The organism is Luteolibacter rhizosphaerae, from assembly GCF_025950095.1.
GTDB classification, from domain to species: Bacteria; Verrucomicrobiota; Verrucomicrobiia; order Verrucomicrobiales; family Akkermansiaceae; genus Haloferula; species Haloferula rhizosphaerae.
Map to the genome: position 1 here is coordinate 1 of NZ_JAPDDR010000015.1, position 57671 is coordinate 57671.

Genomic DNA, 57671 nt, shown 5'->3' on the forward strand with positions numbered 1-57671 from the left:
TCGAAACCTTTTACAACCCGGTGCGCCTCCACAGCTCGCTGGGCTATCAATCGCCCGTGGAATACGAACAATCCCTCAACCACAGCTAACCCCCGAAACCGTGTCCGCGCTTTCAAAGTAAGATCAAGGAGCACGAGGAGGCCACTAAGTTCTTTCGCTCTCCGCTCGGCAAATCCGGGAAGATTCACCCGGCTCTCATCGGCTACTCTAACCTCATTCAGAAATCCTCAACGGCATGGATCCTCAGCTCGGCAGCAGCAGCTTCTCGGATGCTCGGAACAGATCCTGCCGATAGAGGCGGGTGAGGGGAGCCGCCGTCGTGTCGGGCAGCAATCCCGCGCCGCGCATGCCCGAGAGGAACCACGATGCCTTGTCCGCGGTCGGGCAGTTCAGGTCCGCACCATAGAAAAGATGGAAATCGGAAGCATCCAGATTCCCGCGCCCGGAGTCGAAGACCGGGCCCAGGCTGTTCCGCAGCGTGGCGGGAGCGCAGCCGGTGTAGTTCGGCTTCGCCAGGATAGAGATCAGCTCGTTCCGGAAGGAGGGGTCTTGGCAGACCCGGCAGGCGTGCAGCAGCGCGGCACCCAAGGCGATGCATTCCTCGCGGCGCTCGTTGACGAACTCGCCCGTCACCAGCAGCACCTTTTCCGGATGGCCGGTCGCCAGCTCGGCGGAGGTTGCCGGGCACCAACCGGTGCCGCTAAGAATGCTTTCGGAGTTCCAAGGCTCGCCCACGCAGTAGCCGTCAATGTGGCCGATCGCGAGATTTCGCGGCATCAACGGCGGCGGCAGGAAGACGATCTCCGCATCCCGCCCCGGGACGATGCCGTGGCGCCGCAGCCACCCGTGAAGAAGCAGGTGGTGGGAGGAAAAGCGGTGCGCCGCGGCTAGCGTGAAGGGGCGGTTCTTCTTCCAGCGATGCGTGAGATGGGCGGCCAGTCCTTCGCCGCTGCGGATCGATTCCGGCGGCAGGTCGCGCGTCAGGGTGATCGCATTGCCGTGGGCGCTTAGCACCAGCGGAACCGCGATCTCGCGGCGAGTCTTGCTCAGGCCCAAGGCCAGATAGAAGGCTAAGCCCGCGATCGATTGGGCGGCGTCCAGTTCCCCGTAGGAAAGCATGTCGCGCACGGTCGCCCAGCCCGGCTGGCGGGAGAGCTTCACGTTCAGCCCGTAGCTTTTGAAGAGTCCCAGCTCGTGGGCCACCGCCACCGGCGCGCAATCATTCAACGGAACAAAACCGAGGCGGATCGGTGAGCGGGATTCAGTGGCGACGTGGCTTTCCATGCGTGCCAATGCGTAAGCGGAAAGGGTGCCAACACCGCAGCATTGGCATGTCCCCTGCTGACCGAACCCCGGAATTCCGATGAGATTTGTTCATGACTGACCTGCTGCCCGATCTCCGCCAATTGCGCGCTTTCGTGGCCGTCGCCGACGAAGGCAGCTTCACGCTTGCTGCCAAAAAACTGTTCCTGACCCAGTCGGCCATCAGTCACTCGATGAAGGCGCTGGAAGATAGCTTGGGCTGCCGGCTTCTCGACCGCCTCGGCAAAAAGACGGTGCTTACCGAGGAGGGCGAGGTCTTTCTCCGCCGCTGCCGCCGCGTGCTCGGCGAGCTGGAAGATGCCGGCCGCGAGCTCGATGGTCTCAAGCGCTGGGGACAGGGCCGCATCCGCATTGGGGCGCCGCACTCCCTTTGCCAGTTTCTTTTGCCCACGGTCCTCCGCGAGTTCCGCGATTGCTTTCCCCGCTGCGAACCCACCATCGAGGCGGATGATACCACCCGCCTGCTTGAGCGGATCGAGGAGCACGAGCTCGATCTCGTACTCGGCCTGCTCCCGCGCGGTGGTGCCCCGGAGGGCTACCGGCCGATCTTCCGGGACCGCATGACCTTCGCTGTCTCGCCGATGCACCCTTGGGCGGAGGCTGGACGCATCGACCTCGATGAGATGTCGCGCGTTCAGTTCATCATCTACGCCCGCGCCACCGAGACGCATCGCCTCATCGAAGAGCATTTCGACAAGCTCGGCGTTCGCACCCGCCAGCCCCTCGTGCTTGGCGATATGGAGGCCATCAAGGGCATGGCCAAGATCGGCCTCGGCGTCGGCATCGTCGCTCCTTGGGTGGCCAAGCGCGAGTTCGACGATGGCTCGCTGGTTCCGATCCAGATTGAGGGTTCGGCCATCGAGCGCGAGTGGGGACTCTTCTACAATACCGACCGCAAGCTCAGCCTGATCGAGGAGACCTTCGCAGGCATCGCCGAGATGGTCGGCCGTGAGTTGGGCGGTTCGGACCACTAACTCTGAAAGGCCTCACACCCTTTAAACGAAGAGCGCCGGGTGAATACCCGGCGCTTCTGTTTATGAGGTGAGAATCCTCCTCGGAAAGATCAGACGGAAGGGATGACGGGCTGAATCCGAATCACGCGGATTTCAATCCTATCGATCCCGTCCATCCCGGTCCCTTTCCCGATAGGCTTCCTTAGAACGTATAGTTCAGCTCCACACTGGCGCGCGTGGTGGAAAGATAGAGCGAATCCTCCGAGTCGAAGTAGCCCAGCTTCGCGATCGCGGTGAAGTGATCGTCAAACTTCTTCGTCAGCACGGAGTCGAAGCCAAAGCCCAGGTCGTTGCTGATCGCGTTGTCGCCGAAGATGTGGACCGCGTTCATCCACTTGATGCCGTAGAAGAGCGGCAGGGTGTAGCTGGCGTAGGTGTCCGTCAGGCCGCCATGCGTACCGGCGAGGCGGCGCGCATCGGTGGCATCCGCGAATCCATTGACTGCGTGCAAGGTGGCGAGCGGTGTCTGCACACCGGCGTCCAGATGCTCCACGCCGACCGTCAGCGAGTGCGTGCCGATCGCTTTGGTCGCGAAGAAGTGGGCGTAGAGGCCCTCCTCGTTGTTCAGCGGGCCGGCATCCTCTTGGAAGGCGAGTTCGCCGTGCAGGGCCACGCCGGCCAAGGTCCCCTTGGCGCTCAGGCCGAAGGTGTTGTTGTCCCAGCCCGTGCTGCCCGCGTCGTCGAATTTCATCAGGTAGGCATAGCCGCCCAAGGTCACCCCCTTGATTCCGGTATAGGAGGCGTTGAAGAGGTGGATCTCGCCGGGAGCGTTCTCGAAGATCCCGGTGGCGTCCGTGCCGAAGACCCGGTTGACTTGGTTGATGTAGGCGTAGTTCGCCGTCAGGCCCGGCAGGGAGGTGTTGGTGATCGAGATCCCGTCGTAGGTCTGCTCGTTCTGGCGCCAACCCACGTTGCCGATAATGTAGGCGTTATCGTAGATGATCCGCTGGCGTCCCACTTTGACAGTGGTGTCGAAGCCGCTGTACTGCAGGTAGAGCTGGTTTAGCTCGTTGTTCTCGGGATCGGGGATGGTGGTGTTGTTCGGATCGAAGGGATCCACGCCGGGGGCACCGCCATGGTAGTCGTCGATCGCGGCCTGCGTGAACTCGCCTTCAATGAATGCGGAGAAACCATGCCAGTCCTTCGTCTTCAGCCCGAGCCGCTCGCGTACTGTCAGGGCGTGGGAGGGATCGAAGCGGTCCACATCCGCGAATTCATAGCGCATGCGGATATCGATCACCGGTTTGATCCACGGGGCTTCCTTGGCCGCGGCGATCTCGGGAGAGGGCTCGGCGGTTCCGGCACGGCTGACGACGGTGCTCGCGGCCAAGGCGAGCAGGGAGGCGAGGGCGGTTTGGTGTTTCATTGTCTGAGGTGGCTCCGTGGAAAGCCGCTCGCTTGCCAAGCGGCGGCTTGCCCATTGTTAGAGCCGTGCGAATTACGCACATCAGCGATGAAACACACTCATCCCGGCGGACAATGAAGCTCATTCATTGTCATGGCCTTCTGGCATGAGCAGGCTGCACTTTCAGCCCTCTCCCGCGGAGATGAATTCCACCAGATCCTTCCGCCCTTTGGCGAGATCCGGCGGGTTCAGGTAGAACATGTGACCGGCTTCGTACTGGGTGAAAACGATGTTCTTCCGAGCGCTCTCCGGCAGCTCCATCATGTGTGACAGGGAGTAGGCGATGCCGTCAGGCGGGGTGGCCAGATCCGCATGACCGCCCATCACCAGGATGCGGAGGTGCGGGTTGTCGCGCATCGCCGTGGCCAGACGGCTGGCCATGTTCACGTAGCCGTTGCCCGATCCCATCTTCCACGGCTGCACCTTCCCGGTCAGGATCTCGTAGGGAGAGTCCTCTTTCCAGCCGAGTTCGCCGCTCAGGTAGGACAGCATCGCGGTGGAATAGGCACCCAAGGCCAGAGAGAAAGACGGATCATACTCGGGATAGGGAGACGAAAGGTCGGTGGAAGGCCAGGCCACGCGCGCGTCGAAGCGGCCCAGGACTTTGCCTTCTTTCTTCAGCAGTTCGCCCCGGAAGCGGGTCGGGTCGATCCGCAGCCCGCATTCCAGGATCAGGGACGCGGGCAGCGAGGTGAGCGCGGAGAGCTTCTCGGCCACCGCCTGCTTCTTCGCCGGGTCCAGTTTGTTGCCCGCGTAGAGAGCTTGGGAATATTCACCGGAAGCAAACTCTTGTGCCTCTTTCACCAGTGCATCGCGGTCGCCTTTCAGTTTGCCGTGGAAGTGTGCCACGGAGGCGTAGACCGGCAGGAAGACTTGGTAGGCCAAATCATTCCCGGATGACGGGCTCAGCGTCCGGAAGTCGAGCAGGGAGGACAGCAGCACCACGCCGTTCAGCGACATGCCGTAGCGGGATTGAAGCTGTGAGGCCAAGCCCGAGACCCGGATGCCGCCGTAGGACTCGCCCAGCAGATATTTCGGCGAGTTCCAGCGCTGGTTTTCCGTGACCCAGCGGCGGATGAAATCGCTCAGGGATTCGACATCGCCTTCCACACCGTGGAATTCCTCCGGCTTCCCGTCCTTTTCCACGCGGCTGTAGCCGGTCGTCACCGGATCCACGAAGACGAGGTCGGCCACGTCCAGGATCGAGAATTCGTTCGCCACCAGCTTGGCCGGCGGCACGGGTGCGCTGGTTCCGTCCCCGGGCAGTTCCACCCGCTTCGGGCCCAGGGTGCCGAGGTGCAGCCAGACCGCGGAAGAGCCCGGACCACCGTTGAAGGCGAACAGCACCGGGCGCTTGGAGAGATCCCCGGCGTTTTTCTTCAGGTAGCTCACGTGGAAAACAGAGGCCCGCGGGGCCCCGTCATCCTTCTGCAGCGTCAGTTTCGCGGTGGTGACCTGATAGTCGATCTTCTTGCCCCCGATGGTGACGGATCCCTCCTTGGTCACCGGCTCGACCTTCTTGTCCTCCTTATTCTCCTCCTTCGGCGGCTCGGGCTTGGCCTCCGGAGCTTTTTCCTGGGCGGTGCACAGGCCGGTAAAAAGGGCGAGCAGAAGGAGTGTCGGGCGCATGGTATCGCGGAGATTAGAAACTGGGCGGGGCTTGTCCACGCCAAGAGCGAACCCGTCCCGCCGCTTCGCCTGTAGAAAGTGGCGGTACTCGCCACCCGCTGCCGTCCGGAGGGTCTTTGACAGTTCTCGACGATATCCATGCGATTTCGGGTCAACTCTCTGCGCTTCTGGGACAGCGAACCTCTGAAATGCGCACAAAAAAACGCCGGTCCCCGAGTGCGGAAACCGGCGTTTTGGGAAAGCTTGGCGAGCTTAGCGGCGGGCGCCGTTTTGCTGCGTGGAACCAGTGTTCACCGGGAAAGAAATGGCAGAAGGAACGGACATGGCTTGATTTGGTTCGAGGTCTTTTTGATGTGTGTTCCGGGAGGAATGCTCCCAACGGGTGACATCAAAGTAACCCGGAGACCCTTGCCATGCATTATGAAGACGGGAAGCCGCCTTGCGATTTTGCGAAGGCCGGAATCGCCTCAGATTCCCGTGGATTTACGGTATTCGCCGGGCGTCATCCCCGTCTGTCTGCGGAAAAGATGGCTCAATCTTTCCGCATGTTCGAACCCTAACAGGTCGGCGATATGGGCCAAGGTGTAGTCCGTCTGGGACAGGAATTTCTGGATCCCGTCCACCAGTGTCTGGCTCAACAATTGCCGCGGGGTCTTGCCCGTGGCCGATTTCACCCGCTGCTCTAACAGACGCCGCGAGACGTGGCAGTCCCGCGACAGCTCCTCGATGCTCAGCATCCCCGGCTTCTGCTGCCGCAGGAGCTCCAAAAACCTCCGTACCACCGGATCCTCGATCGCATCCAGCGCCGTCGATTGACGGATCACCAGTCCCTTCGGCGGCACCAGCCGCTCCAGCTTGAGCTGCTTCAGCGCCTTCCCCTCCATCAGTCCGGAAAGCCAGGTCGCGGCCAAGAAGCCCATCCTCACGATATCGGGATCGATGCTCGAAAGAGGGATCCTCGAGGTGCTGGAAAACACCGGATCATTGTCCACGCCCAGTACCGCCAGATCTTCCGGCACCGCGATCTTCAACTCGATCGCGGACTGCACCGCCCGGAATGCCACCTCGTCCCAGCAGCAGAAGAGTGCGCAGGGCTTCGGCAGGGAAGCGATGAAAGCTTCGTCACCGCGTTGCAGGGTTTCAAAGGTCCGCGCCTTGCGTTCCGGGGTGTGGTGGCAGAGCGGTTTGAAGCCACGGGTCGCCAGCGCCTCCGTGAAACCGATCTCCCGCTCGCGGGAAACGCTGTGGTCGCTGAAGCCGAGGAAAGCGAAATGACGGTGTCCTTTCTCGATGAAGTGCTCAGCGGCCATGCGCCCGACAGCGCGGTGATCGCTGTCCACCAAGAGATGTTCTCCCGCGGGGTCGACATGGGTGCCCTCGAGATCCACTACGGCAATTCCATTTTCACGCAGGGCGCGCGAGTGGCGTTGATCGGGGCTGGTGGTGATCACTCCGTCCCCTTTGAAATCAGCCAGCCAATCCGGCTCCGCCGCAGTCTTGCCGCGGTATTCGAAGTGGATCTGCCAATCGTGCAGGCGTCCGAAGCGTGCGATGCCCCGGATAAGGTTCCGCCCGTACTGGGTGGAGGTTTCAACAATGACCGCGACGTGCCGCACGCTTGGTAGCGCTTACACCGCGGCGGGGACCGCGCCTAGGAAATTGCCGAGCAGGCGCAAGCCCGCTTGCTGGCTCTTCTCCGGGTGGAACTGGGTTCCCACCACCGCTCCCGAGCGGATCGCGCTGGCGAAGGTTTCACCATACTCGGTCCGCATCGCCACGATGGCAGGGTCTGCCGGCTCGGGGAAATAGGAGTGCACGAAGTAGAAGTAGGGGAATTCGCCGAGGCCTTCCCAGAGTTCGTCCTCCGGCTTCACTGGCAGGGCCGCGTTCCAGCCCATGTGCGGGATCTTCCGTCCGTCCTCGCGGAAACGGCGGACGCTGCCCGGAAAGACCCCCAGGCCTTCGGTGCCGCCGGCTTCCTCGCTGCCTTCGAATAGGATTTGGTAGCCGAGGCAGATGCCGAAGTAGGGCTTGCCAGCCTTCGCCCAATCCCGCACCGGCTCGATCAAGTCGCGCTTGCTGAGTTCGGCCATGCAATCGCCGAAGGCGCCCACGCCCGGAAGAATAAGATGGCTCACGCCCTCCAGATCGGAAGCCTTTGAAACCAGCCGCGGTTCGATACCCAGCGCGTGCACGGCATTGGCCACGCTGCGCAGGTTCCCGGCCCCGTAATCGATGATACCCGTCATGATCGGATGTCTCAGAGCGCCTCTTTCGTGCTGGGAATGCCCTTCACGCGCGGATCCTTCTCGCAAGCCTCGCGGAGAGCACGTGCAAGACCTTTGAAGATGGCTTCCGCGATGTGGTGACCGTCGCGACCGTAGAGTAGTTCGACATGGATGTTCGCCCGCAGGTTCGAGGCCAGCGCTCGGCAGAACTCCTCCACCAGCGTGAAGGGAAAGTTCGGGGCCGATGGCGTGCCTGGCGCCGCACGGAACTCGAGGTGCGGGCGATTGCTCAAATCAACCACCACCCGCGCTAGAGTTTCGTCCATGGGGAGGTAGAAGCTTCCGTAGCGCTTGATCCCTTCCTTGGTCCCGAGCGCCTCGCGCATCGCATCCCCGATCACGATCCCGGTGTCTTCCACCGTGTGGTGGAAGTCCACTTCCAGATCGCCCTTGGCATCGAGATTCAGATCGAACAGCCCGTGACGCGAGAAAAGCGTCAGCATGTGATCGAAGAAGGCGATTCCGGTGGCGATCTTCGACTCGCCCGACCCGTCGAGGTCGATGGAGAGTTCGATTTGCGTTTCGGCGGTCTTGCGGCTGCGGCGGGCGGTGCGGTTGGACATGAAATGGGCAAGGGGATGTCTCAGGGTGCGGGCGTGGCAGGTGCCAGCTTCTGCAACTCGTCGATGTACTTCTGAGGCATGTTGAAGCCGCGGGCCTTGGAGATGGCGGCATCGATTTCCTGCTTCTTGGCACCGGCCTTGGTGATGGAGGCGTAGGCTTCCTCATAGGCGGCTTCGGTATTTTGAAGCGTGCTGGTGTCGAGAGAGGTCAGACGGCGAATCTCGGTTTCCAAGCTGCGCTTGGCTTCATCGAGTTCTTTCTTCGCGAAGGGATCGAGCGTGTGCCACTTGATGCCATCGGCCTTTTCGCGTTCGACCCGTGCGGCGTAGGCGGATTGCTCTTCTTGGATCGCCTGCTCGCTGCGCACCCGGTCGCTTTGGTCCATGCCTTGGAGGCCGGTCTGGCGGGCCTTCACCCGGGCATCGTAACCACTCAGCACGGAGGTCACGTTGGCGAGATGGGTCTTCATCAGGGTCAGTGCGTAGTCCTTGTTGTCGCGATAGGCACTGCTACCCAGGAAATCCTTCTCCAGCTTGGTCCACTCGCGCAGGGCCGAAACCACTTCTCCCTTATCACCGGCCTTCTTCAAGTTGCTGGCGGCGATGCTGGCGTCGAGGCCATAGGCCTTCGGGGCACGCTCGGAAGCGGGGATCATCCGGCCTTCGAATTTCACGCCGCCGGTTTTGATGGCGGCCAGTTCGGTTTCGAGCGTGTCGTAGATCTTCTGGGCGTCCTTCTTGCGAGGGGAGTTCGGGTGCTTCTTGATGAAGCTCTGCACCTTGGCGGAAGCGACCTCGTACTCGCTCTCGCTGTAAAGATCGGGCGCGGGAACCAAGGCCGCGATCGCGGCGAATTCCGTCTGGTCCTTCTGCTCGGCGACTTGCTTCACAACATCCGCTTTCGGGATGCGGCGCTCGTCCTTGATCGACTTGGTCACCTGCACTTCGATGATATAGTCGGAACCATCGGTACGCAGGATCGTGCCTTCGATCTTCGAGCCGTCCTTCAGTTCAAAGCTATCTGCCGACGCAGAGGCGGCAAGAAGGACGGGCAGCAGCGGCAAGAGGCGGTAGGTTTTCATTTGCGGCAAACAATCCCAATGAAATCCACGGACGCGAGAGGAAAAATCGCGTCAGGGGGCCGGATGTGCCGCGAAAGTCTCCAGATCGGCCGGGGCGGATAGCGGAATCTCCGTGCCTCCGGGGCCTACAGACTTGGGTCCGGAGGCGCTGGAAAGCTTCCGGGCGATGCGGTCGAGCGGTAGACGGGAGGCCGCTTCTTTCCACTCTTCCGAAGCATTCCGGGGTAGGTGGACCACCATCCGGGAGCGGGAGAAGGATGCTGCCAGAATCGAATCCGTGAAGATGACGGGGACCGTGGTAAAAGCTGGCAAGGAGCGGAGCCACGGGGCCAATGCGGGGGGCGGGGGCTGCCCCAAAGCTTCCAAACGGGCCAAGTTCATCCGCATCAAGCCCGCGGTGGAGTCGTCGAAGACCATGACCCGGCTTTCGACCGGAAAGCGCAGGGGGCTGGCCTCAGGCCGGGCTTCGAGCAGCCTGCCCTCCTTATCAACGAAGCTTTCCGCCGTCACCGAGACCATATCCCCGGCCCAGATCCGCCAGTTCTCGTCCAAGGTGATCTCCGCCAAGTCGAGCCCTGCTTGGATCGCGAGCGCATAGGTAAACGCGCGGGCGGCACACACCGGGGCGGGGGTGGCAGGGCTGACCTCGACGAGACGATCGCCCGAAGTGAAAAGTTCGCGGCTACGCTGAGCCAACCGGAGCGCCTTCTCTCGCCATGCCGGATCGCCGGTGGCGGTAAACAGGGCTGCATAGGCGGAGACCATCCGGAAGCTGGTTCCTGCCGAGGCGGAGGGGTTCGGGGCTTGCTCGGAAACCCGGGCGGAGCGGGCTTCCCAAAGTTTTTTCCGACCGGATTCCTGAAGTTTGGCCGCTTCCTCGACCGGGAGGCCCAGCTTCGCCGCAGCTTCTGCCAAGGTCATGCGGTAACCCAAAGAGTTGAGACGGAAGAACTCGCGTGCTGGATCCGTGTCCGGAGCCAGATTTCCGATTTCGGAGATGCCGCATAGGGCGATCCACAGCGCGGCTTCTTGAGGGGCGAGCGCTTCGTCGATCTGCTTCTTGCTCCAGAGCCAGTTGGCAGGTGACATCGCCTCCGAGAGACGCTGATTCGAGAAAAGCCCATCTTCCGTGGCATATTGCTGCTCGGCAAACCTCACCGCTCCGAGAGCCACTTCCAAGGTGCGCGCATCCCCGGTGGCGCGGTAAAGCGTCACCAAAGCCCGCACGGCACGCGCCTGCGTGCCACAATTACGCTGCGGCATGGGCAGATCCCAGCTATTGCCGCGCCGGGTCGAATACACGCCGCCATCAAGCGGATCGACCATCGCGCTGGAGAGGACGCTGCGCCCGAATGCAGCCACAATCTGCTTACTACGTGCGGCGACTTCCACAGGCGTGTCCGGATCCTGCGAGGCGCTGGCCAAACATTGGAGAATACCCAGAGGCAGCAAGCCGCCTGAGCCGGACATCGTGCCTGCATCCTGCTCGTAAAGGCTTCCGAGTTGGCGTATCGCGCGGTCGAGAAGTCCGTTTCTTTCCTCGTCCGTAGCCGGCGTTGAGTCCGGCTTGGCCAAGTTGGTGATGCGTCGGTCTTGGTCGGACGCGCTATTTTTCAGGACGTAGCCTGGGGATTCCTGCCACATGCTCGTGACGAGTTCCGCGGCCTCGTCGAACATTGTCTCAATCCCGGCGCTATTCGAGTAGGGTAGTGAGCGCCAAGTCACCGGGTTGCCGTCCGGGGACAGTACCAGAATGTAGGGAAAGGAGATCGGCATCTTGAGCTCCTGCGAGAGCATCGCAGCGGCGATTCCGGCTTCCGGGCAAAGGTCCAGATCCACCAAGACCGGTACGAATTCTCGGTTGAGGCGATCTGCCAAGCCCCTGCTGCGATCGATCGCATCAAGGGTCTCCAAGCAGCCCGGGTAGCGCGAGGAGCCTAGGACGGCGAAGATCAAGCGCTCGGTTTGCTTCGCCTGCTCCAGCGTGGCCGGTTCCCAATGCTGCCAGTGAACCGGGGATGAGGCCCTGCGCTCAAGCAGTCCTTTGGGCGCTCCGGACATCGCATTGGGCGCCAGGTCACGCACCATTGGAGCAGGGACAGCGGCGGGTGCGGATTCCTTTGCCCGCTCGCGGCAAGAGGTGCTCAGGGCCAAGGTGGCCAGCAGGCAGGCACGGGTTCCGGATTTCAGCATTTCAATGGGTGTCAAGAGGGGAAGGCTAGGGCCAAGATGCAGAAAAGGCTTTCGCGCTTACAAGCCGAAGCTACGCTGCGGCAGCGATTTCCGGACCTTATCAGCGTGATTAGTATAGCGGTTTCCAGTCAGAAAGGTGGGGTGGGCAAGACCACCGTCTCGATCAATATGGCGCATGCCTTTGCTCGGGCCGGACTCCGCACTTTGCTCGTCGATGCCGACCCGCAAGGCTCGGTGGGACTCTCGCTGACGCGCCAATCGCGGATGCTTTCCGGCTTCTATGACTACTTGGCCGACCCCGGCATCCCGCTCGAGCGAATCCTGGTCCCCACACGCTTGGAAACCTTCTCCTTGGTAGCCGCAGGTCAAGCCAGCGACTACGAGGTGGGAGGCTCGCCCACCGGGGCGAATCTGGCCCGGGTCAGGGGATTCCTTCGGGCGGTGGAAGCCCGCGGCTTCGACCTCTGTCTCGTCGATACCCCGGCGGGCCTTTTCGGCCTCACGGCTGATATCATTGCCTCCAGTGATGCCGTTCTCGTGCCCCAGCAGGCGGAGCCGCTCGGGATCCGGTCGGTGCCAAAAATGCTGGAAGGCCTGAACCGTCTCCGGGTGATCCACCCGCGCTTGCTCGTGCTCGGTGTGCTGATGACCATGGTCCAGCAGGAAATGGCCGAGAGCCGTGAGTCGGTGATCGCCCTTCGCCAGCTTTTGCCACCGGACCTCGTCCTGCAGACGATGATCCCGCGCGACGGGCTTTTCGTGAGGGCGAGTGCCCGCGGTTTGCCTGTCGGTGTCCTTGAGGACGGTGCCGGGGCCCTCGCGGTATTCGACTCCCTGCGTGCCGAGATCGAAGCGAAGCTGGAACGAGCCGGGCATTCGCCCCAGCCCCGCCACCATGGATCCGCTTGAACCATGGATCGATGCCTCCTCCGTCCGGAGGATGGCGGAGAGCTTGCTCTCGGAACCGCGAGGAGCCACGGCGGATCCCGGGCCCGACGCGGGGTTTGGCCGGGAGTTCGTCGGTTTTGCGGCTGAGCCCGCTTCACCCGCGAGTTCCGCACCGACACCGGTAGCGCCAACTCCGCCGGTTAACGTCCCTGAACCGGTAGCAGTGGCGGAGGTTCAGCCCCCTGCTCCTGCCGGAGAGACGGTCACCCCGCCGCCCATTCCGCCCTCAACACCGGCAACCGAGCGCCGCGGTCCGCTGCTCGAGCGCCTTGCCCGCTTCCGCGATAGCCTGATCCGTCACACCAGTGCCCAAGGCGTGTTTATCTTGGATCGGGAAGGGAAGCCGGTGATGGAGGACCCCGCTTTCGCAAAGCTGCACTTCCTCGCCCGCAGTCTGGCTCAGGCTTATCGGCCGGTGTCCGGCCAAGCCGGTAACGTGCACGTGAAGATCGGCTCGAATGCAGTTCTTGAAGTCGTGCCGGTGGAAACCGCTTTCGGATGTCTTGTCTTGGGTGCCGTAATGCCGCGTCCCTTGACCGCTGCCGCCGTCGCCGAGATCGCTACCGCCTTGCGCCAAGCGGCGACCCCGCGTGGTGAGGCGATCTGATCCGCTACCTCGTGCGGCGATTCTGGATTCCCAAAACCGCGGCGGTGAGTCCGCCGGAGCTGATCATCACCAAGAGCAGCAGGATGGCGTCGTAATCCACGGTTTCCAGCCAGTCTCCGCCGACCGGCTTCTTGAGGCCGAGGAAGATGTTCCGCGTGCCGTCGTTGTTGCGGTAGTCCACGCGGAAGGTCTCCGCCTCGCGAACCAGCAGGTCGATGCGGTTGTTCACGAAGAACTCGGAGATTGGCCGTGCCTTCGGGTCGGAACTCTGGACGCGGATGGATTCGATCTGAAGACGGGTGCCGCCGCGGGCGAGATCGGTGATGCGTTCGGCGAGATCGCGGGCATCGGCAGTGTTGGTCGAGTCCGCGGCCCCCAGCTTCACCAGAGCTTCAAGCATGAGTTGGAGGCGCTCCGCCACGGCGGGCTCGAGCGTCTCCGTCACTTCCTTGATCGCATCGACGCGCCGCTGAATCCGGATACGTTCGATCTCGTAGGGATTGCGGGTTGCCTGTGTCACCACCATCGCCTCATAGGCATGGCGCAGCGGCATGAAGCGGGAAGGCACCGGGGTGCCGCCCCGTTCACGTTCGATGCCGCTGTTCTCGAAGAGACCGCGGTTCATTTCGCGGAAAGGCACGAGAGCCCCCGCGAGAAGCATCTGCGGAACCAGCAGCAGCGGCACGGCGGTAAGCGCCGCGCGCTCGGTCTTCACTAGGGAGGATACCAGCAACGCCAGTCCGGTGCCGGTGCAGGCTGTTAGAGTCATCCATAGCCATTGGCTCAAGATCGTCCCCTTGATCTCCAGGATCGTATGGCCAATGACGGTGTAAGCGAGGCACTGTGCGGCGGCGACCAAGCCGAGTGCTCCAAACTTCGCGGTGACGTAGAGCAGGGGATTCGGCCGGCAGTTGCGCTCGCGGCGCAGGATCGGGCGGTCGCGCAGGATCTCGGTGGCCGAGTTCGTGAGGCCCAGGAACATCGCCACCGTGGCGGAGAGAAAGAGGTAGGCCGGAATGTGCAGCGCCGTGTGGAACTCGTAAGAACCTTCCTTTGAAGATCGCAGGGTGACTCCGACCAGGAGAGCGAGGAGAGGCGCTTCTAACAGGGTCGAGTAAAGCGTGCCGCGGTTGCGGACTTTCGAAAGCAGCGAGCGATGAAACTGCGTCTGTAGTACCGACCACGAACGCTTCAGTCCGTAAATCCAACCCGCGCCGCCGCTCGCCGAAGGCACGGGCGAATTGGCGAGACGCTCGACCCGCGAAGGCGGCGCGACTTCTCCCAGCGAATTCACCAGCGATTGGCTCTCGAAGCGTTCCTGCCAGAAGCTCGGTGGGAAACGTCGGGCGGCCGACGGGTTCTGGCCGCCGCCGATGTGGGCGAGCGGAGTCTCCAGCACATCGAAGACGAAATCCGCGCCGAGCGGGACATTCTCCGAGACCGAGGGATGCGAGATCCCGAGCTCGCCGGCCATCTCGCGGAAATAAGCGATCATCGCCTGCGGCGTGCCGTAAAAGGCGAGCTTGCCACCGTTATCTAACAGCAGGACCTTGTCGAAGAGTCCCATCACCTTCGCACCCGGGCGGTGCAGGGACGCGATGACGATCTTGTCTCGGGCGAGCGAGCGCAGGGTTTCCGCCACGTGCTCGGAGTCCTTCGAGGAAAGTCCCGAGATCGGCTCGTCGAAGAGATAGACCTCCGCCGGGCTGCCGAGATCGAGTCCGAGATTCAACCGGCTGCGCTCCCCGCCGCTGAGCGTCTTCTCCCCGGGGGATCCCACCCGCCGCCTGCCGATTGCCTGCAGGCCCAACTCCGCCATGATGCCGTGGGCGCGTCGCTCGACTTCCTCCGCCGAAAGGAAGGGGCGGCGGATTGTGGTCGCATGCCGCAGATGCTCGAGCACAGTGAGCTGCGGATTCAGCGCCTCCTCCTGCGGCATGTAAGCGATGAAGCGGATCAGCTCGAGCCGGTTCTGATAGAGCGAGGATTCGTTCAGCCGAACCCGTCCACGGCTCGGCTCGATCTGCCCGGCGAGCACCGAAAGCAAGGTGCTCTTGCCGCTGCCGCTGGGGCCGATGATGCAGAGCATCTCGCCGCGCCCGATCTCGAAGTTCACGTTATCGAGCGCGCGGATCCCCGGAACGAATTCGTGGATGAGATCTTGGGCGCGGAGCGATTCGATGAGATTGCGCTCCTCATCAATGATGCCCTCGCTAAAGCGGCACCGCAGGGCCTGGGTGCGGGAGAGGCGGATGATCGAGCCCTCGCGCAGGGGCGCGGACCCTTTGACGGGAATCCCGTCCGCGGTCACGGTTTCCTCCGCCTCGCGGACGAAGACGTCACCGGTCCGGCGTTCCAAGTCGAAGCGCACCCGCAGGATCACCCGAGGAGCCATGCCGGGGGCGAGCAGCAGATCGCCCCGGTCGAGCATCGCGGGATCGTTCGAGACCAGGAAGTCGCGCTGGTCCGCCTCCAAGCGGAAACGGCCGCCGGCTTCCACCCGGCGTCGGCGCAGGGCATCCAGCGGGATCGAGAAGCCGGAGGGATCGGATAGCCGCTCGTCATGGCGGCAGAGCACCGGCTTCCCCGGGGTGAGCAGCCCGCGACCTTCGACCACCAGTTCGGTCGGGCGCAGGGCTTCGATCTCGGCTTCCAGGCCGAAGCGGATGCGCACCGCACTCTGGCGGCTCCGCGCCCGCTCGCTGGTGAGACCCTCCTCCGTGGAGGCGAGAAAGATCGCCGGGCGATTCCCGGTGAGCTTCACGTTGAGGAAAAAGACGAGGTCCTCGCAGGTCAGGGTCCAGCCGGGCACCACGAGTTGCTGTCGCTCCCGCATCCGCAGGAAGGCACCGCTTTCCAAGGACCGCCCCCGCATCCAGAGCGGATTTTCACCGGTGTTCCGGACCAGCAGCAGGTCCGAGGCGCGGTAAACGCGGAAGGCGTGCCCCTTCGCTTCCTGGGGAAGCGCCACGTCGGCGTCCGCGTCGGCGGAGAAGATCAGACGCTCGAAGCCGCTGTGCTCGCTGGGAGCTTCCCCGCTCATTTCTGCCAGGATCAAGCGGGCCTGATCGGGGCGGCCGAGGCGTCGCAGGAAGACCTCGAAGGAGGCGCGGCTGCGTTCCGAGCGGCCCACGGCATCCACCAGCGTGTAGAGCTGGAGGCCCACCGCCATCTTCTGGGAGTCGTCTAGCAACTCTCTCAAATCCAGCGCAGTGCGCGCGAGCGGCTTCTGGTCGCGCACGGCCTTCTGCACCCGCCGGGCCAGCCAGCTGTGGTCCGCCTCGGGGAAGGCGCTGCGCAGCAGATCGAGGATCAGGTCGGCCTCGTCGGCATCCATCCGGCCGTCCAGGGTGGCGAAGCCGGTGAACGCATCCACCATCAGTGCCAAGACGCGGGATCCGGAGGAGCCGGAACGACGGCGATGGCGGAAGGCCCGCCACCAACTGCCGGTGACGTTGCGCGTTTCCTGGGCATCGTCGCCAGCCGTCTCGGGATCCATCCGCGCCATCAATGGCAAACAGGCTTGCGCCGGGCAAGAGCGCCGGAAAAAATTGGGTTTTCTTTCGAGGAACCGGGGCTACCCTGTCGCGCCCTTTGCACGTCCTGCCGGAGATGCTATGATCCCCGCGGGTTGCAGCAGGAGCTGCCCTCTAAAAGAATCATGTCTGAATCACCCCAGAACCGTCCGCCGCAGGGTCCAGGGACGCGCGGACCAAACGAACCGCCCGGTTTCAATTGGCGTCTGGCCATCCTTCTCGGTGCCGCGTTCCTCATTCTCGGCCTCGCCTTCTTCAATGCCGGCGGCAGAACGGCGGCCCAGCCCATGAACTATGCGGAGTTCCGCAAGAACTGGGACCAAGGCCGCGTGATCCTCGATGACCCGAAGCACCCGCTGAAGGTCACCACCAAGGAGAATGTCTACAGCGCCGAGATCTCCGGCTATCTGTACAAGGTTCCGCCGCGGAACAGCAACGAGGAGCCCGGCTCCCGCAAGAGCATCCAGGTTTCATCCCTGCCGATCTCGGAACTTTCCGATATCCTGGGCGAGAAGCTGCCGTTCCGGGTGGTGAACGAAGCCCCGCCTCAGCAAGGCGTGGAGGCGGTCTATCTTTCCAAGTTGGATTTCCGCCGCGTCGCCGCGCTTGAGGAGGTGAAGCCCGTCCAAGAGAACGCGCCGATCACGGTTTACTCGACCGACGGCACCAATGGTGTGGTCGTGGCCGTGCACGAGGTGCCCCCGGCTCCTTCCGAAGCCGATGCCAAGGCCCAGCCGATTCCTTTCCAAGTCAGCGCGAACCTGCTGATGCTCGGTGACGAGGTCGGTTCGATCCTTCGGGAGAAGGGGAGCGTCTACAAGGTGGAGAGCGATTTCCTCCGTAGCGCGATCTTCACCTTCCTGCCGGTCCTGCTGATCGTGCTGCTCCTGTTCTTCCTGTTCCGCCAGCAGATGAAGGCGGCGGGTCGCGGGGCGATGTCCTTCGGCAAGTCGAAGGCCCGCCTGCTTACCAGGGATCACAACAAGGTCACTTTCAAGGATGTCGCCGGGATTCAGGAAGCGAAGGAAGAGCTTTGGGAAATCGTCGATTTCCTCCGCGATCCCCGCAAGTTCCAGAAGCTTGGCGGCTCGATCCCGAAGGGCGTTCTGATGGTCGGTCCTCCGGGCACCGGCAAGACCCTGCTTGCCCGCGCTATCGCCGGTGAGGCGGATGTGCCCTTCTTCTCGATTTCCGGTTCCGACTTCGTCGAAATGTTCGTCGGCGTGGGTGCTTCCCGCGTGCGCGACATGTTCGAGCAGGGCAAGAAGCACGCGCCTTGCCTGATCTTCATCGACGAAATTGACGCTGTCGGTCGCCACCGCGGCCATGGCATGGGTGGCGGTCACGACGAGCGCGAGCAGACGCTCAACCAGCTCCTCGTGGAGATGGACGGCTTCGACACGCAGGAGGGTGTGATCATCATCGCCGCGACCAACCGTCCGGACGTGCTCGACCCTGCCTTGCTCCGTCCCGGTCGTTTCGACCGTCAGGTGACCGTTTCCCTTCCTGATGTGAACGGCCGCGAAGAAATCCTTCGCGTGCACGTGAAGAAGATCAAGCTGGCCCCGGGCACGGACCTCGGTGTCATTGCTCGCGGCACGCCCGGTTTCTCCGGTGCCGAGCTGGCGAACCTGATCAACGAGGCGGCCCTGCTTGCCGCCCGCCGCGGACTTTCCGCCGTGACCATCGCCGAGATGGAAGAAGCGCGCGACAAGGTCCGCTGGGGCCGCGAGCGCCGCAGCCTGGCCATGTCGGACAAGGAGCGCATCGGCACGGCTTGGCATGAAGCCGGTCACGCCTACCTCAACATGGTGCTGCCGCACACGCACCCGCTGCACAAGGTGACCATCATCCCGCGCGGGCCCTACCTCGGCGCGACGATGTATCTGCCGGAAGGGGACAAGTATTCCACCCAGCGGAAGGAAGCCCTTGCCAACCTCGTGGTGACCATGGGTGGCCGCATCGCGGAGTGCTTCATCACTGATGACGTTTCGAACGGTGCCTCGGGCGATATCCGCCAGGCCACCTCGCTGGCCCGTCACATGGTCTGCGAGTGGGGCATGAGCGAGAAGCTCGGCATGATCGAATATGGCGATGGCGACAGCCCCGTCTTCCTCGCTCGCGACGTTTCCCGCAGCCGCAACTACTCGGAAGATACCGCGCGCATCATCGATGCCGAGATCAAGCGCTTCATCGATGAAGCCTACGATCAAGCCACCGATATCCTCACCAAGAACAAGCACACCGTCGAGCTGATCGCGAAGGCTTTGCTGGAGTATGAAACCCTCGATGCCTCGCATCTGAAGGACATCATCGACCACGGCGAGATGCGCAATCCACCGAGCGCGCCCAAGCCGCCGCCGGTGCCCGAGGAATTCCGCAAGAAGCCGGCAGCGAAGCCGACCGAGGACAAGCCGGATGAAGGCGGTCCGCTGGCCGGTGAAGTGGTCGGAGCCCCGGCCTGAGCTAGGTCTGGCAAGATCCTGATTTCAAGGCGGCGTGGAGAGATCCACGCCGCTTTCGTTTTGCCCGGAGGATCGGAAGGACGGATCCTATGGCAACTCTGCCCGGCTAGAGCCGGAGAGGTGTCTCACATCCCCGCGAGGCGGTGATTCATCGCCACCGACTTTCTCAGGGCGCGCATCACATCGATCATCGGGATGTGGCCCTTGGCCGCATTGCGGCACTCGTCGTTGATGAAGGCGTTCCGGCTGACGTGGCGGCCGATCTCGCTGAAAAGCTGGCGCATCTGCGTGTCGATCAGGCCGAGTTGGGCCTTGAGCGAAGAGATGTCGCGGTTGGCCTGGCCGATCTGTTGGAAAGCGACCGAGGCCTCGGCCCGGTGCTTCTGGCGCTCCTCTGCCAGCTCCGTGTCGATTGCGTCCACCTTCGCATCGCCTTCGGCAATGCTGGCGGCGACCACGTCGCGGCGCTGCTTGAGCTCGGTGAACTGACCTTTGAGGTCGATCATCCGGCTCTTGGTCTTCTCGATCGCATCGGTGGTGCCCTCGCGCTGGAGGACCTCCAACTTCATCTTGAGGCCGTCATAGATCCGGCGGATCTCACGCGCTTGCTGGATCACCGAATCACGCTCGCGGGAGAGCTTCTCAAGGTCCGCAAGCAGCTCGGCACGCTCGCCCTCCAAGTCGGACTGTGAGTCCGACTTGGATCCGAGCAAATTTGAACGCTGCTCATGGGCATCCGCGAGGATCGCCTCGCAATCCTCCAGCTTGCCCCGGATTTCGTCCCGCTCCTTGATGAGCTTGCGCAGGTTCCAGTATTCCACGCCGAGCTCTTCGACTTCCTCCACCTGCTCCCATACCGACTGCCCGAGCACCTGCTCCGCCTCGCGCAGCAGGTGCATTTCGGAGGCTGCTTCGGCCATCCGGCGTTGGCGCCGGTTGACCCCGAAGGCTTGGGCCATTCGCGCGAGTATGTAGCGGGTGGTGGTCATTCGTTATTTCTTCGCACCGGCGATCCTTTCCTGAAGATTGGCAATTACGCTGAAATCTTCAAGCGTCGTGGTGTTCCCGGTGACCTTCCCGGTGGCAACCAGCTCCTTCAGGAGTCGGCGCATGATTTTGCCCGAGCGGGTTTTCGGCAGGGCCGGGGCGAAATGGAGGTCGTCCGGCTTCGCGATGGCACCGATGACCTTGCCCACGTGCTCCCGCAATTCCTTCTGCAGGGAGGGGGTCTCGGCGATTCCGGCCTTCAGGGTGACGAAGGCGACAACCGCTTGGCCCTTCAGGTCGTCGGGGCGGCCGACCACCGCCGATTCCGCCACGGCAGGGTGACCGACGAGAGCGCTTTCGACTTCCGCGGTGCCGAGGCGGTGCCCGGAGACGTTGAGCACGTCGTCGAGGCGTCCCACGATCCAGAAGTTCCCCTGTTTGTCGCGGCGGGCTCCATCGCCGGCAGTATACATGCCGGGATAATCGGACCAGTAGGTCTTCTTGTAGCGCGCCTTGTCCCCGTAGATCGTGCGGGTCATGGAGGGCCATGGCTTGCGGATGACCAGGCGTCCGCCTTCGTTCGCCTTACATTCCTGGCCGCTTTCATCGAGGATGGCGGCATCGATGCCGAAGAAGGGCAAGGTGGCGGTGCCGGGCTTGAGCGGGGTGCAGCCGGGCAGGGGAGTGATCATGATCGCACCCGTTTCCGTCTGCCACCAGGTATCGACGATGGGGCAACGTCCGCCGCCGATCTTTTCGTGATACCACATCCACGCTTCCGGATTGATCGGCTCGCCGACCGATCCGAGCAGGCGCAGCGAGGATAAGTCATGCTTTGCCGGGAAGTGGTCGCCGGCCTTGATGAAGGCGCGGATCGCGGTGGGCGCGGTGTAGAAGATGGTCACGCCATACTCCTCAATCATCTGCCAGAAACGGCCGAAGTCCGGTTGGTTCGGCGCGCCTTCATACATCACTTGGGTCGCACCCATCGCGAGCGGGCCGTAAACGATGTAGCTGTGACCGGTGATCCAGCCGACATCGGCGGTGCACCAGTAGACATCGTCATCCCGCATGTCGAAGACGTACTTGCAGGTGGTGTAGGTGCCGGTGAGGTAGCCGCCGCTGGTGTGGAGGATGCCCTTCGGCTTTCCGGTGGAACCGGAGGTGTAGAGGATGAAAAGCGGGTGCTCGGAGTCGAAGGCCTTGGCCTCGTGTTTCGCGCTCACCTTGGCAATCTCGTCGTGCCACCAGGTGTCGCGGCCTTTCGTCATCGAGATCTCCTGCTTGGTGCGCTGGTAGACGACCACGGACTTGATGCCCTTGTAGCGCTTCAGCGCTTCATCGACGTTCTCCTTGAGCGGGACGATTTTGCCACGGCGCCAACCGCCATCCGCGGTGATCACGTGGGTGGCGCCGGAGTCCTCCAAGCGGTCCACGATCGAGTCGGAGGAGAAGCCGCCGAAAACCACGGAGTGCACCGCGCCGATCCGGGCGCAGGCGAGCATGGCAACCGCCGCCTCCGGAATCATCGGCATGTAAACCAGCACCCGGTCCTTCGCCTTTACGCCCTTCGCCAGCAAGACGTTGGCGAATTGGCTGACCTCGCGGTGAAGCTGGGCGTAGGTGATCACCCGCTTGTCGCCGGGCTCCCCTTCGAAGATGATCGCGGCCTTGTTCTTGCGCTCGCCCTTGGCATGGCGGTCCACGCAGTTCTCACAGACGTTCAGCTTGCCGTCCACGAACCACTTCGCATCCGGTGCTTTCCAATCGAGCACCTTGCTCCAAGGCTGGCGCCAGGAGAGCTCCTTGGCTTCGCGGGCCCAGAAGACCTGCGGCTTATCCACGGACTCCTGCCAGAGCTTCTTGTACTGGGCGAGACTGGAGATGCGTGCCTTGGCGGAGAACTCCTTCGCAGGCTTGAAGATGCGATCTTCGACGAGATGACTTTCGATCTTGTTGCTCATGGTCCTTGGGTTTCCGGCGCAAGTCGGGTTGCCGGACGTGCGGGAAGCTACAAGGCACCATTCGCAGGGGGCGACTCAAAACTTGCGTTTTGGCGCCCTCTTCGCGGTCTTTTTCGAGGTATGGCGCGAACTTGGCGGCAGGGATAGGCTGCCCGGCTTGCGTTTGGACTTCGGGGCGGATCCGGCCCGGCCGCTTGTTGGCGGCGGTGGTGGTGCGCCAGCCCTGCGCGGCGCTTTCTTGGCTGCCTTTTTCGCGGCCTTCACCGCGGGCCGGCGCTCGGATTTCTGCTTGGGATTGATCTGCAGGCGCTTGATCTCCTCGGCTTCCAAGGGGCGCCACGCGCCGACCGGGAAATCCGCTAGCTCAAGGGTGCCGATGCGGGTCCGCACCAGCCTCTGGACCTGATAGCCGAGCGTGAGGAACATCTGGCGGATCTGGCGCTTCAGGCCGGTTTCCAGCACGATGCGATAACGGCGGGAGGAGATGCGTTGGACGTGCTTGGCCCGCAGGCGCTGCTTCTCCACGTAGACTCCGGAGACGAAGAGATCGAGGTGCTCGTTGAGAACCGGCTGGTTCGAGGTCACGAGATACTCCTTCTCGACCAGCTTCGAAGGGTGCATCAGCTGCTGGGAGAGATCGCCATCGTTGGTCAGGATCAGCAGCCCTTCCGAGTCCCGGTCGAGGCGACCGACGTGGTGGAGGTGTTGGAGGATCGAGGGAAGGATCGTGTAGATCGTATCGCGGCCCAGTTCGTCCTCGCGCGAGCAGACGTACCCCCGTGGTTTGTAGAAGAGCACGGTGTTGGTCTGCTTGGCCTGCACCCGCTTGCCATCCACCCGGACGAAATCGGAGGGCTCCACACGCTGGGCGGGATTCAGGCAGGGCTTGCCGTTGATCTCGACGTGCCCCTCCTGCACCAAGGCGTCGCAGGCGCGGCGGGACCCGACCCCGCAGGAGGCGAGGAACTTGTTCAGGCGGATACCTTCGGCTTCGGACATGGTGGCGATACGGGAGATCTATAACGGATGGCTGAAAACGCAAAGAGCGCAGGCCCTTGCGGAACCTGCGCGCCTGCGGAAAATCGGGTGAAGACGGGGCTTCAGGCCTCGCCCTTGGTCTTGGGCAGGCCGATCGGGCTGCGACCGTCCTTCCAGACGCCGCGCTCCTTCATGAGCTTCACGCGCTCGAAACGCTTCATCACGGAGCGCTTGCCTTCAGCGCCGCCTTTTGCCTTGAGACTGTTGTGCTTGGACATGGGAAAATCGGTAGATCCTACGCGGGGCGCGGAAACTAGGAAGGTCCGGCGCGCTTGGCAATGGGAAAATCCGGGTAGTGGCAGCTTTTCTCAGGCGGTCCCGAAAAGCCGGTCTCCGGCATCGCCCAAGCCAGGCACGATGTAGCCGCGGTCGTTCAAGCCGCGGTCGATGGCTGCCGTGAAGATGGGCACCTCCGGCCAAGCGGCCTCGAAGGTGGCGATGCCTTCCGGCGCGGCGACCAGGCAGGCGAAACGGATATGGGTGGCTCCGAGCTCCGTAAGCCGCCTCACGGCTTCGACTGCGGATCCGCCGGTGGCCAGCATGGGATCGAGCACGATCACCTCGCTCTCGGCGAGGATCGGCGGGGTTTTGATGTAGTAGGGCTCGGGCAGTAGGGTTTCCTCGTTGCGGGCGAGGCCGATGTGGGCGACGGCAGCATCCGGCAACAGATCGAAGAAGCCATCCAGGAAACCGAGCCCGGCGCGCAGGATCGGGGTCAGGATGATCCGGCGGGTGAGTTCTTGGCCGCTGGTCAGTTCCAGCGGTGTCTCGCAGCCGATCACCTTCGTTTCAAAGCTGGCGGTGACGGCAGGAACCATGAGCGAGGCGATGCGGCGGAGGCGCTGGCGGAACTCGGGGCCGGGACAGTTCCGGCAGCGGAGACCGGTCAGCTCGGCCTGGACAAGGGGATGATCGACGACGTGTACCACGCTTGCTTACAAAGCGCGATCCGTGCCGCGAGGCAAGCTGTCAGGCGCGGAGATCGCGCGGACTTGACCATGTGGGATCGAGCCCGAGCTTTCCGGATGATCGCGCATCGTTATCTCGATCTCGAAGGGGTGAGAGTCTTTTACCGGGAGGCGGGACCGGTGAATGCCCCGGTGCTCCTGCTGCCTCATGGCTACCCTTGTTCTTCATTCCAGTACCGCCGCCTGATGCCGGCGCTCGAGGATGGCTGGCGCATTGTCGCGCCGGACTTCCCCGGCTTCGGTCTGAGCGATACGCCGCCGCCGGGCGAGTTCGGATATGACTTCGATGGTTACGCGGCATTCCTCGACCGCTTCGTAAAGCGGCTGGGTCTGGACCGGTTCGCACTCTATCTCCACGACTACGGTTCCCAGATCGGCCTGAGGCTCGCGATCCTCGACCCGGCAAGGATCCGCGGGCTGATCATCCAGAACGGGGATATCTATGAGGACGCGCTGGGTCCGAAGTACGAAACCATCCGTAACTATTGGGCGGATCCGAGCCCGAAGAACCGGAGCGTTCTTGAAGAGTCCGTGAGCGAGGACGGCTTCAGGCACGAATTCGTGGGTGAGATCCCGGAAGAACAGGTCGAGCGGATCCCGCCGGAGCTATGGAAACTGCATTGGCCGCTGATGAACACCCCGCTCCGTCGCGATGTGGCGGTCCGGCTGATGGAGGGCTTGAAGCAAAATCTCCGTTGGTTTCCGCGGTATCAAGCCTACTTGCGCGAGCATCAGCCGCCGACCCTCATTGTCTGGGGGCCGCATGACGGATACATGCCGGAACCTGCAGCCCGGGCTTACCTGCGCGACCTGCCTGAGGCCGAGTTGCATTTGCTAGGCGGAGGCCACTGGCTCCTCGAGACCCACTTCGAGGAAGCTTGTCCCCTGATTCGCGAGTTCTTAAGTGGTTTGGATGCGAGGGGCTCCGGTTTCGTCACGAAGCCCCCCGTTTGATTCACGGGAGAATCAGGAATCCAGGCACTCTTTGATGTAGGCGATGCCCTTCGTGTAAACTTCCTCCGGGGCGGGGAAGAGGTCGCGCCAGACGCGCGTTGCAGCAGCGAGCTCAGGCAGGGCACGGCCGAAGGCCTCGATGGTGAGCCAGCCGTTATAGCCTTCTTCCTTGAGCACCGCGATGCTCTCGCGGATCTGGGCGTGGCCGGTGCCCGGGGTGCCGCGGTCGTTCTCGGAAATGTGGACGTGGCCGACTCGCTTGATGTGCTTGCGCAGGGATTCGGCGGGTTGCTTCTCCTCGATGTTCGCGTGGAAGGTGTCGAACATGGTCGTGAAGTTCGGGTGATCCACCAGCGCGGCGTAGTCGGCACCCTGCTGCATGGTGGTGATGAAGTAGCACTCGAAGCGGTTCAGCCACTCGATCACGAGCTTCACCCCGGCTTCCTGGGCGTAGTCGGCGACCTTGCGGTGGACCTCGGCGGCATGCTTCCACTCGTCGCTGGTGACGGGATCGCCGGAGAAGACGCCAAGCGGTTGGTGATAGGGTCCCATGAGGATTTCGGTCCCGGCGGCATGGCAGGAATCCACGATGCTCTTGAGGTAGTCCACGGCAGCGGCGCGGTGAGCGGCCTCCGGGCTGCAGGGGCTATGGGCGGCATCCGGGATCACCGTGACGGCCGTGGAGCGCAGGCCTTGGTCGCGCAGGGCATCTCCCACCTTCTGGTAGTGAGCCGCATCCGGGGCGAAGATCGGCAGTTCCACCCCGTCGTAGCCCGCGTTCTTCAGGGAAGAAAGAAGATGAAACTGGTCCTCTTGGAGCTGGCCGGTCCAGAGAAGAAGGTTGAAGCCGATTTTCATGGTGCCGCATTCCCTAATTGCCCGGGCCGGGGGGCGACCATTCCAATTTTCGTCAGATTGTGATTTTGCTTCCGTTTTTGTGAGATTTTTTCTGAATCGCGGCCTTCGCAATGCTAGATCTCGTCCACGGTGAACCAAGTTGGTGTCTATCCCACGACCGGGTTAGGCTCTGGGTTACGCAGCTCGGAGGTCACTTGGCACCGGTGGAATTTACTCTCGGAGAACGTGTTGTCTCGCCTTATGCCTTGGCTCCCTGGCTTCCGGGAGAGATCGAGGATTCCATGCCGGTGCTACTGAAGGTGCTGCGCGGCGACTTTCTTTGCTTTCCCTTCGGGCCGCAGGAAAAGGCTCCGCCACACGGTGCCTCGGCAAATGCCACGTGGAAGATCGTAGCGGGCGGCGACAACCTCCTCCACCTCGGGCTGGACGATCCCGACTCGGGCGCGTGGGTCGAAAAGCTCCTCACCCTCCGCGACGGCGAGTCCGCGATCTACTGCGAGCATCGTATCTCGGGTGCGGCCGGTCGCTACAGTTACGGGAATCATCCCGTGATCGACTTCACCAGCATGCCCGAAGGCTCAGCGAGGGTGAGCGTGTCCCCCTTCCGCTTTGGGATGGTTTATCCGGGATTCTTCGCGAATCCGGTCAACCGCGAGTATGGCATCTTGAAGCAAGGCGCCCGCTTCACCGATCTCCGCGAGGTGCCGCTGGCGACCGGTGAGAATGCGGATTTGACGGCCTATCCCGCGAGGCAGGGATTCGAAGATCTGGTGATGATGGTCAATGAGCCTGCCACGCTGGAGCAGCCCTTCGCATGGTCGGCTGCGGTAATGGATGGCTACCTCTGGTTCTCCCTCAAGAACGCCGCGGATTTTCCTTCGACGATCCTGTGGATTTCCAATGGCGGAAGACACAGTGCCCCATGGAACGGCCGCCATCTCGGCAGGATGGGCATCGAGGAAGTCTGCTCCTTCTTCGCCGATTCCGTGGACATCTCGCGCCAAGATCCGCTCGCCGCGGACGGCGTGCCGACCACCCGCGAGTTCCGCAAGGACGAGACCGTCTCGCTGCGTCTCGTGCAAGCGGTCGCCGCCGTGCCGGAAAAGTTCGGCCGCGTGACTTCCATCGTTCCCGCCGGTCCCGGCAAGGTCGTGATCACCGGTGAATCCGGCGCAACCGTCGAGTCGGCCGTCGACTGGAATTTCGTTCTCTAACATCAAGGCATCCGCAAACAGGACTTTGAGTCACCTAGCACCCAACATCTACAACCCAAGATCATGAAACTTCACAATGCCATGTGGCCCGGCCTGGTCGGGAAGGAACCCGGCACCTACCATCCGCCGATCTCGCTCGAGCGCATGCTCGAAATGACCGCCGCCGCCTCCGTCAATGGCCGCAAATACGACGGTGTGGACCTGTTCCTGTTTCACCCGCACACCGACCCCGACGCTTCCGACGACGCGATCAAGGCAATGGCCGACAAGATCGCGGCGCACGGCTTGAAGGTGGGCTCGCTGGTGGCCCCGGTCTGGCCGGGCACGGTCGGCGGACCGGCTTTCGGCTCGGCTGATGATCGCAAGAACTTCGTTCTCGCCGTCGAGAAGGCCTGCCGCATCGCCGACATCCTCAAGGCACATGGCGTGCGTGAGTATGGACTGATCCGCATCGACTCCGCCGGTGGCGTGCACGATTGGGCAGAGGATCCCGCGGGCAATACCAAGAAGATCGCCGAGACCTGGCGTGAAGCCGGCAAGGTCGCCGCCCAACACGGCGAGCGCCTCGCTGCGGAAGGTGAGATCTGCTGGGGTGGCATGCACTCGTGGAAGGCGATGATCGACACGCTGGAAGCGACCGGCATGCCGGAGACCGTTGGCTTCCAGGCTGACCTCGCCCACACCTACCTCTACCTCATGGGCTACAATGCTCCCGAGGCGGCCCTCCTCAAGGAAGGCTACACCGACGAGGAGTTCTGGCCTGCCTACAAGACGCTGACCGATGCGCTGCGCCCGTGGACCATCGACTTCCACGTCGCACAGAACGATGGCTCGGTCCACGGAACCGGCAGCCACGACAAGACCGGCCGCCACTGCCGTGCCGATGACCCGAATGGCAAGCTGGACATCGTCAAGTGCTCCACCTTCTGGCTGCAAGGCGCTGCCGATCGCGGCATGAAGCACATCTGTTGGGACGGTTGCATGTTCTCCAACGACATCCTTGAGGACGCCCGCACCTGGGAGACCATCCTCGGCAAGATGATCGAAGTCGACAAAGCGCTCTGAAGCGGCGGCCACTCCATTCTCCATTATTCAGGACCCATCTACCATGGCTGCCCCGACTTCAATTCTTGCGGAGAAACTGCATGAATATCCTAATCACGATGTCATCGACGGAGGATCGGATTCGATTCTCGATGACTGCCTCAATCAGAACGACGGGGTGCTGCAGCTTCTGCACCGCTACGCCGGCCGGACATTCTGCTCGCCGGGCAAACGCCTTCGCCTGGATGAGAAATCCTACTATCCGGACTACATGGGCGGAACCGGCCTCGATGAAGTCTGGATGTGCTGCACCGTGCCCATTGTGACCGGCGTCATCGATACCCGCACGGGGAAGGCGCCGTTCCGTGAAGGAGAAGCCCACGTTCTCACTCCGGGCGGGCAAGTCATCTCGCTTCAGGATCTGATCGAGGCCAATCCTGAAGCCGTCATGGGAGAAAAGCTGGTGGCGGTTTCCCAATCCCTGTTCGGCAGGGTCACCTGGCCGATCGTGTCCAAGAAGTTCGACAACCTGAACCCCATTCCCCATCACCTTCACTGGTCGAAGTGGGAGGTTTACGACATCAATTCCTTCGATAACCCCGGAGTCAGCCCGTCGCACTACCACACCACGGCCATGGGGCTGTATCCGTTCGTCACCAAGGACCAGTTTCTTGCCTGCATGCAGCGTTGGGGGCAGGGCGAATACAACGGGGTGCGGCACTTGTCGTCGCACACGATGATGAAACTGGATGACGGCTTCGTGATGCCGAATGGCGTGCTGCACTCGCCGACGGACCTTTGCACGCACGAGCTTCACGTCACGATGGACGAGCATTTCCTGGCCGAGGACCTGACGCTTGACGGAAAGATCGGAGCGGCCGATGCGTTCTACGCCTGCCGGGAAGAGGACTATCCGAAAGACCGGCATGAAGACTGGGAATACCTGGTGGACAAGTTCGACTTCGAGGCGAACCAGGATCCCGACTTTGTTCAGAAGAATTCGCGTCCGGCCATCACCGCCAAGGAATTTTCCGGCGACGGAGTGAACGCACAGTGGATTGTTTACGGTGATTTCCTCGGCGACCAGAAGTGCTCCATTCTCCGGCTGACCCTTGAGCCCGGAGCTAGGACGAGTTTCCGCCCGGAAAGCCCCGCTCTATTCCACACGAACGGCGGACGCGGCCGGGTCGGAAAACTCGAAGTGCGCTATCACCAGGACATGAAGCTCGGCGATATCTATCCCGAGATCGGATTCATCACCCAGGCCGCGCTGAATCGCGGTGGTGTGGAAATCGAGAACATGGGAGATGAACCGCTCGTGCTGACCTTCGACTTCCCGCAACACGCGCATTCCCAAACACCCGGCGCCGCATGACGCCGTTTTGAATCAAACATCAACCCAAGACGCACCCTCTTCCCCATCATGAAAAAGGAAATCCGCATCGGCCTCATCGGCTACGGCTTCATGGGCCGTACCCATTCGAACGCCTATTCCCAACTCTCGCACTTCTTCGACACCACGCACGTCCCTGTCCGCCAGGCCGTCTGCGGTCGGGACGAGGCCAAAGTGAAGGCCTTCGCCGAAAAGTGGGGCTACGCGTCCTACGAGACCGACTGGCGCAAGCTGGTCGCCCGCGAGGACATCGATGCTGTCGACATCTGCACCCCGAACGACTCGCATGCCGAGATCGCGCTCGAGTGCATCAAGCATGGCAAGATGATCCTCTGCGAAAAGCCGCTCGCGCTGAACGGCACGCAAGGCGAGGAGATGGTCAAGGCCGTCGAAGCCTCCGGCCTGCCGAACCTCGTCTGGTACAACTACCGCTTCCTGCCCGCCGTCACCCTCGCGAAAAACATCGTCGATGCCGGCGAACTCGGCCGGGTCTTCCACTACCGCGCGAACTTCCTGCAGGACTGGACGATCTCCGAAGAGTTGCCGCAAGGCGGTGCCGGCCTCTGGCGTCTCGATGCCGCAGCGGCAGGTTCCGGCGTGACCGGCGACCTGTTGGCTCACTGCATCGACACCGCGCGCTGGATCAACGGTGACATCGTCTCAGTTTCCGCGATGACGGAAACCTTCATCAAGGAGCGCGTGCACACCGCCACCGGTGAGAAGCACCCAGTCACCATCGACGATGCCTGCGCCTTCCTCGCCCGCTTCGAAAACGGCTCGCTGGCGATCTTCGAGAGCACCCGCTACGCCCGTGGCCACAAGGCGCTCTACACCTTCGAGATTAACGGCGAGAAGAAGTCGCTGGCGTGGGATCTTCACGATCTCAACTACCTGTCCTACTTCGATCACGGCGTCCCCGGCGATCGTCGCGGCTGGACCAATATCCACACCACGGACGGGGATCATCCCTACTCCGGCAACTGGTGGGTGCCCGGCCTCTGCCTCGGCTACGAGCACTCCTTCACCCACGAACTGGCCGAGTTTTTCAAGGACCTCGACAGCCCGCAGAAGGAGAAGCGCTACCCCGACTTCCGCCACGCCCTCGGCACGCAGTATGTCTGCGATGCCGTGCTTGAGTCCGCGAAGACCAAGCAGTGGGTGGATGTGAAGAAGGCTTGATCCGATTTGTTAGAAGCCCGCCGGGTTCCGTTTGCAGCGGGATCCGGCGGTTTTGTTTTCGAGCCTATGGCTTGAGCGTCCGCTTGAAGATCCGCTCCTTGCTGCCCTTTTCGGTGATCTGGGTCCACCTCTCGTCAAACTCGTAGACGACGGGCTCCCCGCCGTTCCATCGGGCATTGAACTTGTTGTTCCCGTCAGGCGCCCACTCGCCGATCATGCGGCCCTTGGTCACGACGCCGCCGACCGCGAAGACGATATCCTCGCGACCATTGCGCCAGCGGGTGCCGGTAACCCAGAGTTGGAGTTCCTCGGCATCTTGAGGGCCGGCGAAGGCTTCATAGATCGCCGCGCTGTTCTCGCCCCAGCCGCGCTCGCGGGTCTTGCCGTTCTTCTCGAAGGTGACCTGGAGGTGCTTGTTCCAGCCGGGATTCGGGTCCGCTCCCATGGATCCGGGATTTGACCAGAAGTCGCTCTTGTTGGCGATGTAGGAGCGAACCTTGTCGGTGACCTCGATGCTCTTGTCCCAGGTTCCGTACGTGGCTTTCACGATTCTCACGGAGGAGGGGGGCATCGCTCCGGGAACCAGAGGAGTCGATTTTTTGAGAGCGATCAAAGGTGCCTGCATCACTTGAGCGAGATGTCGGGCGGCGGCTGTTGCTTGGTCCTCTACCGCCACCGAGTCCTCTAGCTCATCCCGTTTCCCCAGATCGGCTGCCATCTTCGTGAGTTGGTCCACGTAGGCCTTCTCGGCTTTGTGCACGAATGGCTGGATCTGCTGTGCCAGCTTCTGCTGCTGTACCAGATAGATCTTTTCGGCTTTGGCGAGATCGGGATGAAGGGCCTCGCCATCCGCGATTCCCGATTCCGCCAACTCCTGTAGCGAGGCTTCAGCAACCCCTACTAGGTCTGCCTTTCCGGCGGCCTGGGCTTGGTCGCGGATCTTGGCGAGCGTGGCTTGATACTTCTCCTCCAGTTCGACCAAGGGCTCCTTTGCCTTGAGCACTGCCTCGTCGCGCAGGTTGCGGAGATGCTCGATCTCGATGGCGGTGGAAGGGGAGAGCCGGGTTTCCTGAGCCGGGGCTCTCACCCCTGTCAGCCAGAGCGAGCAAGCTAGGATCGGAATGGCATGGCGAAGCTTCATCGGTATCGTCCGCGTAGATAGGGGGCGGACGAGAGCAGTTATCAGAAACCAAGCCGAGTCTTCAAGCTTCCGCTTCCCGGGTTACGCGATCATCGGGGTTTGCCCCTCACCGGACCGAGCGATGCCATGGTTCTTCCGCACGACCTGCGCCATGATAGACGAGGTGTAGAACACGCCGATGACCGGGCTCAGTCGCCTGGGACGATGCATGGAGTAGCAGCGGACGCATGAGGATGACCTCTCCTTGCTCGGCAAGCGCAGCATACTCGCCATGAGTCGATGCAAAAGCTCCGCACTCCTGAGAGGGGATGAAACCATGATGATGGCTCCCCGGGCAGACCCGCAGGGGGCCATTGTTGGGTCCACAGGGGTCCAGATGGAGTCGCACTGCCAGCAGCTCTTCTAGTATCCGGAGCGGCGGGCGCGCGTAGTCGACCCCGCCCTTCCTTACCGGCAGGTCATAGCCGGGCGCAGTCACCGGCCGCGCGAACGGGAACATGAGGTCCTGATGCCATGCCACCTTCCAATTCGTTCCGGGCGTCTTGTCGAAGGCAATGGCTTGGATCGCCACGGCATCACCGCTGATAAGTCCTTGCACGGTGAGCTCGACCTTGAGTTGCTTGGCCATCGCCGCGACCGGAGGCAGATCGAGCAGGCAGCGTGTGCCTGCCAAGCCCTCGGCAAAGAGAGTGGCCCGGAGCTCCGCTTGGAGCTCCGGCGAGATACCGGTCGACACCCGCGTCCATCCTTCGTTCGCGAGCTCTTGGATCGGACTCACCACGCGACTTCGAGCACTTGCTTGCCGATCATGCGGCCCGCCTCTTGCTCGCGATGCGCGGCGGCGAGGGTCTCCGGAGAAAGCGTGCCGCCATGGCTGGTGATGGTGCTGCGGATCCGCCCGGCATCCACCAGCGTGGCTACTTCCTTGAGCAGTTCGTGTTGCTCGATCATGTCGGGCGTCTGGAACATGGAGCGGGTGAACATGAACTCCCAGATGAAGGCGGCGCTCTTGCTTTTCAGGAGGCCGATGTCCGGCACCTCGGGAGATTCGACGATCGCGGTGATCTTGCCTTGCGGCACGATGGCCTCCGCCATGGCCTTCCAATGAGCCGTCGTGTCGCCGAAGCACGCGATGTAGTCCACGTGCTTGAAGCCGATCTTGCCGAGTTCGGCCGGCCAATCACCCGAATGATTGATCACGTGATGGGCGCCCATCTTGTGGCACCAGGCTACGGTCTCCGGGCGTGAGGCCGTCGCGATGATGGTGAAGCCGGTTAGCACCGCCGCGAGCTGGATGCCGATTGATCCGACCCCGCCGGCTCCGCTCAGGATAAGCAAGGTCTTGCCCTTACCTTCGTCGAGATCACCGGGGGTGAGTCCGAGACGATCGAAAAGGCACTCCCATGCAGTGATCGCGGTGAGAGGCAGCGCAGCCGCTTCGGGGAAGCCGAGGCTCTCGGGCTTCTTGGCCACGATGCGTTCGTCCACCAGTTGGAGCTCGGCATTCGATCCGGGTCGGGTGATGTCCCCGGCGTAGAAGACTTCGTCACCGGGACGGAAGAGAGTCACCTCGCTGCCGACGGCTTCCACGATGCCAGCCCCGTCGTAGCCGAGGATCTTGGGCTCGGAATCACCTTCGATTCGGGAGCGGCGGACCTTGTAGTCCACGGGGTTGATGCCGATGGCCTTCACCCGGATCACGAGGTCGCGCGGGCCGGGCTGGGGATCGGGAAGATCGAGGGTGACGAAGCAGGAGGGGTCCTCAAGGGGCAGCTTCCGGGTAGTGGCGACGGCTTTCATGGTCGTGTCTATTTGATCTCGGCGGTTCCTGTAAGCTCGGCGATTTTGGATTCAACCGCTTTTGCCCACATTTCATATCCCGCCGCCTGCGGGTGCAAGTAGTCCGGCATCACGCTGGCGGGCAGAGCTCCGTCCGGAGCGAGGAAGGACCCGCTCACATCCAGCCATTGGATCTTGTCACCGTCGGCGAAGGTTTTGATGCGCTCGTTGATCGCGTTGTTGAGCTGGCGCTTCGGACCCTCAGGCTTCTCGTCGCGGGGGAAGATGGAGAGGAGCAAGATCTTCGCATCCGGCTTCCGGTCTTGGAGTAGCTCTAGGATAAGCTTGATCCCGTCGGCCGTCTGCTCCGGCGGGTCCATGCGATGGCCGGTATTGTTCGTGCCGATCATCAGGACAAAGAGCTTTGGGTCGACGTTCTCCAGTTCGCCATTCATCAGGCGCCACAGCACGTGCTCCGTGCGATCCCCGGAGAAGCCGAGGTTCAGCGCCTTGCGCCCGGCGTAGTATTTTTCCCACACGGCCTTGCCATGGCCCTCCCAGCCTTGGGTGATGGAGTCGCCGATGAAGACGAGATCGTGGCCGCCTTTCCGCGCGAGCGTGCTCTTCTCCTGATGGCGCGGTCGCCACCAGCCGGGATTGCCGAAGCGGTTCACGGGCACCGTGGCTTCGCTCATGCGGTAGCTGGCGCGGATCTCGGTGTAGCGCTTCTTCATTCCTTCGAAGGCCTCCGCGTAGGCAGGATCGGCATGGAGCGATTTCATCTCGTCCGGATCCTTGGCCAGGTCGAAGAGGTTCCACTCCTTGGTCTTCGGAAAGAACATCAGCTTGTAGCTCTCAGAGCGGATGCCGTCATGGGCGGCCACGCGGTGCGTCGGCTCGCCGGTGTAGAAGTAATAGATTTCCTTTCTCCAGTCTGCGGGTGTTTGGCCTTTCAGCACCGGGAGCAGGCTTTTGCCCTGCATCGTGCTGGGCACCGGCGCTCCGGCCGCTTCCAGGAAGGTCGGGGCGTAGTCGATGTTTTGGATCAGTGCTTCGTTCCTCCCGCCGGGGTTCACCACTCCGGGCCAGCGGACGAGAAAGGGCATCGCGAGGCTCTGCTCGAACATCCAGCGCTTGTCGTACCAGCCGTGCTCGCCGAGGTAGAAGCCCTGATCCGAGGAGTAGATCACCAGCGTGTTCTTTGCCAGTCCGCTCTTGTCCAGATAGTCGAGCATGCGCCCCACGTTCTCGTCCACGGCGCGCACGCAGCGCAGATAGTCCTTCAGATAGCGCTGGTACTTCCAGCGCGTGATGTCTTGTCCTTGGATCTTGCCGACCTTCATGTCGGCGATGAAGGCTTCGTTCTCCGGGCTATAGGCGGCGTCCCATGCCGCCTGCTGGTCGGCATTCATCCGCTGGTATTCATGGTTCTGGCCCTCGGAGGTGAAGCTATCCGGGAAAAGGTTCTCTCCCTTGAACTTCATGTCGTGACCCCAGGACATGTCCTTCGCGATGCTCATCTTCTGTTCCGCCAGCGTGCTACTACGTCCTGCGTAGTCGTCGAAGAGGCTGGCAGGAAGCGGGAAGCTGCTGTCCTTGAAGAGGCCCAGGTGCCGCGGGGCGGGGGACCAGTTCCGGTGCGGTGCCTTGTGCTGGCACATCAGCAGGAAGGGCTTGTTCTTGTCGCGGCCTTCCAGCCAGGAGATCGCCTTGTCCGTGATGATGTCGGTGCAGTAGCCCTCCACCTTGCTCTTGCCCGTGGCTGAGATGAAGTCCGGGTTGTAATAGCTGCCCTGTCCGGGCAGGATTTCCCAGTGGTCAAACCCGGTTGGCTGGGTGACCAGATGCCACTTGCCGATCAGCGAGGTTTGGTAGCCCGTCTTCTGGAGCAGCTTGGGAAACGTCGTCTGGCTGCCGTCGAAGCGCGCATCGTCGTTGTCGAGGAAGCCGTTGATATGGCTGTGCTTGCCCGTCAGGATGGTCGCGCGGGATGGGCCGCAGATCGAGTTCCCGCAGTAGGAGCGGGTGAAGATGGCTCCCTCCCTGGCAATGCGGTCGAGGTTCGGCGTGGGCGCGAGATCCTTCAGCGGGCCTCCGTAGGCGGAGATAGCATTCAGGGCATGATCATCGGAAAAGAGGAAAAGGATGTTCGGCCGCTCCTGCGCCATCAGGGTCGGCGCGAGCAGGGCGAGAAGTAGAAGGGAGCGCATGCCCCGATGATACGATGAGGGTCTCCGGTCCTTGCAAGCGGAAGAGATTGTCGAAGGCGTCGTTTGACGGGGACGGATCGAGGGCCTTAGCTGGTCGGGCTATGAAACTCGTACCGCTTATCAGCTCCGGCACCGCCGGCCCCCTCGGTGTTCTCCATCTCCCGCGGCTTTGGCTCAAGGTTTCGCTCGAATCCCGCGGCGCGCTCGCCGATGGCTATCCCGGTGCCGGAAAGGGCTTCGACCAGATGGTGATCGATGGCCTCGGCTTGAACCGCGATGCCGTGCTCTCCTACATCGCCGACAGCCGCCCGACCTACCCCGAGTTCGAAGCCTGGGTAAAGGCGAACGGCAGCTCCGTCGATGCCGCGTCGATCGCGACCCTGAATGCCGCGATCACCGGCTACAATCACGACGACGAAACCCGCAAGTCGATCCTCTCCGCCAGCGGCCTGCCGGATGACAGCGCTGCCCCGAAGGATGCGGTGCACCTGAACAATCTCGATGATTGGCAGGAGTTTCACGCGGCGGTGTTGAAGTAAGATCCGCTCTGCTGCATAACCCCGGTAGCCAACCTCCGGGGTTATGCAGGACCAAAGTAAGCGGGACATCAAGCGGGCTCCATTTGCGATCCGGGCTACCGTCGTCTTTGTCGAACTGGTGGCCGCGGGAATCGGGATGCTGCTTTCCTTGGCCGCGCTTGGGTTGGTGGGGGTGTTATTCTCCGTCGAGTTTAGTGGGAGCGAGGTGCTGATGACGGTAGCAGGCCCGTTCGTTTTTCTTCTCGTATTCCTAGTCCTACTGGCGATGTGCCTCGCCGTCTTCTGGTTCACCCGGCACCTCTCCATCAGCTACAGGATCGGCGATTCGAAGCGAATCCCGACTTGGTTCGCGGATCCCGGGCGCTACTTTGCGGATATCACGCTTCAAGTGATCGTGGGTTACTCCGTTCTTGCGCTTTTCGTCGGTGGAGTCGCGACTTTCCGGGATGGTTTCGGAGCAATCTCGGTGAGCTGGTCCGGCCTTTGGACGGCCATGCTTCTCGGTGCTTTGCTCGTCCTCAGGCGTTTCAAGAATCGGTCGCAGGCCTCTCCCCGTGCGCGACAGGGGGAGAAAGATGAGGCCGTTTCGCCCTAATTCCTGCACAGTGGATTCGCACGAACATCGCCATCCGTCCCGCTCCGAAGCTCCCTCGGGCTTGCAGTGGACTCTCGTGTTCCTCGATCTCCTGGTGGTTCTGATGGCCGGACTAGGGCTCGATCCGGATCGCCTTCCCCAGCATCGCCTCCGCGATCTCGAAGTCCACGGTCGTGCGGGCGTGAATGCGACACAGCGCATGCCCTTGGTGAATGGAATCTCCAATCTTCACCAGTTGATCGAATCCGACCGCGTGATCGACACCATCGCTGGCCCGGGCCCGGCCCGCGCCGAGCTGCAACGCCGCTTGACCGACCATCCCGGCATCGACCTCCACGATCGTCCCCGTATCCGGCGCGGGGAACTCACGGATGACTGGTGCATGGTGGATCTCAGCCAGCTTCGGCAGATCGGCCGGATTGCCACCGTGCGCTTTCACGATCTCGTCGAACTTTTTTCGGGCGCTCCCGTCATCCAGAAGCTTCTCCAATTCGTCACGAGGAACAGGACTAATCTTCTCCGCGAGATCCAGCACCAGCTTCCGCAGGTCCAGCGGACCTCCGCCTTCAAGGCATTCGATCGACTCGATCACCTCCAGCGAATTTCCTACCGCCTTGCCTAGCGGCTCGCTCATCGGATTGAGGATCGCATGGACCTCCACGCCCATCTCCTTGCCCACGGCGATCATCGAATCGGCGAGGATCTTCGCATCCGCCTCGGTCTTCATGAAAGCCCCCGTGCCGAACTTCACGTCCAGCACCAGCTTGTCGAGCGACTCGGCCAGCTTCTTCGACATGATCGAAGCCGTGATCAGCGGGATCGATGGCACGGTCCCGGTCACGTCACGCAGCGAATAGAGCTTCTTGTCCGCGGGGCAGAATCGGTCCGTCTGTCCCATCATCACCACGCCGATCTTCTCTAACATCTCCTGCGCCTCCGGGATCGTGATCCCTACCTTGAAGCCGGGGATCGACTCCAGCTTGTCCAAGGTGCCACCGGTAATGCCGAGCCCGCGCCCGGAAACCATCGGCACCCACACGCCCGTGCAGGCCACCAGCGGGGCGAGGATCAGCGAGACCTTGTCGCCGATACCGCCGGTCGAGTGCTTGTCCACCACCTCCGGATGACCCGCGCGATGCTCGAAGACATCGCCGCTCGCCAGCATCGCCTTGGTCAGCGCCGCCGTCTCCACCGCATCCATGCCCTTGAAGAACACCGCCATGGCGAAGGCGGACATCTGGTAGTCCGGGATCTCGCCGCTGGTATAGCCTTCGATCAGGAGCTTGATCTCGGCCGGATCGAGAGTCTCGCCTTCACGCTTGCGGGAAATGAGTGTGGGGACGTGGAGCTTCATGAGAGTAACGGGGCAAACTAATCCAATCCAAACCGGGCCGCAATGAGCCGCGCCACCTGCGTGAAATCCTCCGAGTTCAACAGCTCTAACGGCGCATTCAAGGTCAGCAAGGGGACCTGCTCCCGCGTGTGATCGGTGCCTTGATGGTAGGGATCATTCCCATGATCCGCCGTGATCAGCAGGAAGTCCTCGCCCACCTCGGGCAGGAATCCTCCCAGCCAGGCATCGAACTCGCGCAGGCATTGCGCATACCCGGCAGGATCCCGGCGATGACCGTAGAGCATGTCGAAGTCCACCAGGTTCGCGAAGATCAGGTGCGGCTGCTCACGCTTCTCGCGCCAAAGTCGCTCGATCACCGCCATGCCATCGGCATTCGATTTTGTGGGATGCGACTCGCTGATGCCGGAACCCGCGAAGATATCCGAGATCTTGCCAACTCCGATCGTCTCCACCCCAGCAGCCTGCAGCCGGTTCAGCACCGTCTCCGGCGGCATCAGCGAGTAGTCATGACGGTTCGCGGTCCGCTTGAAGCTCGCGGCCGAGTCTCCAAGAAACGGCCGCGCAATCACACGACCGACGCGGATTCCCCTCTGGTCAAGAACCTCCCGCGCGCGCTGGCAGAGTTCGTAAAGCTCCTTCAAGCCATACCTCTCCTCATGCGCCGCAATCTGCAGCACCGAGTCCGCACTGGTGTAGACGATCGGATATCCGCTCTTCAGATGCTCCTCGCCGAGCCTCTCCAGAATCTCCGTGCCCGACGCCGCGACATTGCCCAGAAACGGCCCCCCGATCTCATCGAGCAAATCCTGCGGGAACAACTCGAAGGTATCGAAGGGCTTCTCTAACACACAGCCCGCGATCTCCCAGTGCCCCGTAGTCGTATCCTTGCCCACCGACTTCTCCCGCATCCTCGCCCAAGCCGCGCCGGGAAGGGTGGGGGACTCGCCTCGATCGAGCACCTCTAGCAGCCCCAGCTTCGCCAGGTTCGGTAGCTCCAGTCCCTCCCTCTCGAAAAGGTGCCCGAGGGTGTCCGCCCCGGCGTCGCCGAAGTCAGCCGCATCCGGTGCAGCGCCACAACCCACCGAATCCAGCACGATCAGCAAGGCCCGTTTCACGCGCCAAGCCTCGCCCAAAGATCCGGCTTCGCCCAATCAAATCGCGCTATCGCGGTGGCTAATGCCGCGGCGATGGGTGCGCCAGCGCTTCCTGATGCGCTCGTAAGGCACGGTCGCGATCCTCACCCGGAGACTGCCGCTCGATCCACCTCGCCACGGACTGCGGGTTCTCCTGCGTCCAGGACTCCACCAGTCGGTCCAAGCTATCACCTCGCAGCGCAGGATCGGTGTTGCTCACAAACCACTCCATCCCGCGTGGCAGATCCGCCGGATCCAGCCTGGCCACGGCAGCCTCGCCGATCTTCGTGAAGCTCGCAGGCGGCAGCTCGACCTGCTTCAGATAGTCCCGCGCCAGATGAGGATCGGGATGCCTGGCCATCGCCAGCTCCACCAGGTCTTCACGCCCTTCTTTGGAAAGCCGCCTCAAGAACACCGGCAGGTTGTCGCCAGACATTACCTGCAGAACATCCTCCATCCTCCGATCCAAGTCTTTCCCCTCGAGCGTGATGATCCGCCCGAGATCGGCGCTCGAGGGCGCGGCGGCGATCCGTGCCGTGTCCACCAGTCCCGGCAGGTCCAGCGGCGCATTCCCACCGTAGGCGGCAAGAGTCTTCTCATCGAGAGGCGGATCGGCCTTTCCTCGCATCTCCAGCCATTCCGCCGCCTTCTCCGGGTCGCGGGAAATCCAAGTTCTCACCACCAGCCGGAAGTTTTCCAGATCCCCGCCTTTGATCGCATGTTCGCAAGCCAGCGCCGGATCCCTGTCCAGCAACCGCACTGAGGTGCTCTCGTTCAAAAACATCGCGGCCTCGTCCGGCAGACCCGCATCACGCATCATCTGCGGAAGCAGGAGAATCTCATCCACGCTGGCATCCAAGAGATCTTCTTGGATGAACCTCTCTTCCTCTGGGAGGGTGTCCCGCTGCATGGCGATCGCGAAGAGACTCTTGAACTTCCCGATGTAGCTCCCGGCATCGAAGTTCCGCTTGCCGGAACGATCCAGCTTCACGGCCTTCGTCGTGCTACCCGTCCTGCGATCCTCGTCCCCGGTGCCGTGGCTCTCCGCGGTATGCCGGGCCCTTCGATTCAATTCGCGCTCCCGAGTCGCCAGCCGCTCGGCTTCCCCGGCTTGGTTAATTCCTAACAGGATTGCCATCACCACGATGGCGGCTAGCAGGACCTTCATCGGAAGAGTTCGGCAGGAAGTTGGGCTTCATCGAGATCCTCCTGGCTGATCCCGCGCTCACGCATCTTCGCGAGCACCTCTTGGCCGCCGGGACTCGAGAGTAGTTCGCGCAGAATCTCCTCCCGCGTTGCGGTATTGCTGAGGTAGCGGTAGCGATCCAGCGCATCCACCACCGCCCGGGCGGAGGATCCGGCGTTGCGCATGTAGCTTTCCAGCATCTGCTGGTCGGGGTTTCGCTCCCACTCCGCGTCCAGCGCCTTCCCGGCATTCTCCGGAACGGACTTCATCATCTCCGCCAGGAAGAAACCGACGGCCGCAGCGGACTCCTCGCCCATGGCCGGGTCTTGCAGCCATGCGATGCGCTCCGCGATCTCCTCGGTCTTCATCTTTATCAGGTGGCTCACCACGCCCTCCGTGTAGGGGTCGCCGGCAGCGGAGAGCCCTAACAGTTCCGCCGCATCCTGCCCGCACGCTCCCGCACGATCCACCCAGGCCCGCACCTCCCCGGGTTCCTTGTCTTTCGTGCCGTACTGGAAGATATTGCGGAGCGCGGATTGCCGCCTCTCCGGATCGTCGAACTTCGCCGCCATCTCCATGGACTTTTCGGCACCCGCAGCATTGAAGCGGTTCGCGATCGGGAATTGCTGATCCTCGGGCAGCGTGGCGTAAAATTCGTCCGCCAGCCGGGGATCGGCCTGCATCAGCCCGGCATAAATATCCGCCGAAGTGTAGAGGTTCACCCGCGTGTAGTCGAGCCGCCCGCAGCGGATCTGGTCACGATACCAGGCCATTGCCTTCTGCGGGTCCGCCGTCGCCCAGCGATTGAGCGTCCTTGCGGTCCAGCCCCACACCATGTCCTGACCTTCCCTCCCCAAGTGATCGGCGAGATACTCGCTCGTCCGCACAATGCGCTCTAGGTCGGCATCGGGAGTCGGCCGGTGGGCATAGCGCAGCAGCAGCTTGGAGATGAGGCCTCGTCTCTTGCCCGAGGGAAGCTCGGTGTCGATCGCCTCGCGGAGCAGCCCATCCAGCTCGTCCGCGCTCAGGCCTTGGATCATGCGCTCGGCTTTCGCCAGATCGGGGCGGGATCCCTTGCTTCCCTTTTCGATCGCGTCCGCCAGCCAAAGGACGTCGTGCCGCTTGTTCCTGACCGTCATATTGGAGGTAACCGGATAGGTCTCACTCGCGGTGAGAGGCGGAGCATCACCAGCGACCATCTCCAGTCTCGCCACCCGCTCGCGCGCCGATGCATTGGCGATCGCCTGCAGGGTGAGCGGCAGGGCGGCGAGAAGCAGCGTGGCCAGAATCGGAGTGGCAGGATGAAGTTTCATCAGGTGCAGGGAGTGGGATGTCAGCGTTGTCCAAGAGATCGCCGCCGCACCGGCCGCGGGAGAACTGGCGAGACTTGCCAGCACCGGTGCCGGCGCCGCTTGCGAGAGACCGCTCCCCAGTCCGCTCGCCAGCACCGCGCCACTCACCGCGGCACCCCGTTTGCCCAGGCGCACCCGCAGCTTCTCCACCGCCCTCGATCCACGCTGCCGCCATGTCGCGGACTCCCCGCCGAAACGCCGCGCCATCTCCTCGAAGCTCAGGCCTTCGAAGTAGCGCAGGAAGATCACCTCCCGATCCTTCGCGGGCAGGCCGTCGAGCGCCTGATCCAGCAGCGGCGCCGCCTCTTTCCAGCCTTCGGTTTCTTCCTCGGGACCATCCGGAGAGGGCATATGTTTCATCCTCGCATCGTGCCGGCGCTCCCGGCGTTGGAGTTTGGAAGCCTCGTAGCACACCGTCCGGTGCAGCCACCCCGCGAGGTTCGGCACCTCCCGCAGCCCCTTGGCCTTGCGCGCCAGGATCAGCAGCGCGCCCTGCGCCGCTTCCCCCGCCAGATCGCTCCGACCGGTCCGCCGCAGCGCCGTGTGATAGAGCAGCCCGCCATAGCGCCGCGCCAGTTCCGCGAAGGCCCTCTCCGAGCCTTCCGCGCACCAGTCTTGCAGCAATTCGTCGTCACTCTGTTCCGTCATTCCACCCTTATTCCTCCGCCTCCCCGCCTACCGTGACAGGAAAAATCGGGGCATTTGCCCGGGTTCGCATCATAGCAATAATACGGAACAAATAATTTGAATAAACCCGTTGCTATGCGATCCAATGATCAACAAATCGCAAGCGGGGTGTGGCGCGTCGCCGCACCTGCTTCTAATCTACTGCTGAAACTCCGACTCCCATGGGACTCGATAAACTCACGAACAAGCTCCAGGAAGCCCTGCAAGCCGCCCAGAGGCTGGCTTCCAAATCCGCTCACCCCGAACTGAAGGGGACTCACCTGCTCCTTGCCCTGCTCCAGCAGGAGGGCGGCATCCTCGTGCCCATCCTCCAGAATGCGGGCGTGGACCTCACCCGCCTGAAGGCCGCCGTCGCGGCAGCCCTTTCGCGCGAGCCCAGCCAGCAGGGCGGCACCACCCAACCGCAGATCAGCTATGGTCTGCGCTTTACCCTCGACGCGGCGGACGAGATCCGTGCCGAGATGGGCGATGACTTTCTCAGCGTCGAGCACGTCCTGCTCGGCGCTCTCAAGGCCGACGCGCCGGAGGGCAAGCTCCTGAAGGAAGTCGGCCTCGACGAGAAAAAGGCCCGCAAAGCCATCGAAGCCATCCGCGGCCCGCAAAAGGTCGTCGACCAAGACCCCGAGGGCAAATACCAGACCCTCGAGAAATACGGCACCGACCTCACCGCCCGCGCTCGCGAAGGCAAGATCGACCCCGTCATCGGCCGCGACAACGAGATCCGCCGCGTGATGCAGGTGCTCTCGCGCCGCACCAAGAACAACCCCGTGCTCATCGGTGAGCCCGGCGTGGGCAAGACTGCCATCGTCGAAGGCCTTGCTCGTCGCATCGTCTCCGGCGACGTGCCGGACTCGATGAAGGACAAGCGCATCATCGTCATGGATGTGGGCGGCATGCTCGCCGGAGCGAAGTATCGTGGCGAATTCGAGGAACGCCTCAAGGCCTTCCTCAAGGAAGTCACCGAATCCGCCGGGGAGATCATCCTCTTCATCGACGAGCTTCACACCATCGTCGGTGCCGGTGCCAGCGAGGGCGCGGTGGATGCCGCCAACTTGCTCAAGCCCCAACTTGCCCGTGGCGAGCTCCGCACCATTGGCGCGACCACGCTCGATGAGTATCGCAAGCACATTGAGAAGGATGCCGCCCTCGAGCGCCGCTTCCAGCCGGTCATGGTCGGCGAGCCCTCGGTGGAGGATACCATCGCGATCCTCCGCGGCCTGAAGGAGCGCTATGAAGTACACCATGGTGTCCGCATTCAGGATGGCGCGCTCGTCTCCGCTGCCATGCTTTCGGATCGCTACATCTCCGACCGTTTCCTGCCGGACAAGGCCGTCGACCTCGTCGATGAGGCAGCCTCGCGCCTGAAGATCGAACTCGATTCCATGCCGACCGAGATCGACCAGATCGAGCGCGAGATCCTCCAGCTCGAAATGGAGAAGAAAGCGCTGGAGAAGGAGTCCGACAAAGCCAGCCAAGCCCGCCTCGACAAGGTCAAGGAGGAGCAGGCGAATCTCAAGGAGCAGTCCGCCGCACTCATGGGCCAGTGGCGCAATGAGAAGGACATCATCGACCAGGTGCGCCAGGCGCAAGGGGAGATCGATGCCCTCAAGACCGAGGCCGAACAGGCCCAGCGCATCGGCGATCTGACCCGCGCCTCCGAGATCACCTACGGTCGTCTCCCGGAAGCACAGAGCCATCTGGAAGCGGCGAAGGAACGCCTGTCCGAGCTCCAGAAGAGCGGCGGCATTCTTAAGGAAGAGGTTACGGAGGAAGACATCGCCCGCGTCGTTTCCACTTGGACCGGCATTCCCGTCTCACGCTTGCAAGAGGGCGAGAAGGAAAAGCTCGTGCACATGGAGCAGCGTCTCGGCGAGCGGGTGATCGGCCAGAAAAAGGCGATCAAGGCGGTGTCGAACGCCGTGCGCCGTGCCCGTGCCGGCCTGCAGGATGAGAATCGCCCGATCGGCTCCTTCCTCTTCCTAGGTCCCACCGGTGTCGGTAAGACCGAGCTATCGAAGGCTCTCGCCGAGTTCCTCTTCGATGACGAGCACGCCATGGTCCGCATCGACATGTCGGAATACATGGAGAAGCACAGCGTCTCGCGCCTGATTGGAGCTCCTCCGGGCTACGTCGGCTACGATGAAGGCGGCCAGCTCTCCGAGCACGTGCGGCGGAAGCCCTACTCGGTCGTCCTCTTCGATGAGATCGAGAAGGCTCACACGGACGTCTTCAACGTGCTCCTGCAGGTGCTCGACGATGGTCGCATCACCGATGGCCAAGGCCGCACCGTGGACTTCCGTAACACGGTCCTCATCATGACCTCGAACATCGGCAGCCAGTTCATCCTTGATGAGGAGAATGCCGAGCAGCGCGAGGCCAAGGTTACCGATGCCCTGCGCAAGCACTTCCGCCCCGAGTTCCTCAACCGGATTGACGAGACCATCATCTTCGACCGCCTCAAGCGCGAGGAACTCACCACCATCGTCGATATCCAGCTTGACCGGGTCCGCAAGCGCCTCGCCAAGCAAGGCCTCGCGCTGGCCCTCACCGAGCAAGCGAAGGAGTACATCGGCAATCAAGGCTACGACCCCGTCTACGGTGCCCGGCCGCTCAAGCGTGCGATCCAGCATCACCTGCTGGACCCGCTCTCGCTCGACCTGCTCGATGGCAAATTCAAGGAAGGGGACCTGATCACCGCGGACGTCCAAGGGGGCATGGTGGTCTTCGGCACCTGATCAAGAAATCTCCGGATCGCGCACCACGGCGCGGTCCGGAGCGACTTCTTCCAAGGGGGCTGATCAGCGGTCGCCCCGGCCCGCTTTTGGGGAATAGCGGATCTGCGCTTTCTCCAGTGCGAGCTTGATCTCCTCGATCAAATCCGCCGGGGTCCGCCCGTCGAGCAAGAGCTCCAGATCTTCGACATGCAGCTGCTCCGGGCTGCCCTTGTAGGGCCAGGCGGGAGCCGATGGCGGCTTCATCGTCGCCGGATACTGGCAGCGACCATCCGGCAGTACGGTCACCTCGGGATGCCGTTTGAAGGCTTCCACGTCTTCGTTGTAGCGCTCGCCCTTCTTGATGTGCTCCTCCAGCCGCTCGCTGTTTTTCACGCAGGCGGAGATGAACCGCTGCAGGCGCGCCGCATCTCCCGCACCGTCGAAATGGATGAAGTAGTAGGTGAGCAGCAGGCCTGCCTCATAGAGCGAGAGAATCTCCTCCTGAAGTCCCATGGTAGTCTGCCCCGTGCGCCCGGTGATCACAGGCCCGAACCGATCCGGCCGGCTCGGAGGGGAGGGGCTTGTTTCGATCCCGCCTCGATCCCAAGTCTCGCGGGACATCGTCAGCGTCTTCAGCAGATCGAAGTTCCTCTGCTGCGAGTGGTGCTCCTTCAGCGCGGCGAGATGGGAGCCAGGGCTGAAGGTTCCGATCTTCATCGGCATCAGCTCCATGTATTCGGCACAGCCCTCCGCCAGCCAGGTCGGCATGGCCATCAGCGCATCGTCCATGAGCATGTGGGTCAGCTCGTGGATCAGGGTCTTGGTCGAGTATTCCTCGCTACGCTGCCAGCCGGACGGAGTTTCCTTCAGGCCGAGCGTCTCGAAGGGCACCATGAAAACTTTCTTCTGAAGCAGATACACGCCCGCGCTTTGCGGTGGTCCGCCGGCTTTGATGTAGGACTCGCGGTTCGCGTAGAGCTCCGCCTTGAAGCGCTCGCCCTTCGGTGGCTTCGCGAGGATGCCCCAGGGGGATGCCTTCAGCAGCGAATAGGTGGTTTCGAACATCCGTGCGATATCCCGCGCCGGCGTCTGGGCCAGCTCGGCCTCGGACACGAATTCAAAATGCGGGCTGTGATAGACATAGCGCCCGTCCGAGGAGACTAGCCGCACGTCGGCATCCGCGATCCCCATCTTGATGTCGTTGGGCCACTTGCTCCATGGCTTGGGCAAGCGCCACCCGGTCTCCACGATGAATGCCTGATCCTTCGCCGAGAGGCGGGTGAACGGCACTTTCGCCGGCTTGCCGCTGGCCGCCAGTTGCACCGTCACCGATTGGTCGTCGATCCCGAGCATCCGCCCCGAGAGCGTCTTGCCGTCGGCGCTGGTCCAGTCGCGCACTTGGCTTCCGGCACCGGGGATTTCCGCGCTTGCCAGGCATGCCCCCAGCGCCAGCAGGAGGATTGTTCTCGGGAGGATGTACATCTCGCGACTTATCGGCTCAGATAGGCGAGCGAGTCAAGACCACTGCCCACTGTTAGGGCCGCCCGGAACTTCCGACGTCACCCGTCCGACACCGGACACGGCTCGATCTCTATGCCTGAGGACAACAAAACCCGGTCCGGCGAACCGGACCGGGCTTTGAAACCCATGGATACCCAAACTCTTACTGCACCCGGGCGCGGATGAACTCGCGCGGATCACCCACCACGGAGCCCGGGCTGCGGAAGGTGCGATACACCCAGCCGGCGCCGCTCAAGGCGGGGAGGTCTGCCTGGATGGCCGTGGCATCTGCACCGGTCACTTCATCCACATCCAGCGTCCAGGGGCCGAGGTTGTCGCTGGCCTCTACCGTGTAGGTCACGCCGTCACCCGTCGCGGTGAGGAAGGTGCCACCGCTGAAGGCTCCCACCGCGCTGCGTACCGGCAGGGTCAGCGTGAGGACTTGCTGGCCTCCCACCGAAGCCACTTTTACCACGATCTTGCCACCGGTCGCTCCGGAGAGCGGGTTGCCGTCGAGCGCGAACTCGCCCAGGTTGTCGAGCCCGTCTTGGTCAGGGTTGTCAGCCGGGTCATCGTTCGCGGCGGTCAGGCCTTTGTCCGCTGCCCAGGTTTCAAAAGGCGTGGCACTGCCGCTGCTGGTGACGTTCAGGCGCCCCGTACCCGTGATGAAGGCGGTCTCAAATTGGGCACCGGAGCCCAAGGCACCGTAGACGCCCACTGCCTGTGCCGCGCCGTTGATGAACAGTTTCGCCACCGTGTCCGTTTCAGGATGGAACAGATCCAGCTTCCCGGTCCCCGAGATGCGGATGGCCGAGCCATCGTTGAAGTTCGGCAGGGTGTGCGAGAGCGTGCCGTTCGTGATGATGGTGTCGCCGCTGTAGGTGTTCGCGCCGCCCAGGAAGGTCAGCGCAGGTCCCGAATGGGTGAGGGAACCTGTGCCCGAGATGTTGTTATTGAAGACGAACTCCGTCACTCCTTCAGCCAGGCTCCGGTTGATCACCAGCGCCGCGTTGTTGATCACATCGGTGGTGCTGAGATTGCCGGTGGTGCCGCCATTGCCGACCTGCACGATGCCCGCGCTGATCGTGGTCGTCTGGAGATAAGCGTTGTCGTTGCTCAGGATTAGTGTCCCGGCCCCTGCCTTGGTGAGCGTCGCGGTGGATGCGGCACCGCTCAAGATCCCGCTGAACTCCGTGACCGCGTTGTTCACCGTGAAAGTCTTCGCCGCACCTCCCGTGGCGACCGCCCCGGTGAAGAGCAGATTACCCGTGGTAGCTGTTCCGAATACTGCCGGGTTGCTGAAGGAGATCGGGTTCGTGATCGTCCGCGGGCTCGCATCGGAGGACTGGAGTCCGCCGCCGCGCAGGTCGATCAGGCCCACGCCGAAGACAGTGTCATTGGAGCCTGCGGCGAGCATGCCACCTCCGACCCGGGTGATCCCGGTGTAGGTATTGGCACCGGTCAGGGTCACCGTGTTGGCTCCCACCTTGCTCACTGCCCCGGGATCGGCGCCGTTGGCCGGCGGGCCCGCGCCGTTGATCACGTTGGTGATGGTTACGTCGTCGGAGCGGTTGATGATCAGACCGGAGGTGGTCGTGACCAGCTCCACCGGATTGGTATTGATCGCCCCGGTGGTGCCACCGCTGCCGAGCTGCAGGAAGCCGTTCGAGATCGTCGTGTTGCCGGTGTGACCCGAAGTCGTCGCGAGTGTTAGCGTGCCGGTGCCGTTCTTGATCAGCGGACGGCTGCCGCCGCTTTCCGCAAGCGTGCCGCTGATCACGATGGGCTGACCATTGGTGTCGATCGCCGCGTTGGCACCGGCGAGGGTGATCGTGCCGGTCCATGTCCCCGTGCCCCCGCCTTGGTTGTGCAGCGTGCCACCCGCATTCAGCGTCACCGGCGTGGCGATGCTGCGGTTGCCGAAGGTGCCTGCCCGGGCGCCGGTATTGACTGTGACCGTGCCGGTGGCACCGCCGAAGGCGTTGTCGGTATCTTCCGCCCAGATGCTACCGGCATTGCCCACGATGTTGATCGGCGTGCCACTCGCATTGCCCCGGAAACCGACGCCTTCCGCGTTGGTGACTGTGAGGGTGTGGCCGTTGCCGGTGATCGTCCCGAAGCCCGCCGTGTTCGCGGAGCCGATGTCGATTCGGGTGGCTCCGCTGATCGTGGCATTGCCGGTGAGGACCAGGCTCTTCACGCCCGCATTCGATTGGACCGACACGCCCGTGTTCACCAGCGCTCCCGCATTCGCAGGCGCAGGGCCGGTTCCGGCGATCGTGTAGGTGTAGCCGCCCGTGGCGACGGTGCCCGGCGTTTGTCCATTGATGTCGACCTGTGCACCGCTGGCCACGGTGATGCCGGAGGTCTGCCCGAAGCCATCGCGGCTGCCCATCCGCAGGATCCCCGCGTTGACCGCGATCGGGCCGGTGAAGTTTTGGCCGTTCGCACCGCCCAGGATCACTACGCCGGCGTTGTTCTTGGTGATCGCCGCTCCGCCGGAGATGAACCCCGTGCCGGTACCCGAAAGGAGGTAGTCGCTACCCGCCTCGTTCTGGAACAGGATGCTCCGCGGACTGACCGTGGCGGTCATGTTCACGAACTTTGTCGTCGCGACGTTCGGGAAGGTCACCGCATCCACCTGGAAGAACTTGTCCGAGGTGCCGCTCCAGTTGGCCGTGGCGTTCACATCCCAGTTGCCGCTCAGGTTACCCGTCCATGTTACGGCACCCGCGTTGATGCTCAGGTCGATCTTCTTGCCTGCCGTGTCATTGGTGAAGGTGAAGCCGCGATAGGCCCCCGTTCCGCCCGCCAGCGTGAGGTTGGTTTCATCGCCCGTCAGGAAGCCGGAGTAGCTCAGCACCTTGAAGGGAGTGTTGATCGGAACCGCCCCTTGCACCGCCACCGTGGAGGTGCCGCTCAGGAACAGGTCCAGATTCGCATGCATGCTGTTCGCGGTGGAAGGAGCCACGGTGAGGTTCACCGAGGAAAGATCGACATTTCCCGTCACCACCGGTTCGCCGATCACCGTTCCGGTGCTGCCATTGAGGTTCCCCCCGACCGCGCCGTTGACGGTGGCCGTTCCGCCTTGCACGTTCACGGTTCCCGCGATGGCTCCGTTCAGGGTCATCGTGCCGGTCGTGATCGCGGCATCGCCATTGATGGCTCCCGCCACCGTGGCGGTTCCGCCGGTTACCGACACGCTTCCGGCCACCGACGAAGAAGCCGTGGCCGTGCCTCCGCTCACCGTCAGGCCGCCCCCGAAGGCATTCGAGATATTGAGCGTTCCGGCGGTGTTGGTGAAGGTTCCGAGGAAGCCCGAGGTATCTCCGGTGAGATTGAGAATGCTGCCACCAGCGCGGGTGACGGAAGGATTCCCGCTCACGGTCCCTGCGAGGGTAAAGTTCCGCGAAACGGTGAACGAATGGGATCCGTTGAAGGTGAAACTATTGTTGATCGTCGTGTTGTCGGTGTTACCGCCGAATACGAGCGAGGCGCTATCGTTCAAGATCACCGGGCGGGTGATGTTGAAGGTGCCGGAGTTGCGCGAGAATAGCAGGGCGCTACTGCCGTTGGCCGTGATGTTTCCGGTGCCTCCGATCACCAGCGGCTGGTTGCCCCCGGCGTTGAATTTGAGTGTGCCCGTGCTGGCAATGAAGTTGCCCGCTCCCGTAATGTTGAAGCCGAGGATCACGAGCTGCCCCACACCGTCCTTGGTGAGGTTGCCATTCATCGTGAGATTCCCGCTGGGCACCGTGGCGGCCGTGTCGTTCACGCCGCGAAGGAACATGCCCCGGTCGGTCACGACATCGCCCGCCGCGCCAGCGATCGTGAAGTTCTGGTCTTGGGCAATGGTGAAGTTACCTCGGAAAGTGGGCCCGACGGCTCCAAAATTTCCGTTCGCCGTTACCCCTTCCCGCAGGGTCAGGACATTCGCGTTCGTCTGGAGGGCGAATGCCGCGGTCCGGAGCCCGTCCGTTCCGAACAGGATATTATCCACCGTGTGGTTCGCATCCACATTGAGCGCGTTGCCCGTGGTGGTGGTGGCGAGAACGATGTCGCTGGGATCGGTGGGAACGACTCCGCCGCTCCAGTTGGCTCCGGTACTCCAGAGGTTGGTTCCGCCACCGTTGTAGGTGGCCTGTCCCGATGCGATGATCGGGGTAAGTAGATAGCCGGCAGGGAGGGTCAGGGCTAGAAGCCGCTGATTCAGGCGGTGCGATGTCATTGGGTTTGTCGGACGAGGGTTTAGCGACCGGGGTCTCCTGAAACGGAAGGGCCCAAGATCTCTAAAGTTGTCTGACAAATGCGTCTTTAGGTCAAGATGCTTGAGGGAAATTGATGAAAATGTATTACAGCAGGCGGTAACGTGAAATCGCAGTTGTAATACAACATGCTGATCTTGTTAAAGTTGGGAGAAGACGGTGTCGCCGAAAGGTGCGGGATTCGGTAGGGACCCCGTCCACTCCCTCTTTAGGGTTAATCCTCCTATCGGGGATAAAGAAGATAAGGATGCCGGGCCTTGAGAAAGGCTGGCAGATTCCGATCTCTTACCGGTTTCAGCGCCTCGATGGACTTCCCCTCGCGGATACCTTTCAAGGTCTCTTCGTCGCCTAGCAGGAGCTTCATCTTCTCGAGCCCGAGGCTTTCGCCATGGAAGCCTTGGAGCGTGGTCGCCAGTAACAGCCCGAGATCCGCCGCACGGAAGCGGTCGCGGTTGGTGAGCAGGATCTTCACCCCCCGGCATTCCTCGCCTGCGAAGACGCTGCCGGCGGGCGTGAAACGCGCCGGGATGAAACGGACTCCGTCCAATCCCGCGCGGTTGAGCTCCGCCGCGAACTTCAGTTCATCGATGTAAGGCGCACCGAAGATCTCGAAGGGGGTCTCCGTTCCGCGGCCGACGCTCACCTTGCAAAACTCCAGCAGTCCCACTCCCGGATATAAGGTCGCCGCGGTGAGCCCCCGCATGTTGGGCGAGGGATTCTGCCAAGGCTGCCCGCTGCGGTCGAACCAGCGCAGCGGCGATCCACCCTCGCAGCGGATCACGCTCAGATCGGTTCCGAACTTCCGCTCCGCGTTGATCAGGCGTGCCAGCTCTCCTGTCGTCATGCCGTGGCGCAGGGGGATCTCGTGCGTGGCCACGAAGGTCCGTTCGGTGCTCAGTACGGGCCCTTCCACCTCGGGCCCGATCGGGTTCACCCGGTCCAGCACGATGAAGCGGATCTTCGCCTTGCCCGCCGCCTCCAGGCAGTTCGCCATGGTGGAGGTGTAGGTGTAGAAGCGGCAGCCGATGTCCTGGATGTCGAACACCAAGGTATCGATGTCCTCGAGTTGCTCGGGCGCCGGAGTACGACGCTCGCCGTACAAACTGTAGACCGGCAGCCCGGTCTTCTCGTCCGTGGTATCGCCGATGCCCTCGCGGTCAAGATCCCCGCGGATCCCGTGCTCCGGACTGAAGAGCGCCACCAGCTTCACCTCCGCCGCCTTGTGGAGCAGGTCGATCGTCGTGTTCCTCTCGCGATCGATCCCGGTGTGGTTGGTGATCAGCCCGACATTCCGGCCCCGCAATTGCCGGAAGCCATCCCGCTTCAGCACGTCGATGCCGTTCAAGACCACTTCCTCGTTCTTCGGCGGAGCTGCCGCCACCCGCACCGCATCCGGCGGCAAAGCTCCCGGCACCTTGGCGAAGTTGAAGTCCGGAATCGCCAGTGCCGCCAAAGTCCCCAGCTCCCGCTGCAAGGCCACCACGCCGCCCCTCTCGTCTGGGTGGTTCCGGTTGGACAGGAAGATCACCGTCGTCTTTGAAAACGGATCGATCCACAGCCGCGTCCCGGTCCAGCCCGTGTGCCCGTAGCTGCCGATCGGGAACCACTCACCCCGCGGACCCGCATACGGTGAATCGATATCCCACCCGAATCCCCGCCGCGGCAGCCCCGCGGGCGACTGCACCGAAGTCATCGCCGCCACCGTCTCGGCACGGAAAACCCGCACCCCGTCGAGCTCGCCACCCGCCAGCATCATCCGCGAAAAGCGCCCTAGGTCCGCCGCCGTCGTGAATAGCCCCGCATGTCCTGCCACGCCGCCCATCCGCCGCGCCGTCGGATCATGCACGATCCCCCGCAGCACCGTCCCGTCCTTCAGCACCTCGGTGGGCGCCACCCGCGCATCGCCGGAGCGGGGCAGGGGAACCGTGGGATCAAAGGGCCGGAAACCGCTATCCTTCATCCCCAGCGGCCCGAAGATCTCATTCCCGCAGAACTCATCCAGACCCGTTCCCGCCACCCGCTCCACCGTCAGGCCCAGCAGGATGAAATTGATATCGCTGTAACAATACGAGCTGCCCGGCTCAGCGGTCGGCTTCTCCCCGCAGGCCTTCCTCAGCGCCGCCTCCTTGCCCTTCCAATCGCCATTGGGCGAAAGCCCCGGCCGCATCCCCGAGCTATGGGTCAGCACCTGCCGCAGCGTGATCCGCTCCTTACCCTCGCCCTTGAACTCCGGCAGATAGCGGCTCACCGGGGCCTCCAGATCCAGCTTCCCCATCTCCACCAGCTTCATAACCGCGGACGTCGTCGCCACCACCTTGGTCAGCGAGGCCGCATCGAAGACCGTGTCCTCCCTCATGACCTCGCGCTCCGGCACGATCGCCTTCGACCCGTACGCCTTCTGATAGACCTTGCCCTCCCGCTCCATCAGGAACACCGCCCCCGGCGTCCTCGCATCCGTGACCGCCTGCCCGATCGCATCGTCGATGGCACGCAAACCTTCTTCGCGGAAATCGCCCGCAGCCATCAGCAGCGGGGCGGCGAGCAATCCAAGGGTGGCAAAAATATAGCTACGGATCATGGGTCGGTCCTTCGGGCCGCAGGGATACGTGCCCGATCCCGCATTTGCTGCATCATCCTCGATTCCGGCGCGAGTTCCAGCTTGGCACCCGCCTCTTTTCCCGTCGCACTCCCGCCATGCGCATCATCGGCATCGGCATCGACGTGGTGGAAGTGGAGCGGATCGGCTCCTCCATGGCCGAATTCGGCGAGCGCTTCGCCACCCGCATCTTCACCCCCGCCGAGCGTGCCTACTGCGATGCCCAGCGCCGCCCGGAGATCCACTACGCCGCCCGCTTCGCAGCCAAGGAAGCCGTCGCCAAGGCCTTCGGCACCGGCATCGGCAAGGAACTCGGCTGGCTCGACATGGAAATCGTCCGCCGGGAAAGCGGCGAGCCCGCCCTCGTCCTCAGCGGGGCAGGGAAGGCCTACGCCGAGGCGAAGGGCATCGGCGAAATCAAGATCAGCCTCAGCCACGCCCAGCACTACGCCGCGGCAAACGCAGTGGCCCTGGGCGTATAAACGAAGAGGACGCCCTCAGGCGCCCTCTTGAGAATCGGTTGCCAAGTTCGTCTTACTTGGCTTCCGAAGTGATCTGCACCTTCAGTGCGTTCTTCTGGCCCAGATACTTCTTGGCAATCTCGCTCAGCTCCTTCGGCGTGATCGAGGCCACATCCGCATCGCGCCCGCGGATCAAGTCCAGTCGCTCCGGCTGCTCCTGCGATTGCGAAAGCACCGTGACCAGCCAGTAACTGTTGTCCCGCTTGCTCTTCTCGATCTGCGCCAGGATCGGCTTGCGCGCGCGGTCGAGCTCGTCCTCGTCCGTGCCCTTTTCCGCCAGCTCCGCACCCAGGGTCACAGCCACCTCCGCGAGCCGCTTCGTGTCCTCCGGCTTGCCCACGGATTCGGAGGCCAGGAAGCCATAGCCCTCCAGCCCCTCGGAGCCATCCGGACCCGCATTCGGGCTATAGGATGCCCCCAGCTTCTCGCGGATCTCCTTGCGCAGGCGATCGCTGAAGATCTCGCCCAAGATGTTCAAGCGGCGGAAGAGCTTGGTGTTATTCCGCCAGCCTTCCGTCTTCCACACCACCAGCGCCGTCCCTTGCGGGATCTTGCTATCATAAGTGAAGCTCTTCTCGGCCGGAGCCTTCGGGAAATTCACCTTGCGCGCGGCAGGCAGCGCCGGCTTCTCCGTCTCGCGCGGGCCCAGCGCGCCGAAGGTCTTCAGCACCAGCGGCAGCATCGTGCTCTCGTCGAAGTCACCCACGATGCTCAGTTCCAGATAGCCCTTCGTCAGCGCGGGGGTCAGCCACTTGCGGGCATCCTCCAGCGTGTAGGAGGAGAGCTTGGACTCTTCCGGCAGAGTCCAGCGGAAGTCACCGCCGTGCAGCCAGGATTCCATCTCCATCTGCGCACCCATCGGCGTGTGCCGCACCTGCTGATAGATCTCCGGGATGCCCTTGCGGAACTGCACCAGCGCCTCCTCGCGGAAACCCGGGTCGGTCATCGCCGCACACATCAGTTGCAGCTGCAGCTCCAGATCTTCCGGCGTGGTGCGACCGGAAAGCGTGAAGGCATCGTCGGAAATCGCGAAGCCGCCACCCGTCACATTCCGCCCCGCCAGGATCTGCTGCAGGTCGTCGTTGGAATGCTTCCCGAGACCGCCCGCATTGAAGACACTCGCGGCGAAAAAATCGAATCCCGGCATGTCCTTCGGCTGGGTCAGCTTGCCCGATCCGATCCGCGCCAGCAGCCGCACGCTGCCCTTCTCGAAGTCGGTCTTCTTGAAGTTCAGCCGCACCCCGTTCGAAAGCATGCACTGGATCAAGCCCGGGTCCGCGATCTCCTTGCGCGTCTTCACCGTGCCCGGCGTGCCGAATTCGCTGTAAGCGAAGGGAATCACCCGCTTCTGCTCCGGCGCTTCCACTTCCTTGCTACGGGACTCCTCGTAGATCGAGGTCAGCGTGCTCAGCGCATTGTCCGGCTCTTCCTTGGTCGTCAGCACCAGGTGGAAGCCCTTGTCCGCCCAGAACTCGCGGAAGGCCGCGTGGCAGGTCTCCGGCGTGGCCGTGTCCAGCCCGCCCTTGATTACCTCCAGGTTCATCTCCGGAGTCGAGAAAACCGAACCATCGCTGATCGAGCGCGCGATCCCCGTCGCCAGTCCCTCGGACTTGCGGCTTGGCGCGGTCTTCACCGCCTGTTGATAGGCATTCAGCAGGTTCGCCTTGGCCTCGGAGATCTCTGCATCGGTGAAGCCGAATTCCAGCACCCGGCGGTATTCCTGCTCCAGCACCGGCAGCGCTTCCTGCCAGCGGTCTTCCGCCACCGCCACATCCAGCGAGCCGACTTCCACGTGATTGAAGAGCTCGTCGCGGCTCGCGCTACCACCGGTGATGGGGGAGCCCTCGGTCTTCGCGATCCGCTCGAAGCGGCGGGCCAGCGCGGTTTGCGCCAGCTCCAGCGGCAGCTTGGAGAGACGCCGCGTCCGCGTGTCCGGCACCGGGCTGAAGGGCTGCACGAAGGTGAAGCCCAGCGAGGTGGCCGGCACTTCCTTGTCGGAGAAGACCGCCGCCTTCACACCTTCCACCGGTGTGATCTTGCCCAAGTCCGGCTCTTTGCCGGGCTCCGCCGGGTTCGCCAAGCTGCTGAAGTTCTCCTTGATCAGCCCCTCGAATTTCGCCGCATCCACGTCGCCCACCACGATGAAGGTCATCCGCTCCGGCGTGTAGTAGCGGGTGTAGTAGTCCACGAAGCGCTCGCGCGGCGCGCTCTTGATCACCTCTTCCTCACCGATCGGGAAGCGCTTCGGCAGCAGGGATTCCGGCAGCAGTTCGTCGAATTGCTGCTGCATCAGCCGCATCCCCACGCTGTCGCGGGTCGTCTTCTCGGATAGGATCACCCCGCGCTCCTTGTCGATCTCCTCCGGGTCCAGCTTCGCCCCGTCACCGAAGTCGCGCATCACCGTGAAGCCCAGCCCCAGCATCTCGTCGGTCAGGCTCGGCAGGTCCAGCATGTAGACCGTCTCGTTGAAGGAAGTGTAGGCATTCACGTGGGCCCCGAAGCCGATTCCCAGGTGCTGCATCTTCGGGATCAGGTCATCCGGCGTGAAGTGCTTGGTGCCGTTGAAGACCATGTGCTCCAGGAAGTGCGCTAGTCCCCGCTGGTCCTCCGCCTCCATCAGCGACCCCGTCGCGATGTGCAGGCGCAGAGAAACCCGGCCCGGCGGCTCGCTGTTCGGGTAGATCATGTAGCGCAGCCCGTTCGGCAGCTTGCCGAAGACCGCCTTCGGGTCCGCCGGGATGTCGCTCTGCTCCTGCGGCCAGGTCTTCGGTTCCGCCTCGGCCACGGAGGTATCCGTCTTCGCCACCTCCGGCGGCGGCGGTTTCACCGCTTCCTCCGTCTTCGGCACCTCGGGGGCAGGGGCCTCCGCTGGCGCGGCTGCTTCCGCTGGCGGCGGGGCCGGTTTCGGCGCCTCCGGGGCACGGATCAGGAAAAATGCCGCCACTGCGGCTAGGAGCAGGCTCAGGATGATAGGAGCGGGGTTCCGCATGGCATGAAGCTGGCTTGACGCTGCCGGGATTGGCAACGGGGAAGCGTCGCCGCATTCAGAGAATTTTTCCAACAATCGGTGTTGCAAAATTTCGTGCGCCGTGGTGCTTTCGCGGCCCGCCGCTCCGGCGGGAACACAATAACAGGAAACGCGCGCGTGGCGGAATTGGTAGACGCGCTAGATTCAGGTTCTAGTGAGAGCAATCTCGTGGAGGTTCGAGTCCTCTCGCGCGTATTCCGTTGATGATAAAAGCCCGGCAAACCGCCGGGCTTTTGCTTTTCGGGGTGATGGGCCCCGAAGACAAAAGGCCGGACCCCATCGGGATCCGGCCCGCAAATCTCACGCCGATCGGTCGATCGATCTTCACGCCCGGCGCCGCCGGAGCAGACCCGCCAGTCCCAAAACCCCGAGCAAGGCTGCCGATGGTTCCGGCACCGAAGAGAAGGTGATCGTATCCAG

41 protein-coding genes and 1 tRNA gene (1 of these 42 running past the window's edge) are annotated in these 57671 nt (G+C 62.8%); 14 read left to right on the forward strand and 28 right to left on the reverse strand.

The features are described 5' to 3' along the window. Positions 1–243 precede the first annotated feature (243 nt). Positions 244–1284: a CmpA/NrtA family ABC transporter substrate-binding protein gene (locus tag OJ996_RS22560; protein WP_264515964.1), complete on the reverse strand. Its 1041-nt coding sequence runs from the start codon at positions 1282–1284 to the stop codon at positions 244–246. A 92-nt stretch (positions 1285–1376) separates the two neighbouring features. On the opposite strand from OJ996_RS22560, the gene OJ996_RS22565 reads away from it, so the two are divergent. After that, on the forward strand, positions 1377–2297 hold the full coding sequence (locus OJ996_RS22565; RefSeq protein WP_264515965.1) for a LysR family transcriptional regulator: 921 nt from the start codon (positions 1377–1379) through the stop codon (positions 2295–2297). Between the two features lie 181 nt (positions 2298–2478). On the opposite strand, the gene OJ996_RS22570 is transcribed toward OJ996_RS22565, so the two are convergent. From OJ996_RS22570 to OJ996_RS22600, 7 genes are all read right to left on the reverse strand, one after another. Continuing rightward, the gene (locus OJ996_RS22570) at positions 2479–3702 is read right to left on the reverse strand and encodes an alginate export family protein (protein WP_264515966.1); all 1224 of its coding nucleotides are present in this window, start codon (positions 3700–3702) and stop codon (positions 2479–2481) included. Positions 3703–3864: 162 nt separating this feature from the next. After that, positions 3865–5370: a S10 family peptidase gene (locus OJ996_RS22575; RefSeq protein WP_264515967.1), complete on the reverse strand. Its 1506-nt coding sequence runs from the start codon at positions 5368–5370 to the stop codon at positions 3865–3867. A 467-nt stretch (positions 5371–5837) separates the two neighbouring features. Beyond that, complete coding sequence (locus OJ996_RS22580; RefSeq protein ID WP_264515968.1) at positions 5838–6986, reverse strand: XylR family transcriptional regulator; 1149 nt, start codon at positions 6984–6986, stop codon at positions 5838–5840. Between the two features lie 12 nt (positions 6987–6998). Next, on the reverse strand, positions 6999–7619 hold the full coding sequence (gene hisH, locus OJ996_RS22585; protein ID WP_264515969.1) for an imidazole glycerol phosphate synthase subunit HisH: 621 nt from the start codon (positions 7617–7619) through the stop codon (positions 6999–7001). Positions 7620–7630: 11 nt separating this feature from the next. Beyond that, positions 7631–8221 (reverse strand): imidazoleglycerol-phosphate dehydratase HisB, encoded by a 591-nt coding sequence (hisB, locus tag OJ996_RS22590; RefSeq protein WP_264515970.1) that lies wholly within the window; start codon positions 8219–8221, stop codon positions 7631–7633. Between the two features lie 20 nt (positions 8222–8241). After that, positions 8242–9303, reverse strand: a complete 1062-nt coding sequence (locus OJ996_RS22595) for a PTPDL family protein (protein ID WP_264515971.1) — start codon at positions 9301–9303, stop codon at positions 8242–8244. 51 nt (positions 9304–9354) lie between these two features. After that, on the reverse strand, positions 9355–11511 hold the full coding sequence (locus tag OJ996_RS22600; RefSeq protein ID WP_264515972.1) for a DUF255 domain-containing protein: 2157 nt from the start codon (positions 11509–11511) through the stop codon (positions 9355–9357). 21 nt (positions 11512–11532) lie between these two features. Between OJ996_RS22600 and OJ996_RS22605 the strand changes: the two genes are divergently transcribed. Continuing rightward, on the forward strand, positions 11533–12405 hold the full coding sequence (locus tag OJ996_RS22605) for a ParA family protein (protein WP_264515973.1): 873 nt from the start codon (positions 11533–11535) through the stop codon (positions 12403–12405). Further along, positions 12392–13051 (forward strand): hypothetical protein, encoded by a 660-nt coding sequence (locus tag OJ996_RS22610; protein ID WP_264515975.1) that lies wholly within the window; start codon positions 12392–12394, stop codon positions 13049–13051. The genes OJ996_RS22605 and OJ996_RS22610 overlap by 14 nt, the downstream gene beginning before the upstream one ends. 4 nt (positions 13052–13055) lie before the next feature. Here the strand turns inward: OJ996_RS22610 and OJ996_RS22615 are convergent, their stop codons facing one another. After that, positions 13056–16550, reverse strand: a complete 3495-nt coding sequence (locus OJ996_RS22615) for an ATP-binding cassette domain-containing protein (protein ID WP_264515977.1) — start codon at positions 16548–16550, stop codon at positions 13056–13058. Positions 16551–16712: 162 nt separating this feature from the next. Between OJ996_RS22615 and ftsH the strand changes: the two genes are divergently transcribed. Continuing rightward, complete coding sequence (gene ftsH / locus OJ996_RS22620; RefSeq protein WP_319800709.1) at positions 16713–19052, forward strand: ATP-dependent zinc metalloprotease FtsH; 2340 nt, start codon at positions 16713–16715, stop codon at positions 19050–19052. Between the two features lie 125 nt (positions 19053–19177). Here ftsH and OJ996_RS22625 read toward each other — a convergent pair whose 3' ends face one another. The 5 genes from OJ996_RS22625 to upp form a co-directional block, all read right to left on the reverse strand. Continuing rightward, entirely contained in the window at positions 19178–20041 is an 864-nt protein-coding gene (locus OJ996_RS22625) for a hypothetical protein (protein ID WP_264515978.1), read from the reverse strand. Between the two features lie 3 nt (positions 20042–20044). Further along, positions 20045–22003: an acetate--CoA ligase gene (gene acs / locus OJ996_RS22630; protein ID WP_264515979.1), complete on the reverse strand. Its 1959-nt coding sequence runs from the start codon at positions 22001–22003 to the stop codon at positions 20045–20047. Between the two features lie 75 nt (positions 22004–22078). Further along, a complete protein-coding gene (locus OJ996_RS22635) occupies positions 22079–23002 on the reverse strand; it encodes a pseudouridine synthase (protein WP_264515980.1) in 924 nt (307 codons plus the stop codon). 101 nt (positions 23003–23103) lie between these two features. Then, the gene (locus OJ996_RS22640) at positions 23104–23259 is read right to left on the reverse strand and encodes a small basic protein (RefSeq protein WP_264485692.1); all 156 of its coding nucleotides are present in this window, start codon (positions 23257–23259) and stop codon (positions 23104–23106) included. A gap of 90 nt (positions 23260–23349) precedes the next feature. Further along, entirely contained in the window at positions 23350–23970 is a 621-nt protein-coding gene (upp, locus tag OJ996_RS22645; protein ID WP_264515981.1) for a uracil phosphoribosyltransferase, read from the reverse strand. Positions 23971–24066: 96 nt separating this feature from the next. Between upp and OJ996_RS22650 the strand changes: the two genes are divergently transcribed. Beyond that, complete coding sequence (locus OJ996_RS22650) at positions 24067–24963, forward strand: alpha/beta fold hydrolase (RefSeq protein WP_264515982.1); 897 nt, start codon at positions 24067–24069, stop codon at positions 24961–24963. 12 nt (positions 24964–24975) lie between these two features. Here the strand turns inward: OJ996_RS22650 and OJ996_RS22655 are convergent, their stop codons facing one another. Further along, a complete protein-coding gene (locus OJ996_RS22655) occupies positions 24976–25821 on the reverse strand; it encodes a sugar phosphate isomerase/epimerase family protein (RefSeq protein WP_264515983.1) in 846 nt (281 codons plus the stop codon). A gap of 245 nt (positions 25822–26066) precedes the next feature. On the opposite strand from OJ996_RS22655, the gene OJ996_RS22660 reads away from it, so the two are divergent. The 4 genes from OJ996_RS22660 to OJ996_RS22675 all read left to right on the forward strand — a co-directional run bounded on the left by OJ996_RS22660 (position 26067) and on the right by OJ996_RS22675 (position 30651). Then, entirely contained in the window at positions 26067–27035 is a 969-nt protein-coding gene (locus OJ996_RS22660; protein WP_264515984.1) for a hypothetical protein, read from the forward strand. 63 nt (positions 27036–27098) lie between these two features. Next, on the forward strand, positions 27099–28100 hold the full coding sequence (locus tag OJ996_RS22665; RefSeq protein ID WP_264515985.1) for a sugar phosphate isomerase/epimerase family protein: 1002 nt from the start codon (positions 27099–27101) through the stop codon (positions 28098–28100). A 43-nt stretch (positions 28101–28143) separates the two neighbouring features. Further along, positions 28144–29454, forward strand: coding sequence for a hypothetical protein (locus OJ996_RS22670; RefSeq protein ID WP_264515986.1), 1311 nt, complete (start codon positions 28144–28146; stop codon positions 29452–29454). 48 nt (positions 29455–29502) lie between these two features. Then, the gene (locus OJ996_RS22675; RefSeq protein ID WP_264515987.1) at positions 29503–30651 is read left to right on the forward strand and encodes a Gfo/Idh/MocA family protein; all 1149 of its coding nucleotides are present in this window, start codon (positions 29503–29505) and stop codon (positions 30649–30651) included. 64 nt (positions 30652–30715) lie between these two features. On the opposite strand, the gene OJ996_RS22680 is transcribed toward OJ996_RS22675, so the two are convergent. The 4 genes from OJ996_RS22680 to OJ996_RS22695 all read right to left on the reverse strand — a co-directional run bounded on the left by OJ996_RS22680 (position 30716) and on the right by OJ996_RS22695 (position 35781). Beyond that, positions 30716–31792, reverse strand: coding sequence for a hypothetical protein (locus OJ996_RS22680; protein WP_264515988.1), 1077 nt, complete (start codon positions 31790–31792; stop codon positions 30716–30718). Between the two features lie 106 nt (positions 31793–31898). After that, complete coding sequence (locus tag OJ996_RS22685; RefSeq protein WP_264515989.1) at positions 31899–32570, reverse strand: phytanoyl-CoA dioxygenase family protein; 672 nt, start codon at positions 32568–32570, stop codon at positions 31899–31901. Beyond that, positions 32567–33592 (reverse strand): zinc-binding alcohol dehydrogenase family protein, encoded by a 1026-nt coding sequence (locus tag OJ996_RS22690; protein WP_264515990.1) that lies wholly within the window; start codon positions 33590–33592, stop codon positions 32567–32569. The genes OJ996_RS22685 and OJ996_RS22690 overlap by 4 nt, the downstream gene beginning before the upstream one ends. 8 nt (positions 33593–33600) lie before the next feature. Further along, positions 33601–35781, reverse strand: a complete 2181-nt coding sequence (locus OJ996_RS22695; protein WP_264515991.1) for a sulfatase/phosphatase domain-containing protein — start codon at positions 35779–35781, stop codon at positions 33601–33603. Between the two features lie 101 nt (positions 35782–35882). On the opposite strand from OJ996_RS22695, the gene OJ996_RS22700 reads away from it, so the two are divergent. Then, the gene (locus OJ996_RS22700; RefSeq protein ID WP_264515992.1) at positions 35883–36320 is read left to right on the forward strand and encodes a DUF5069 domain-containing protein; all 438 of its coding nucleotides are present in this window, start codon (positions 35883–35885) and stop codon (positions 36318–36320) included. Positions 36321–36363: 43 nt separating this feature from the next. Continuing rightward, on the forward strand, positions 36364–36915 hold the full coding sequence (locus OJ996_RS22705; RefSeq protein ID WP_264515993.1) for a hypothetical protein: 552 nt from the start codon (positions 36364–36366) through the stop codon (positions 36913–36915). Positions 36916–37027: 112 nt separating this feature from the next. Here the strand turns inward: OJ996_RS22705 and OJ996_RS22710 are convergent, their stop codons facing one another. From OJ996_RS22710 to OJ996_RS22725, 4 genes are read right to left on the reverse strand one after another with little or no spacing between them, the layout of a single operon-like run. After that, positions 37028–38269, reverse strand: a complete 1242-nt coding sequence (locus OJ996_RS22710) for a thymidine phosphorylase (RefSeq protein WP_264515994.1) — start codon at positions 38267–38269, stop codon at positions 37028–37030. 17 nt (positions 38270–38286) lie between these two features. Continuing rightward, positions 38287–39384: a phosphopentomutase gene (locus OJ996_RS22715; protein WP_264515995.1), complete on the reverse strand. Its 1098-nt coding sequence runs from the start codon at positions 39382–39384 to the stop codon at positions 38287–38289. Between the two features lie 58 nt (positions 39385–39442). Beyond that, the gene (locus OJ996_RS22720; protein ID WP_264515996.1) at positions 39443–40570 is read right to left on the reverse strand and encodes a hypothetical protein; all 1128 of its coding nucleotides are present in this window, start codon (positions 40568–40570) and stop codon (positions 39443–39445) included. Further along, the gene (locus OJ996_RS22725) at positions 40567–42588 is read right to left on the reverse strand and encodes an RNA polymerase sigma factor (RefSeq protein WP_264515997.1); all 2022 of its coding nucleotides are present in this window, start codon (positions 42586–42588) and stop codon (positions 40567–40569) included. The genes OJ996_RS22720 and OJ996_RS22725 overlap by 4 nt, the downstream gene beginning before the upstream one ends. Before the next feature lie 200 nt (positions 42589–42788). Here OJ996_RS22725 and clpB point away from each other — a divergent pair, with 200 nt between their 5' ends. Then, positions 42789–45362, forward strand: coding sequence for an ATP-dependent chaperone ClpB (clpB, locus tag OJ996_RS22730; protein ID WP_264515998.1), 2574 nt, complete (start codon positions 42789–42791; stop codon positions 45360–45362). Positions 45363–45425: 63 nt separating this feature from the next. On the opposite strand, the gene OJ996_RS22735 is transcribed toward clpB, so the two are convergent. The 3 genes from OJ996_RS22735 to OJ996_RS22745 all read right to left on the reverse strand — a co-directional run bounded on the left by OJ996_RS22735 (position 45426) and on the right by OJ996_RS22745 (position 53684). After that, entirely contained in the window at positions 45426–46823 is a 1398-nt protein-coding gene (locus OJ996_RS22735; RefSeq protein WP_264515999.1) for a hypothetical protein, read from the reverse strand. 181 nt (positions 46824–47004) lie between these two features. Beyond that, positions 47005–51069, reverse strand: a complete 4065-nt coding sequence (locus OJ996_RS22740) for a beta strand repeat-containing protein (RefSeq protein WP_264516000.1) — start codon at positions 51067–51069, stop codon at positions 47005–47007. A gap of 260 nt (positions 51070–51329) precedes the next feature. Continuing rightward, entirely contained in the window at positions 51330–53684 is a 2355-nt protein-coding gene (locus tag OJ996_RS22745; RefSeq protein WP_264516001.1) for an exo-beta-N-acetylmuramidase NamZ domain-containing protein, read from the reverse strand. Between the two features lie 116 nt (positions 53685–53800). Here OJ996_RS22745 and acpS point away from each other — a divergent pair, with 116 nt between their 5' ends. Continuing rightward, the gene (gene acpS / locus OJ996_RS22750; protein WP_264516002.1) at positions 53801–54184 is read left to right on the forward strand and encodes a holo-ACP synthase; all 384 of its coding nucleotides are present in this window, start codon (positions 53801–53803) and stop codon (positions 54182–54184) included. A gap of 52 nt (positions 54185–54236) precedes the next feature. On the opposite strand, the gene OJ996_RS22755 is transcribed toward acpS, so the two are convergent. Continuing rightward, positions 54237–57212 carry a M16 family metallopeptidase gene (locus OJ996_RS22755; RefSeq protein ID WP_264516003.1) on the reverse strand — a complete coding sequence of 992 codons (2976 nt, stop codon included), beginning with the start codon at positions 57210–57212 and terminating at the stop codon, positions 54237–54239. A gap of 150 nt (positions 57213–57362) precedes the next feature. Between OJ996_RS22755 and OJ996_RS22760 the strand changes: the two genes are divergently transcribed. Further along, positions 57363–57446, forward strand: a tRNA-Leu gene (locus tag OJ996_RS22760). A 129-nt stretch (positions 57447–57575) separates the two neighbouring features. Here the strand turns inward: OJ996_RS22760 and OJ996_RS22765 are convergent. After that, a protein-coding gene (locus tag OJ996_RS22765; RefSeq protein ID WP_264516004.1) for a hypothetical protein crosses the window boundary here: on the reverse strand, positions 57576–57671 show its final stretch. 552 nt of this gene lie beyond the right edge of the window; 96 of the gene's 648 nt are visible here — the last part of the coding sequence; its start codon lies off the right edge, out of view; its stop codon occupies positions 57576–57578.

Bases quoted from the DNA above. Each gene is read 5' to 3' on its own strand.
- OJ996_RS22560 (WP_264515964.1), bottom strand. From the start codon at position 1,284: ATGGAAAGCCACGTCGCCACTGAATCCCGCTCACCGATCCGCCTCGGT.
- OJ996_RS22565 (WP_264515965.1), top strand. From the start codon at position 1,377: ATGACTGACCTGCTGCCCGATCTCCGCCAATTGCGCGCTTTCGTGGCC.
- OJ996_RS22570 (WP_264515966.1), bottom strand. From the start codon at position 3,702: ATGAAACACCAAACCGCCCTCGCCTCCCTGCTCGCCTTGGCCGCGAGC.
- OJ996_RS22575 (WP_264515967.1), bottom strand. From the start codon at position 5,370: ATGCGCCCGACACTCCTTCTGCTCGCCCTTTTTACCGGCCTGTGCACC.
- hisH (WP_264515969.1), bottom strand. From the start codon at position 7,619: ATGACGGGTATCATCGATTACGGGGCCGGGAACCTGCGCAGCGTGGCC.
- hisB (WP_264515970.1), bottom strand. From the start codon at position 8,221: ATGTCCAACCGCACCGCCCGCCGCAGCCGCAAGACCGCCGAAACGCAA.
- OJ996_RS22595 (WP_264515971.1), bottom strand. From the start codon at position 9,303: ATGAAAACCTACCGCCTCTTGCCGCTGCTGCCCGTCCTTCTTGCCGCC.
- OJ996_RS22605 (WP_264515973.1), top strand. From the start codon at position 11,533: ATGCAGAAAAGGCTTTCGCGCTTACAAGCCGAAGCTACGCTGCGGCAG.
- OJ996_RS22610 (WP_264515975.1), top strand. From the start codon at position 12,392: ATGGATCCGCTTGAACCATGGATCGATGCCTCCTCCGTCCGGAGGATG.
- OJ996_RS22615 (WP_264515977.1), bottom strand. From the start codon at position 16,550: ATGGATCCCGAGACGGCTGGCGACGATGCCCAGGAAACGCGCAACGTC.
- ftsH (WP_319800709.1), top strand. From the start codon at position 16,713: ATGTCTGAATCACCCCAGAACCGTCCGCCGCAGGGTCCAGGGACGCGC.
- OJ996_RS22625 (WP_264515978.1), bottom strand. From the start codon at position 20,041: ATGACCACCACCCGCTACATACTCGCGCGAATGGCCCAAGCCTTCGGG.
- acs (WP_264515979.1), bottom strand. From the start codon at position 22,003: ATGAGCAACAAGATCGAAAGTCATCTCGTCGAAGATCGCATCTTCAAG.
- OJ996_RS22635 (WP_264515980.1), bottom strand. From the start codon at position 23,002: ATGTCCGAAGCCGAAGGTATCCGCCTGAACAAGTTCCTCGCCTCCTGC.
- OJ996_RS22640 (WP_264485692.1), bottom strand. From the start codon at position 23,259: ATGTCCAAGCACAACAGTCTCAAGGCAAAAGGCGGCGCTGAAGGCAAG.
- OJ996_RS22650 (WP_264515982.1), top strand. From the start codon at position 24,067: ATGATCGCGCATCGTTATCTCGATCTCGAAGGGGTGAGAGTCTTTTAC.
- OJ996_RS22655 (WP_264515983.1), bottom strand. From the start codon at position 25,821: ATGAAAATCGGCTTCAACCTTCTTCTCTGGACCGGCCAGCTCCAAGAG.
- OJ996_RS22665 (WP_264515985.1), top strand. From the start codon at position 27,099: ATGAAACTTCACAATGCCATGTGGCCCGGCCTGGTCGGGAAGGAACCC.
- OJ996_RS22670 (WP_264515986.1), top strand. From the start codon at position 28,144: ATGGCTGCCCCGACTTCAATTCTTGCGGAGAAACTGCATGAATATCCT.
- OJ996_RS22675 (WP_264515987.1), top strand. From the start codon at position 29,503: ATGAAAAAGGAAATCCGCATCGGCCTCATCGGCTACGGCTTCATGGGC.
- OJ996_RS22680 (WP_264515988.1), bottom strand. From the start codon at position 31,792: ATGAAGCTTCGCCATGCCATTCCGATCCTAGCTTGCTCGCTCTGGCTG.
- OJ996_RS22690 (WP_264515990.1), bottom strand. From the start codon at position 33,592: ATGAAAGCCGTCGCCACTACCCGGAAGCTGCCCCTTGAGGACCCCTCC.
- OJ996_RS22695 (WP_264515991.1), bottom strand. From the start codon at position 35,781: ATGCGCTCCCTTCTACTTCTCGCCCTGCTCGCGCCGACCCTGATGGCG.
- OJ996_RS22700 (WP_264515992.1), top strand. From the start codon at position 35,883: ATGAAACTCGTACCGCTTATCAGCTCCGGCACCGCCGGCCCCCTCGGT.
- OJ996_RS22705 (WP_264515993.1), top strand. From the start codon at position 36,364: ATGCAGGACCAAAGTAAGCGGGACATCAAGCGGGCTCCATTTGCGATC.
- OJ996_RS22710 (WP_264515994.1), bottom strand. From the start codon at position 38,269: ATGAAGCTCCACGTCCCCACACTCATTTCCCGCAAGCGTGAAGGCGAG.
- OJ996_RS22720 (WP_264515996.1), bottom strand. From the start codon at position 40,570: ATGAAGGTCCTGCTAGCCGCCATCGTGGTGATGGCAATCCTGTTAGGA.
- OJ996_RS22725 (WP_264515997.1), bottom strand. From the start codon at position 42,588: ATGACGGAACAGAGTGACGACGAATTGCTGCAAGACTGGTGCGCGGAA.
- clpB (WP_264515998.1), top strand. From the start codon at position 42,789: ATGGGACTCGATAAACTCACGAACAAGCTCCAGGAAGCCCTGCAAGCC.
- OJ996_RS22735 (WP_264515999.1), bottom strand. From the start codon at position 46,823: ATGTACATCCTCCCGAGAACAATCCTCCTGCTGGCGCTGGGGGCATGC.
- OJ996_RS22740 (WP_264516000.1), bottom strand. From the start codon at position 51,069: ATGACATCGCACCGCCTGAATCAGCGGCTTCTAGCCCTGACCCTCCCT.
- OJ996_RS22745 (WP_264516001.1), bottom strand. From the start codon at position 53,684: ATGATCCGTAGCTATATTTTTGCCACCCTTGGATTGCTCGCCGCCCCG.
- acpS (WP_264516002.1), top strand. From the start codon at position 53,801: ATGCGCATCATCGGCATCGGCATCGACGTGGTGGAAGTGGAGCGGATC.
- OJ996_RS22755 (WP_264516003.1), bottom strand. From the start codon at position 57,212: ATGCGGAACCCCGCTCCTATCATCCTGAGCCTGCTCCTAGCCGCAGTG.